Below are 57,671 nucleotides of genomic sequence, written 5' to 3' on the forward strand. Positions count from 1 at the left end.
TCCTTAGTTTGACTATGGAATTCAAACTACTTTTCATCAAATACCTTGATATACTTGACAAATGGTAGAAAAGGACTCAGTCCTGTGCAATACAGAACTAAATCCTTTGGATAAATTAATTGTCTAACTTTTTGGGGTCAGTACAGAAAAACCTTGATAGTATGCGTTTTATTGTGGGAAGATTTACTTGATTTTCTGCTGAAATTTAGTTTTTGCCCAGCCACTTGCTATTTGCTACATTTATAAATCCTGTAAATCAACTACTTTTAAACCATGCTCTGTCAAACTATAAATACTGGTACAGACTTCTTTTAAGAAACGTCGATCATGTGAAACAGTGACCAGACCACCAGGATAATTGGCAAAGAGTTTTCTGATTTCGGGTTGAGAAGTTGGAGAAAAGTTTCGTGTGGGTTCATCCAGAAGGAGAAAGTTTGGTTTGCGCAAGACTAAATCCAAAAGTAGGAGTTTACCCTGTTGCCCGCCAGATAAGGAGCAAATTTGATGCTGCATTTCTGGATAACTGAAATTGAGACTGGCTAAGTGAGATTGGATTTTCTGCAGTTCCTCTTTTTCCCCAGTTTTGCTGAGATAGGCTATTGGGGATAAATCCAATTGCAATGTTTCTTGGTAATTTTGTGGCATAAATCCAAGTGAAATCTCACTTTTGTCACTTAGTAGTTGTTGTAACTTGCCTAACAGAGTCGATTTGCCAACTCCATTGGAACCGATGATGCCGATTTTTTCTTGACCACGGATAGTTAATTGTAGCCCTTGAGCCAAAACACGTTCACCAATGGACAAACTTTCCTTTTCCAGTCGAACTAAGACTTTAGAAGCTGCTAATGGCTCTATATCTGAAAAGAAAAGTTGGATTTGTTCCTCTTCAAATGGCTTTTGGGTCATGGACTGAGCTGCTTTTTCGTAGCGTTTTTCTTGAGAAAGAACATTTTTCATCTTTTTAGCTAATAGGCGACCAGCAACATCATTTTTAGTATTTCTCAAGGCAGTTTCGACATTTTGCTTGACTCTGCGATGTTTTTCCATAGTTTTGCTATAGGCTCTTTGGTCGTTGGCAGCTTGCTGGCTTTGTCTGGCAAAGTTAGCCTTCCTTTGGGCACTATAGCGATCATAGTCTAAGTGCTCGACTAGGGTTTCAGCTTCCTTTCGATGTTTGACTAGTCGCAAGTGGATAATGGTGTCTGCCGTTTGAGAGAGGAAGTCTTCATCATGAGAAATGAAAATAACGGTTTGCCTCATCTTCTGAATCTGACTTTTTAGCCAATCAATCGTCTCAAGATCTAGGTCATTTGAAGGTTCATCTAAAAATAAAATCTCAAAGGGTTTGGCAAATTCATGGATGAGCTGAATTTTCAAAGCTTCACCACCCGAGAGACTACCAATTTCTTGATCACTTGCAAAACGACTGCTGTCAAAGTGTAATTCATCAGACAAGCGATAGAGAAGGCTGTAGTCCAAATCTGTAGACTCTAAAAAGAAGTAGTCCTGCAGAGATTTTTTTTTCAGTTCTTCAGGGAGATGTTGGGGAATGTAGGTCAGGGACTGAAGGTCAGACTGGATGTCGCCCTTGATAGTAAAATCAGGCAAAGCTTCCCCCATTAAAGCTCGTAGTAAGGTTGATTTTCCATTTCCTTCTTCGCCTATAATAGCGACCTTTTCTCCGTCTTGGATGGTAATGTTTAAATCGGAAACAAGGTCTCTTAAATCTTTGTTTTGTGTGATGGTCAGATGATTGATTTTTATCATATTATTGTCCTTTCTAGAATGTTCATATTGCATAACAAAAAGCTCTACTTTACCTAGTAGAGCCAATGTCTATGTCAAAAAAACTCTATTAATACTCTTCGAAAATCAAATTCAAACCACGTCAGCGTCGCCTTACCGTACTCAAGTACAGCTTGCGGCTAGCTTCCTAGTTTGCTCTTTGATTTTCATTGAGTATAAAATGCCAGAAAAAGAGCATAAAAGAGCACACAAAAAGAGACAGAAACAAGATCTACTAAATAAAGGTTCTTTATTTGATAGACTTAGTTGTTCATGTCTCCCTTACCTCCGAAAATTATTATGTTTATTTTATACCTTTTGGAACACTTTGTCAAAAGAAATGAGAAATTCAAATCTTTCTAGAAACCAAAAACAGGTCCATAGAGTGTCAAAACGTGTTTGACTTGATCGTAGTGGAATTTGTCATAGTTTCGCCAAGCTGTGCGAGCTTCTTCATTGAGTTTAAGGGTGCCAAGTCCAATCAAGAGACTGGTATGTTGGTAAAATTTCTCAAGATCAACTAAGATAGAGTTATCTAGTTTCTTTGTCTTTTTAAGTTGTCTGAGTAGCTCGTCAATATTTTGCTGCAAGCACAGATCATCAGGCAATCCTTGTTTGCAAGTCTGGTAAGCTTTGTTTAACTCGGAAATGAGTTGATAAGCTTCTAAGATTAGTTCTTTATCTTCCATATGAGCGTCCTCCTTTGCTCATGTATTGATGTCTATAGTATAGCACCAAAAACAAAAAATGTCATAGTAAATATATCAAAAAATAGTGAAAAATATTTAAAATGTTTAGATACCTTGTTTGAACTTTTTTCATGGTATAATCAAGATAGTAAATCTTTATGGAGGAAGTATGAAATTAAATATTCAAGAAATTCGTAAGCAGCCTGAAGGTTTGCACTTTGAGCAGACTTTAGACTTAGCAGCTGACTTGCGTGCCCGTAATCAAGAAATTATAGATGTAAAAGATATTGTCGCTATTGGAAAAGTTCAGTACGAAGACCGTATGTTTTTCCTAGATTATCAGTTGTCTTATACAATCGTTTTAGCCTCTAGCCGTAGCATGGAACCTGTAGAATTGAAAGAGTCTTATCCAGTGACAGAAGTCTTTATGGAAGGTGCTACCAATCAACTGGACCAAGAAGTTCTAGATGATGACTTGGTCTTGCCTATTGAAAATGGAGAAATCGACCTGGCTGAAAGTGTTTCAGATAATATCTTGCTCAATATTCCAATCAAGGTCTTAACAGCTGAGGAAGAAGCAGGTCAGGGATTTGTATCTGGAAATGACTGGCAAATCATGTCTGAGGAAGAGTATCAAGCCCAACAAGCAGTCAAGAAAGAAGAAAATAGTCCTTTTGCAGGTTTGCAAGGACTGTTTGACGGAGACGAATAGATGGTTTTATCCAAGAAACGTGCCCGTCATGTCATTGAGGAAATCATTGCTCTTTTTCCAGATGCGAAACCAAGTCTAGATTTTCGCAATCATTTTGAACTTCTGGTTGCTGTTATGCTGTCTGCTCAGACGACAGATGCGGCAGTCAACAAGGCTACACCTGGCCTTTTTGCAGCTTTTCCAACCCCACAAACCATGGCAGATGCAAGTGAGAGTGAGATTGCCTCGTATATTTCTCGCCTAGGCCTTTATCGCAATAAGGCTAAATTCCTCAAAAAATGTTCCCAACAACTCCTGGATGATTTTGACGGTCATGTCCCTCAGACTAGGGAAGAATTAGAGAGTTTGGCAGGAGTTGGTCGTAAAACAGCCAACGTAGTTTTGAGCGTAGGCTTCGGTATTCCGGCCTTTGCAGTTGATACTCACGTAGAGCGAATCTGTAAACACCACGATATTGTTAAAAAATCAGCTACACCCCTTGAGGTCGAAAAACGTGTCATGGATGTTTTGCCACCAGAAGAATGGCTTGCAGCCCATCAGGCTATGATTTACTTTGGTCGTGCTATCTGTCATCCGAAAAATCCAGAATGCGATCACTATCCACAGTTGTACGATTTTAGTTCGTTATAAAATTGATTTCTTGTGTTTTTTCTTGCATCGATTCCTGGTTTGTGTTATAGTAGTACCAATCAAATATTCCTTTAATCCTGTCCCGTGAGGCAGGCAAGGAGCTGAATCAAGTAGAAGGGTGGAGTCTCTGCTGTTTTGGTAGGGCTAGCTTAACTATACATTCTGAAGTCTCCTTGTTTAAGGAGACTTTTCTTTTTGGAGGTTTGTCATGAAGACAAAAGAAGTTGTAGACGAATTGACCGTCAAGCGAGCGATTACTCGAATTACCTATGAGATTATCGAGCGAAATAAAGATTTGAACAAGATTGTACTGGCTGGGATAAAAACACGCGGTGTCTTCATTGCCCACCGTATCCAAGAGCGATTGGAACAGTTGGAATCTATCTCAGTGCCAGTCGTTGAGTTAGATACCAAACCATTCCGTGACGATGTCAAAAGCGGTGAAGATACTTCTATAATTTCTGTTGATGTAACAGAACGTGAGGTCATCTTGGTGGACGATGTGCTTTACACAGGTCGGACCATCCGAGCAGCTATTGACAACATCGTAAGCCATGGTCGTCCTTCTCGTGTGAGTTTAGCTGTTCTAGTTGACCGCGGGCATAGAGAATTACCGATTCGTCCAGACTATGTAGGGAAAAATATCCCAACCAGTCGTTCAGAAGAAATCATCGTAGAGATGACTGAACTAGATGGACAAGATCGTGTTCTTATTACCGAAGAAGCTTAGATATCCAAAGGAGTTAGCCATGTCAGAAAATCAACAAGCCATTCAACATGTAGTCTCAATGGAAGACCTTACTGTAGAACAAGTCATGAAATTGATTAAACGCGGGATCGAATTTAAAAATGGAGCAAAGGCTTCTTATGAAGACCAACACATCGTCTCTAATCTCTTCTTTGAGAGTTCGACTCGTACCCACAAATCTTTTGAAGTAGCAGAGATTAAACTGGGCCTTCACCTACTGGACTTCGATGTGAAAACAAGTTCAGTCAACAAGGGTGAAACACTCTACGATACAATTTTGACCTTGTCAGCCTTGGGAGTAGATGCCTGTGTCATCCGACACCCAGAGGTAGATTACTACAGAGAGTTGATCGATAGTCCGACGATTACGACTTCGATTATCAATGGTGGGGATGGTTCGGGTCAACACCCAAGCCAAAGCTTGCTTGATTTAATGACGATTTATGAAGAATTTGGACACTTCGAAGGACTCAAGGTAGCCATTGCTGGTGACCTTGACCATTCGCGTGTGGCTAAATCCAATATGCAAATCTTAAAACGCTTAGGAGCAGAACTCTACTTTGCTGGACCTGAGGAATGGAGAAGTCAAGAGTTTGCAGACTATGGACAGTTTGTAAGCATTGATGAAATCATTGACCAAGTTGATGTGATGATGTTTCTCCGTGTTCAGCATGAGCGTCATGAAAGTGGAACAGTCTTTTCAAAAGAGGGCTATCATGCTCAGCATGGTTTGACTCAAGAACGTTACGATCGCTTGAAAGATAAAGCTATTCTGATGCATCCTGCTCCTGTAAATCGCGATGTTGAAATTGCTGATCACTTGGTTGAAGCTCCAAAATCACGGATTGTTCAACAGATGACTAACGGTGTCTTTGTCAGAATGGCAATCTTGGAATCCGTATTGGCATACAGAAAAGCAAATTAAGACACAAAACGTTAAAAGATGCCTGAGAGCATCCACGAGAGGTGAATTTATGACTAAACGACTTCTAGTTTTAGAAGATGGAACAATTTTTGAAGGTAAAGCCTTTGGGGCTGATATTGATGTAACTGGTGAAATCGTCTTTAATACTGGGATGACCGGTTATCAAGAATCCATTACGGATCAGTCTTATAATGGGCAAATTCTAACTTTTACCTATCCCTTGGTTGGAAATTATGGAATTAACCGTGATGACTACGAGTCTATCAGTCCAACCTGTAAAGGTGTAGTGGTATTTGAAGAAGCTCGTAGAGCCAGCAACTGGCGCAACCAGATGACGCTGGATGAATTTTTGAAATCTAAGAAAATCCCTGGTATTTCAGGTATTGATACACGTGCTTTGACAAAAATCATTCGCAAACATGGAACTATGAGAGCGACTCTGACACATGTGGGAGATAGTATCGATCACATCACAGATCAGCTTCAAGCAACTGTTTTACCAATAGATAATATCAAACAGGTTTCTACAAAAACTGCTTACCCAGCTCCAGGAGTAGGTTTAAGTGTGGTACTTGTAGACTTTGGTCTCAAGCATTCAATCTTAAGAGAGTTGTCTAAGAGAGATTGTAATGTAACGGTCGTTCCTTATACTACAACAGCAGAGGAAATCCTTCACTTAAATCCAGACGGAGTTATGTTGTCAAATGGACCGGGAAATCCAGCAGATGTACCAGAAGCACTCGATATGATTCGTGGTATTCTCGGGAAAATTCCAATCTTTGGTATTTGTATGGGGCACCAGCTCTTTGCAATGGCAAATGGTGCCAAGACCTATAAGATGAAATTTGGTCACCGTGGATTTAACCATGCTGTACGCGAAATTGCAACAGGGCGCGTGGATTTCACTAGTCAAAACCATGGATATGCAGTGAGTCGTGAAGATTTTCCAGACCATTTGATGATTACTCATGAAGAAATCAATGACAAGTCAGTTGAAGGTGTACGTCACAGATACCAACCAGGTTTCTCTGTGCAATTCCACCCAGATGCTGCACCAGGTCCGCACGATGCAAGTTATCTATTTGACGAGTTCATCGAAATGATGGAAGCCTTCAAACAAGCAAACTAAAGACGAGTGTGAAATCGTCGGAGACTTTATGTAACTGAACACGGACGGAAAGCTCGGAATTTAGAGAACCCAACTCGGATTGTCAATCCTTCCTTGGTTTCCTAAAATCCAATCACTTTCTATTCGTCCTTTGTATCTTATTTAATGTCGCTCAGTGAGGCGACGAATAGAAAGGCAGGTCGTTTCTTTTAGTCGCTATTAGGCGAACTAAAAACTCCCTGCACTAGATTTTTTATCGAAAAAAATCGTTTCGCTAAAAAATCGTCGGAGAATTTATTTAATGGCAACCAGAGAGTTGCCGAATAGAAAGGAGAAGGGTGTTCCGTATTTGCTGAATTGAATACGGGCTACGGACGGTGCTAAAAAGATAGTTATTCCTAGAACTGACGGTTCTTCGTCATAACTCCTATTTTAGCTTTGTCCGCTTGACGCCCTTAATATCTTGTAAATGCCTAAACGTACTGATATTCAAAAAATTATGGTGATTGGTTCTGGTCCGATTATTATTGGTCAGGCTGCTGAGTTTGACTATGCTGGAACCCAGGCCTGCTTGTCTTTGAAAGAAGAGGGGTATGAGGTTGTCTTGGTTAACTCAAATCCTGCAACCATTATGACGGATAAAGAGATTGCAGACAAGGTCTACATCGAACCGATTACACTTGAGTTTGTAACGCGTATTCTCCGTAAGGAACGTCCAGATGCCTTGCTTCCAACACTTGGAGGTCAAACAGGGCTTAATATGGCAATGGAGTTGTCTAAAAATGGTATTCTTGATGAATTGGGAGTAGAACTTCTCGGGACTAAATTGTCTGCTATCGACCAAGCAGAGGACCGCGATCTCTTTAAACAATTGATGGAAGAACTCAAGCAACCAATTCCAGAATCAGAAATTGTCAACACAGTGGAAGAAGCCGTTGCCTTTGCAGCAACTATTGGTTACCCAGTTATTGTCCGCCCAGCCTTCACTCTCGGTGGTACTGGTGGTGGTATGTGTGCCAACGAGGAAGAATTGCGTGAAATCGCTGAAAATGGTTTGAAGTTGTCACCTGTTACCCAGTGTTTGATTGAGCGTTCGATTGCTGGTTTTAAGGAAATCGAATACGAAGTCATGCGTGACTCAGCTGACAATGCCCTTGTTGTTTGTAACATGGAAAACTTTGACCCCGTTGGGATTCACACAGGGGACTCTATTGTATTTGCCCCAGCGCAGACTATGTCAGACTATGAAAACCAAATGCTTCGTGATGCTAGTTTGAGCATTATCCGCGCTCTCAAGATTGAAGGCGGATGTAACGTTCAGCTTGCGCTTGATCCACACAGTTTTAAGTACTATGTTATCGAAGTAAATCCTCGTGTATCTCGTTCGTCAGCCCTTGCTTCCAAGGCGACAGGTTATCCAATCGCTAAATTGGCGGCTAAGATTGCTGTAGGGTTGACCTTAGATGAAGTTATTAACCCAGTTACAGGTTCAACTTATGCCATGTTTGAGCCAGCCCTTGACTACGTGGTTGCCAAAATTCCGCGCTTCCCATTTGACAAGTTTGAAAAGGGTGAACGCCGTCTTGGTACTCAGATGAAGGCGACTGGAGAAGTTATGGCCATTGGTCGTAACATTGAAGAATCCCTTCTCAAGGCCTGTCGCTCACTAGAAATCGGTGTTCACCACAATGAAATTCCAGAACTGGCAGAGATTTCAGATGATGCCTTGATTGAAAAAGTTGTTAAGGCTCAAGATGACCGTCTCTTTTACGTATCAGAAGCCATCAGACGTGGTTATACAATAGAGGAAATTGCTGAACTCACAAAAATTGATATCTTCTATCTTGATAAACTTTTGCATATCTTTGAAATTGAGCAAGAATTGGGCTCACATCCACAAGATCTTGAAGTTTTGAAAACTGCAAAACTCAATGGTTTTTCAGACCGTAAGATTGCTGAACTATGGGAAACGACAGCTGACCAAGTTCGCCAGATTCGTTTGGAAAACAAGATTGTCCCAGTTTACAAGATGGTTGACACTTGTGCGGCAGAGTTTGAATCAGAAACTCCGTACTTCTACTCAACATATGGATGGGAAAACGAATCTATCAAGTCTGAAAAGGAATCTGTACTGGTCCTAGGTTCTGGTCCAATCCGTATTGGTCAAGGGGTTGAGTTTGACTACGCGACTGTTCACTCTGTTAAGGCGATTCAAGCTGCTGGCTACGAAGCCATCATCATGAACTCAAACCCAGAGACAGTTTCAACCGACTTCTCTGTATCGGATAAACTTTACTTTGAGCCATTGACATTTGAAGATGTCATGAATGTGATTGACCTTGAGCAACCAAGAGGCGTTATCGTTCAGTTTGGTGGTCAAACAGCTATTAACCTTGCTGAGCCATTAGCAAAAGCTGGTGTAACTATCCTTGGTACGCAGGTTGCTGACCTAGACCGTGCCGAAGACCGTGATCTCTTTGAGCAAGCTCTCAAAGACTTGGATATTCCACAGCCACCTGGGCAAACAGCAACAAACGAAGAAGAAGCAGTGCTTGCAGCTCGCAAGATTGGTTTCCCAGTCCTCGTTCGTCCTTCTTATGTCTTGGGTGGACGTGCTATGGAAATTGTAGAAAACGAAGAAGACCTTCGTTCTTACATGCGTACAGCCGTTAAAGCAAGTCCAGACCATCCAGTTCTTGTCGACTCTTATATCGTTGGACAAGAATGTGAAGTTGATGCTATCTCAGATGGACAAAATGTCCTTATCCCTGGTATCATGGAGCATATCGAACGTGCTGGTGTCCACTCAGGTGACTCCATGGCTGTTTATCCTCCACAAACCTTGTCTCAAAAAGTGCAAGAAACGATTGCAGACTACACAAAACGCCTAGCAATCGGCCTTAACTGTCTTGGTATGATGAACATTCAGTTTGTCATCAAGGATGAGAAAGTCTATGTTATTGAGGTCAATCCACGTGCCAGCCGTACTGTTCCATTCCTATCAAAAGTAACCAATATCCCGATGGCTCAGGTTGCAACTAAGTTGATTCTTGGTCAAAGTCTTGAAGAACTTGGTTACCAAGATGGACTTTACCCAGAAAGCAGTCGTGTTCATATCAAGGCGCCTGTCTTCTCCTTCACTAAGCTCGCGAAAGTAGACAGCTTACTCGGTCCTGAAATGAAGTCAACAGGAGAAGTTATGGGTTCTGATACAACTCTAGAAAAAGCGCTCTACAAGGCTTTTGAAGCTTCTTATCTTCACTTGCCAACCTTTGGGAATGTTGTCTTTACTATCGCTGACGATGCCAAGGAAGAAGCTTTGGATTTGGCTCGTCGTTTCCAAAATATTGGCTACGGAATCCTTGCTACTGAAGGAACAGCAGCTTTCTTTGCAAATCATGGCTTGAAGGCTCAACCTGTAGGTAAGATAGGTGACGATGAACACGATATCCCAAGCTTTGTCCGTAAAGGGAAAATTCAAGCCATTATCAACACGGTTGGTACCAAGAGAACTGCTGATGAAGATGGTGAACAAATCCGCCGTTCAGCCATTGAACACGGGGTGCCCCTCTTCACAGCCCTAGATACAGCTAACGCCATGCTCAAAGTATTGGAAAGCCGTAGTTTTGTCACAGAAGCAATTTAGTTTCTTGTAAATGATCTAAGTAGCTTTTTATCCAGCGTCAGAAGGCGCTGGTTTTTACTTTTTTATAGAGAAATCGAGTTAGAAAAAATAGTTACAGTTCACTATTAAATGTCAAAGTTTATCAATAGATTTATCATTATCGTTAATGAGTAGACTTATTCTGACTTTCCCTAAAATTTTGTTGAATTTTCTTAAGTTTTTATCATATTTTTTATAATTAAGGTGCCTTAAGAAAAATAATGAAAAAACTAAATGTTTTTCATATAGTTTTCATTTTTTGTGTTATAATTAAGGTGCCTTAAGAAAAATATTAAGGTGCCTTAAGAAAAATAATGAAAAAACTAAATGTTTTTCATATAGTTTTCATTGTTTTAATAGTTTAAAGTCAATCTTATTTTTCTCTAATAGAAAATAATGAAAAAGTAGGTTTAGAAAGAGGTAAGTATCTATGTCTTCTCATAAAAAAGTGTCACTCTCTGAGATTAATCAATCTATCGATACTCCAAATAACAATCATTTCTGGCAAAATTTAAAGGCCTTTTTAGGTCCGGGTGCTCTTGTCGCAGTTGGTTATATGGATCCAGGAAACTGGATTACCAGTGTAGTCGGTGGTGCTTCCTATAAGTATAGTCTCTTGTTTGTTATCTTGATTTCATCTCTCATTGCCATGCAACTTCAGCAGATGGCAGGAAAGCTTGGTATTGTAACCCATATGGACCTGGCTCAAGCAACGGCTCATCATTCACCTAAATGGCTTCGTTATAGTCTATGGGTGATTTTAGAATTAGCCTTGATGGCGACAGATCTGGCAGAAGTTCTAGGTTCAGCGATTGCTCTCAATCTTCTCTTTAAGATTCCGATTATGATAGCCATCCTTTTGACGGTTCTAGATGTCTTTCTCTTATTGCTTTTGATGAAATTTGGCTTTAAGAAGATAGAAGCAATCGTGACCACGCTAATTTTAACAATCTTAGCAATCTTTACTTACCTAGTAGCTTTGTCACATCCAAGCTTCCAAGGAATCGTTGAAGGTTATCTGCCAAGTGCAACCTTATTTGAGAGTCCTCTACCTGGGTATGAAAGTCAATTAACCTTGGCGTTAGGTATCGTGGGTGCGACAGTGATGCCCCACAACCTCTATTTACACTCTTCCTTGTCTCAAACTCGGAAAATCAATCACAAGGACAAGAATGATGTTCGAAAAGCCGTACGCTTTATGACCTGGGATTCAAATCTCCAATTATCCTTGGCCTTTGTGGTTAACTCCCTTCTATTAATTCTCGGGGCGGCTCTCTTTTTCGGCCATGCATCTGAGATTTCTGCCTTCTCTCAAATGTATAATGCCTTGCAGGATTCTACTATTGCAGGAGCTATAGCAAGCTCAACTTTATCAACCTTGTTTGCTTTGGCTCTCTTAGCCAGTGGTCAAAATTCTACCATTACGGGTACCTTGACAGGACAAATCGTTATGGAAGGTTTCTTGCATATGCGATTGCCTCAGTGGTTCATTCGTTTGGCGACTCGTCTCTTTGCCTTACTGCCTGTTATGATAGTAGCGGTTCTGTTTGGTCATCAAGAAAAAACCTTGGATCAGTTATTGGTTTATTCACAGGTCTTTCTTTCAATCGCTCTTCCATTTTCAATCTTCCCTTTGATTTATCTCACTTCAAAAAAATCACTGATGGGAGAATTTACCAATGCCAAGTGGAATACTATCCTTGGTTATATTGTTTCCATTATCTTAACTGTCCTCAATGTGAAATTGCTATTTGATATTTTTTAAGACCTTGTAATATGAAGTAGAAAAAATCACCCGAGAGTTAACTCTTGGGTGATTTTTTGCAATTCAAATCTTTGATAGACGAAAATTATTATAAAAAGCTACATCAAGATGCAGCCACACTATAGCAACGGAAGACATGGGATTCGAACCCACGCACGCTTTCACACGCCTACCGCGTTTCCAACACGGCCTCTTAAGCCTCTTGAGTAATCTTCCAATACTTACTAAAATAGTTTATCATAAAGGGATTTATCTTGCAAATAAAATTCAAACAATTGGCAAAATGATAGAAAATGAAAGAAAGTGATAAAAAGTGCTTGACTTTGATTTTTTTTGTGGTAGAATGATTATTGTAATCGTTAACAGGAGGTGAGTAAGTGCTAAAAACCGAGAGAAAAAAATTGATTTTAGAGGAGCTGGGCAAACATAAAGTCGTTTCTCTAGAGAAATTAGTAGGTTTGTTAGACACGTCAGAATCAACGGTTAGACGAGATTTAGATGAATTGGAATCGGAAAATAAACTTCGCCGAGTTCATGGAGGAGCAGAGTTGCCTCACTCCTTGCAAGAAGAAGAAACCATTCAAGAAAAATCTGTCAAAAACCTTCAAGAGAAAAAATTGATTGCGCAAAAGGCAGCTTCCCTCATCAAAGAAAAAGATGTTATCTTTGTGGATGCAGGAAGTACGACAGCCTTTCTTATTAAGGAATTGGAGCGAAAAGACATTACTGTAGTAACCAACTCCATTCACCATGCGGTTCAATTAGTGGATAAGCAAATCCCAACGGTGATTATTGGCGGTGGAGTTAAGATGACAACTGATGCCAGCATCGGAGGAGTAGCTCTTAACCAGATTAACCAGCTTCACTTTGACCGTGCCTTTATCGGAATGAACGGTGTGGATGATGGTTATTATACAACTCCAGATATGGAGGAGGGAGCGGTTAAGCGAGCTATTTTAGAAAATGCCAAACAAACCTATATTTTGGCTGATTCATCTAAGATTGGTCAGTCTTGTTTCGCTAAGGTCGCCCCTATAAAACGAGCTATTGTCATTACAAGCAAGGGTCACGAACTCTTGCCAGCTATCAAAGAAAAAACGGAGGTTATCGAAGTATGATTTATACAGTCACGCTAAATCCATCTATTGACTATATTGTCCGTCTGGATAAAGTGGAAGTTGGTAGTGTTAATCGTATGGATAGTGATGATAAGTTTGCTGGTGGTAAGGGAATCAATGTTAGCCGTGTCTTGAAACGCTTGGATATTCCAAATACAGCGACTGGATTTATCGGAGGTTTTACTGGTAAATTTATCACAGATACTTTAGCTGAAGAACAAATTGAAACGCGATTTGTTCAAGTAGCAGAAGATACGCGTATCAACGTCAAGATTAAAGCGGATCAAGAAACAGAAATCAATGGAACGGGTCCAACTGTTGAACCAGCTCAGCTAGAAGAATTAAAAGCTATTCTTTCAAGTCTAACAGCGGAAGATACAGTTGTCTTTGCTGGTTCAAGTGCTAAAAACTTAGGCAATGTTATCTATAAGGAATTGATTGCCTTGACACGTCAGACGGGTGCTCAAGTGGTCTGTGACTTTGAAGGTCAGACCTTGATTGATAGTTTGGATTATCAACCACTTTTGGTCAAACCAAACAATCATGAACTTGGAGCTATCTTTGGAGTCAAGCTCGAAAGTTTAGATGAGATTGAAAAATACGCTCGAGAGTTGCTGGCTAAAGGTGCTCAAAACGTTATCATCTCTATGGCTGGTGACGGTGCCCTTCTGGTAACATCCGAGGGAGCCTACTTTGCTAAGCCAATCAAGGGAACAGTGAAAAACTCAGTGGGAGCTGGTGACTCAATGGTTGCTGGATTTACTGGTGAGTTTGTCAAATCAAAAGACGCAGTAGAAGCCTTTAAGTGGGGAGTAGCTTGCGGGACAGCAACTACATTCTCAGATGACTTGGCGACTGCAGCATTTATTAAAGAAACTTATGAAAAAGTTGAGGTAGAAAAAAGATGAAAATTCAGGATTTATTGAGAAAAGATGTTATGTTGCTAGATTTGCAAGCAACTGAAAAAACAGCAGCTATCGAAGAAATGATTCATAGCTTGGTAGAGCACGGATACGTGACAGATTTTGAGACTTTTAAAGAAGGAATCTTGGCGCGTGAAGCTTTGACTTCTACAGGCTTGGGTGATGGTATCGCTATGCCACACAGCAAAAATGCTGCTGTTAAGGAAGCAACTGTTCTCTTTGCTAAGTCAAATAAGGGTGTTGACTACGAAAGTTTAGATGGACAACCAACTGATCTCTTCTTTATGATTGCTGCTCCAGAAGGTGCCAATGATACTCACTTGGCTGCCTTGGCAGAATTGTCTCAATACTTGATGAAAGACGGCTTTGCTGACAAACTTCGCCAAGCAACATCAGCTGATCAAGTCATTGAACTCTTTGACCAAGCTTCAGAAAAAGCTCAAGAACCAGTTCAAGCTCCTGCAAATGAATCTGGTGACTTTATCGTAGCAGTTACAGCGTGTACAACAGGGATTGCCCACACATACATGGCCCAAGAAGCTCTTCAAAAAGTGGCTGCGGAAATGGGTGTCGGTATCAAGGTTGAAACCAATGGTGCTAGCGGTGTTGGCAACAAATTGACATCAGAAGATATTCGTAAGGCTAAAGCTGTCATCATCGCTGCAGATAAAGCAGTTGAAATGGATCGTTTTGATGGCAAACCATTGGTCAATCGTCCAGTTGCAGACGGTATCCGTAAAACTGAAGAATTGATTAACCTTGCTCTTTCTGGCAATGCTGAAGTCTACCGAGCTGCTAACGGAGCACAAGCTTCAACAGCGTCTAACGAAAAACAAAGTCTAGGTGGTGCCTTCTACAAACACTTGATGAGTGGTGTATCACAAATGTTGCCATTCGTTATTGGTGGTGGTATCATGATTGCCCTCGCCTTCTTGATTGATGGTGCTTTTGGGGTTCCAAATGAGAGCCTTGGAAATCTTGGATCATACCATGAACTCGCTTCTATGTTCATGAAAATTGGTGGTTCAGCCTTCGGTTTGATGCTTCCAGTATTTGCTGGATATGTTGCTTACTCAATCGCTGAAAAACCAGGTTTGGTAGCCGGTTTCGTAGCTGGAGCTATCGCTAAAGAAGGTTTTGCCTTTGGTAAAATCCCTTACGCTCAAGGAGGTGAAGCAACTTCAGCCCTTGCAGGTGTATCATCAGGTTTCCTTGGAGCCCTTGTTGGTGGATTTATCGCAGGAGCTTTGGTACTCTTGGTTAAGAAATATGTGAAGGTTCCTCGCTCGCTTGAAGGTGCTAAATCAATCCTTCTCTTGCCACTTCTTGGAACAGTCTTGACAGGATTTGTCATGCTTGCTGTTAACATCCCAATGGCAGCAATCAACACTGCTATGAACGACTTCCTTGGCGGTCTTGGAGGCGGATCAGCTGTCCTCCTTGGTATCGTTCTTGGAGGTATGATGGCTGTCGATATGGGTGGACCTGTCAATAAAGCAGCTTATGTTTTTGGTACTGGTACTCTTGCAGCAACAGTGTCAACAGGTGGTTCAGTAGCGATGGCAGCGGTTATGGCTGGCGGAATGGTTCCACCACTTGCAATCTTTGTCGCAACACTTCTCTTCAAAGATAAATTTACTAAAGAAGAACGCAACTCAGGTTTGACTAACATCGTTATGGGCTTGTCATTCATCACTGAAGGTGCGATTCCATTTGGTGCAGCTGACCCAGCTCGTGCTATCCCAAGCTTTATCCTTGGTTCAGCAGTGGCAGGTGGACTTGTTGGTCTTGCAGGTATCAAACTCATGGCACCTCACGGAGGAATCTTCGTTATCGCCCTTACAACAAATGCCCTTCTTTACCTTGTCTTTGTCTTGATTGGAGCACTTGTTAGTGGTGTCGTTTACGGTTATCTTCGTAAACCATTAGAAAAATAATTACAAATACATTCAAATGACTGAACACGAAAGTGGGCAGTCATTTTTTGATTTCTCTAGATGTTTCTGAAATATGGTATAATAGAAGAATGGCAAACAAGAATACAAGTAAAACAAGACGGAGACCGTCAAAAGCTGAATTAGAAAGAAAGCAAGCTATCCAAAGGATGTTAATTTCTTTAGTCATAGCTTTTTGCTTAATGTTCGCTGCTCTGAGATTAGGAGCAGTTGGACTCACGCTCTATAACCTTATTCGATTACTAGTAGGAAGTCTGGCCTATCTGGTCATTTTTGTCGTTCTAGTCTATCTTTTTTTCTTCAAATGGATTCGGAAGCAAGAAGGTCTGATCTCAGGTTTTCTTTGCATTTTTTCAGGCTTATTGCTGATTTTTGAAGCTTATCTAGTATGGAAATATGGCATCGAGCAGTCTGTCTTAAAGGGAACTTTAGCCCAAGTTTTGACAGATTTGACAGGTTTTCGTGTGACTAGCTTTGCTGGAGGAGGGCTTCTAGGTGTTGCTCTTTATATTCCAGTCGCCTTTCTCTTTTCAAATATTGGTACTTACTTTATCGGAGCTATCTTAATCTTGATCGGTGCTCTTCTAGTTAGTCCCTGGTCTGTCTATGATGTCGCTGATTTCCTTGGAGCACGTTTTGCCCTTTGGATGGAGCGACGCGAGCAGAAGAAACAGGAACGTTTTATCAAACGAGAAGAAGAAAAAGCTCGTAAGGAAGCAGAGGAACAGGAAAGACTAGAAAAAGAACAAGCAGAGCAAGCCTTATTGGATATACCTCCTGTTGATATGGAAACTGGCGAGATTTTAGAAGCTCCTCCTGTTCACTTTGATGATTTACCACCCCTTCCAGAGGAAGAATGGATAGAACCTGAAATTATTCTCCCTCAAGCAGACTATGATCTTCCTAGTGAAGTTGATTTTCCAGAGGAAGATGAGTTCTTAGAGGATGAAGATGTTGAGGTAGATTTTTCTGCTAAAAAAGCTTTGGAATACAAACTTCCAAGCTTGCAACTCTTTGCACCCGATAAGCCAAAAGACCAGTCCAAGGAAAAGAAAATCGTTCGCGAGAATATCAAGATTTTGGAAGAAACCTTTGCAAGTTTTGGTATCAAGGTAACGGTTGAACGCGCTGAAATTGGCCCATCAGTAACCAAGTACGAAGTCAAGCCAGCAGTTGGTGTTCGTGTCAATCGTATTTCCAATCTAGCAGACGACTTGGCTCTGGCCTTGGCTGCTAAAGATGTCCGTATCGAAGCTCCAATTCCAGGGAAATCCTTAGTCGGGATTGAAGTGCCTAACTCAGAGATTGCGACAGTCTCCTTCCGAGAGCTCTGGGAACAATCGCAAACTAAACCTGAAAATCTGCTAGAAATTCCCCTTGGGAAAGCAGTTAACGGAACAGCTCGTAGTTTTGACCTAGCCAAAATGCCTCACTTGCTAGTGGCTGGTTCGACAGGTTCTGGTAAATCTGTTGCAGTCAATGGTATCATTGCAAGTATTCTCATGAAGGCGCGTCCAGACCAAGTCAAGTTTATGATGGTGGATCCGAAGATGGTTGAGTTGTCAGTCTATAATGATATTCCACACCTTTTGATTCCAGTTGTGACCAATCCTCGTAAGGCCAGCAAGGCCCTTCAAAAAGTCGTGGATGAGATGGAAAATCGTTATGAACTCTTTGCAAAAATTGGCGTTCGTAATATTGCTGGTTTTAATGCTAAGGTGGAGGAGTTCAACGCTCAATCTGAGTATAAACAAGTACCTCTTCCTTTGATCGTTGTGATTGTCGATGAGTTAGCTGACCTCATGATGGTAGCTAGCAAGGAAGTAGAAGATGCTATTATCCGTCTTGGGCAGAAGGCGCGTGCAGCTGGTATTCATATGATCCTTGCTACGCAGCGTCCTTCAGTGGATGTTATTTCTGGTCTGATTAAGGCCAATGTGCCGTCACGTGTAGCCTTTGCTGTATCTTCTGGAACGGATTCTCGTACGATTTTGGATGAAAATGGTGCTGAGAAATTGCTTGGTCGAGGGGATATGCTCTTCAAGCCAATCGATGAAAATCACCCTGTTCGTCTGCAAGGCTCCTTTATCTCTGATGATGATGTTGAGCGTATTGTTAGTTTTATCAAGGCTCAAGCAGATGCTGATTATGATGAAAGCTTTGATCCCGGAGAGGTTTCTGAGACAGAAGGTGAGTCTGGCACAGGAGATGAAGGTGGAGATCCACTATTTGAAGAAGCTAAGGCTCTGGTCATTGAAACTCAAAAAGCGAGCGCATCCATGATTCAACGTAGATTATCAGTTGGTTTTAACCGAGCAACTCGCTTGATGGAAGAATTAGAGATGGCTGGGGTTATTGGTCCAGCAGAAGGAACCAAACCACGAAAGGTTTTACAACAATAAAAAACGTAAAAATAGTATAAAAATGCATGGAAACTTTATTGAAAAGTTAGTCAAAATTGGTCTAACTTTTTAGATAGAGTTTCTTTTTTAATAGCGATTTCTTTAGAAATAAGGCCATCTGAAAATCGTTTCAGACTTGCCCAATAATTGGATTTTACTTTTACTAGTTTTACCTATTAAACTATTGATTTTTCAAACTGTTTTTGATATATTAAATTGGTATAGAAAAAATTATATGTTTATCCAGAAGTGTTTAAAAATTGAGGAGGATATTTTTTTAAAATAAAATGCAAACGCTTACTTGGTAAACTGAAAGGAACAAAAAAACCGATGGATAAAGGATTATTTGAAAAACGTTGCAAATATAGTATTCGGAAATTTTCATTAGGAGTTGCTTCTGTTATGATTGGTGCAGCTTTCTTTGGAACTAGCACTGTTCTCGCAGATTCTGCACAAACAGGTTCAACAGCGAATATGCCAGCTGATTTGGCGGCAGCTCTTGCCAATGCTAAAGAGGATGATGGGCATGACTTTGAAGCGCCAAAACCTGGTGAAGATCAGGGTTCTCCTGAAGTAACTGAAGGACCAAAGACTGAAGAAGAATTGCTGGCAACAGAAACTGCAACTGCAACAAGCTCAGCAGCTTCAGATACTCTTCCTGAAGAACTACGTGGAAAACTTGATAAGGCTGAAGAAAATGGCCGCACTGCCTCAAAAGAAGAACTAGAAAAAGAAGATAAAAGCTTAGTTCCAGAAGAAGTAGCTAAAACAAAAAATGGAGAATTAAACTACGGTGCGACTGTCGAAATTAAAAGCTCTGCTGGGCTCGGTAGTGGTATCGTTATCGGGGAAAATCTCGTTTTGTCTGTTTCTCATAACTTTATCAAAGATGTTCCAGATGGCAATAATCGTAAAGTAGCTGATAATGTTGAAAGTGATGACGATGTTTATACAGTTTCTTACAAAGGGGCACCGGACGTCAAATTCAGTAAGAATGATGTGAAACACTGGGATCGTGAAGGTTTCCTAAAAGGTTATAAAAATGACTTAGCCATTGTCAAACTTCGCAGTCCACTTGCAAATGCTCCAGTTGAAGTTTTGGATAAACCATCTACAATTAAGGTGGGAGATAAGGTGCATGTTTTTGGTTATCCAAAAGGCGAGCTCGATCCAATCCTTAATACCACTGTTGAAGCTATTAACAATCACGGAGAAGGTGTTCGTGGCATTAGCTATCAAGGAAGTGAACCTGGTGCCAGCGGTGGTGGAATTTTCGATGAAAATGGGAAATTGATTGGTATTCATCAAAATGGTGTATCTGGTAAACGTAGTGGAGGTATTCTCTTCTCACCTGCTCAGCTAGAGTGGATTCAAAACTACATCAAGGGTATTGAAACAACGAAACCAGCTGGTCTAGATGCTTTGGATAAGCAAGTAGAAGATAAAGAAGAAAAACCAAAAGAGGATAAACCTAAGGAAGATAAGCCAAAAGAAGAAACACCAGCAGAAAATAAACCTGCTGAAAACAAGCCAGCTGAAAATAAACCAGCTGAGAATAAACCAGCTGAGAATAAACCGACTGAATCAAAAGAAGTTACTCCAGAATGGAAAACAGTTGAAAATAAAGACCAACAGGGAACAGTAACAATCCGTGAAGAAAATGGAGTTCGTTACAACCAACTAGCTTCAACTGCTCAAAATGACAATGGTAAGAAACCAGCCTTGTTTGAAAAAGCTGGTTTGACAGTCGATGCTAATGGAAATGCTACAGTTGATTTGACCTTTAAAGAAGAATCTGAAACAGGTAAATCACGCTTTGGTGTCTTCATGAAATTCAAAGACACTGATAACAACGTTTTTGTAGGTTACGACCAAGGTGGATGGTTCTGGGAATACAAGTCAAATGGAAGTGGACTTTGGTACCAAGGTGGACGTGTTGCAGCTCCAGTAAATGGTTCTGTCAACCACTTGACCATCAGCCTTAAATCAGATGGACAGCTCAATGCAACTAACAACGATGTCAAACTTTTTGACACACTTACCTTACCATCTGCTGTAAATGACAAGCTCAAAGATGAGAAGAAAATCGTTCTTAAGGCTGGAAGCTATAGCAGTGAGAGAACCATTGTCAATGTCAAAACGGATGACCAAGAAGGCGTGAAAAACGACCAAGAGGCTGCTGAAAAAGAAAAAGGTGATACAGTAGACGATAGCAAAGTCAAATATGACACGATCGAATCTACAGTATTGAAAGCAGTCATCGACCAAGCCTTCCCACGTATTAAAGAGTACGTCCTAAATGGCAACAAGCTTCCAGGTCAAGTGCAACCGATTAATCAAGTTGTGATTAACAAGCACGCTGTGACTCCTGAAGTTACTTATAAGAAGATTAATGCAACGACTGCCGAGTATGAAATGAAACTCCGTGATGAGGAAAACCTCATCAATGCAGATATGACCGTTCGTTTGCAAGTGGTGGACAATCAACTTCACTTTGATGTAACTAAGATTGTCAACCATAACCAAGTAACACCAGGACAGAAGATTGATGATGAACGCAAACTACTTTCTTCAATCAGCTTCCTAGGAAATGCCTTGGTATCTGTATCAAGCGACCAAGCAGGAGCTAAGTTTGATGGGGCAACCATGTCAAACAACACTCACGTAAGTGGTGACGACCATATCGAAGTAACAAATCCAATGAAAGATTTGGCAAAAGGTTACATGTATGGATTTGTTTCAACAGACAAGCTTGCAGCAGGTGTATGGAGCAACTCACAAAATAGCTATGGTGGTGGTTCTTACGACTGGACACGTTTGACAGCTTATAAGAATACGATTGGCAATGCTAACTACGTGGAAATTCATAGTTCTGAATGGCAATGGGAAAAAGCCCACAACGGAGTTGTCTTCCCAGCATACACTCAAGAACTTCCAAGTGCAAAAGTTGTCATCACGGAAGATGCCAATGCTGACCATAAGGTTGACTGGCAAGATGGTGCGATTGCTTACCGCAGTATCATGAACAACCCTCAAGGTTGGGAAAAAGTTAAAGACATTACAGCTTACCGTATCGCTATGAACTTTGGTTCACAAGCGCAAAACCCATTCCTCATGACCTTGGATGGTATCAAGAAGATCAACCTCCACACCGATGGTCTTGGTCAAGGTGTACTTCTTAAGGGATACGGAAGTGAAGGTCATGACTCTGGACACTTGAACTATGCTGATATTGGTAAACGTATTGGTGGTGTCGAAGACTTCAAGGCTTTGATTGAGAAAGCGAAGAAATATGGAGCTCATCTAGGTATTCACGTTAACGCTTCTGAAACTTATCCTGAGTCTAAATACTTTAACGAAAATATTCTTCGTAAGAATCCAGATGGAAGCTACAGCTATGGTTGGAACTGGCTTGACCAAGGTATTAATATCGATGCAGCTTATGACTTGGCTCATGGACGTTTAGCGCGTTGGGAAGAGTTGAAGAAGGAATTGGGTGAAGGTTTAGACTTCATCTATGTCGACGTATGGGGTAACGGTCAATCAGGTGACAACGGTGCCTGGGCAACTCACGTTATTGCGAAAGAAATTAACAAACAGGGTTGGCGTTTTGCTATTGAGTGGGGCCATGGTGGTGAATATGATTCTACCTTCCAACACTGGGCAGCTGACTTGACCTACGGTGGCTATACAAATAAAGGTATTAACAGTGCCATCACTCGCTTTATCCGTAACCACCAAAAAGATTCTTGGGTTGGTGACTACAGAAGTTATGGTGGTGCAGCTGACTACCCACTTCTAGGCGGTTATAGCATGAAGGACTTTGAAGGATGGCAAGGACGTAGTGACTATAACGGTTATGTAACAAACTTGTTTGCTCATGATGTTATGACTAAGTACTTCCAACACTTCACAGTCAGCAAATGGGAAAATGGCAAACCAGTAACCATGTCTGACAATGGTAGTACCTATAAATGGACTCCAGAAATGAAAGTCGAGTTGGTCGATGCTGCAAATAACAAGGTTGTTGTAACTCGTAAATCCAATGATGTCAACAGTCCACAATATCGTGAACGGACAGTTACGCTCAATGGTCGTGTGATCCAAGATGGTTCAGCCTACTTGACACCTTGGAACTGGGATGCAAATGGTAATAAACTTGAAAGTGACAAGGAAAAAATGTACTACTTCAATACTGAAGCAGGTGCAACAACTTGGACACTTCCTAGCGACTGGGCAAATGGTAAAGTTTACCTTTATAAACTAACTGACCAAGGTAAGACTGAGGAAAAAGAAGTTGCCGTGAAAGATGGTAAGATTACCCTTGACCTCACTGCAAATCAACCTTATGTTCTCTATCGTTCTAAACAAACAAATCCAGAAATGTCATGGAGTGAAGGAATGCACATCTATGACCAAGGATTTAACAGTGAATCTTTGGATCATTGGAAGATTTCGGGAGATGCTTCTAAGGCTGAAATCGTGAAGTCTCAAGGTGCAAACCAAATGCTCCGCATCCAAGGCAATAAAGAAAAAGTTAGTCTCACTCAAAAATTGACTGGCTTGAAGCCAAATACTAAATACGCAGTCTATGTCGGTGTAGACAACCGTAGTAATGCTAAAGCAAGTATTACCGTTAATACTGGTGAAAAAGAAGTAACCAACTACACCAACAAGTCACTAGCTCTTAACTATGTAAAAGCCTATGCTCACAATACTCGTCGAAGTAATGCAACAGTTGATAACACAAGTTACTTCCAAAATATGTATGCTTTCTTCACAACAGGTTCAGATGTATCAAATGTAACCTTGACCTTGAGTCGTGAAGCAGGCGATGAAGCAACTTACTTTGATGAAATCCGTACTTTTGAAAATGAATCAAATATGTACGGGGATGGTCACGATACTGCAACAGGCGTCTTCAAACAAGACTTTGAAAATGTTGGTCAAGGTATCTTCCCATTTGTCATCGGTGGTATCGAAGGTGTTGAAGACAACCGTACTCACTTGTCTGAAAAACATGGACCATACACACAACGTGATTGGAATGGCAAGAAAGTTGATGACGTTATCGAAGGAAATTGGTCACTCAAGACAAATGGTCTCGTAAGTCGTCGTAACTTGGTTTACCAAACAATTCCACAAAACTTCCGCTTTGAAGCAGGCAAGACCTACCGTATTACATTTGACTATGAAGCTGGATCTGACAATACTTACGCCTTTGTAGTCGGTAAGGGAGAATTCCAATCTGGACAAGCAGGTAATTTGGAAGTGCATGAATTGCCAAATACTTGGACAGATTCTAAGAAAGCGAAACGTGCAACCTTCCTAGTAACAGGTGCAGAAACTGGCGATACATGGGTAGGTATCTACTCTACAGGTAATGCAAGCAACACTCGCGGAGACTCTGGTGGTAATGCTAACTTCCGTGGCTACAATGACTTCATCATGGACAGACTTCAAATCGAAGAAATTGTCTTGACTGGTAAGATGATGACAGAAAATGCTGTCAAGAACTATCTTCCAACTGTTGCTATGACCAACTACACTAAAGAAACAATGGATGCTTTGAAAGAAGCTGTCTTCAACCTCAGTCAAGCAGATGATGATATCAGTGTAGAAGAAGCTAAGTCTGAAATTGCTAAGGTCAATGCTCTTAAAGACGCTTTAGTGATGAAGAAAACAGCTCTTGTAGCAGATGACTTTGCAAGTCTTACAGCTCCTGCTCAGGCTCAAGAAGGTCTTGAAAATGCCTTTGATGGCAACGTGTCAAGTCTATGGCATACATCATGGAGCGGAGGAGATGTTGGTAAACCTGCAACTATGGTTTTGAAGGAACCAACTGAAATTACTGGCTTCCGTTACGTTCCACGTGGTTCAGGATCAAATGGTAACTTGAGAGATGTCACTCTTGTGGTTACTGATGAAACAGGTAAGGAACATACCTTCAATGCAACCAATTGGGCTGATAACAATAAGCCAAAAGATATCGACTTTGGCAAGACTATCAAAGCTAAGAAGATTGTCCTAACAGGAACAAGAACTTACGGAGATGGTGGCAATAGATATCAATCTGCTGCAGAATTGATCTTCGCTCGTCCACAAGTTGCTGAAACTGGTCTTGATACTACAGCTTATGAAGCAGCCTTGGCTAAAGCTCAAAAATTGACTGATAAGAGCAATCAAGAGGAAGTAGCAAGTGTTGTTGCCAGCATGAAATTTGCAACAGATAATCATCTCTTGACAAATAGAATGCTTGAATACTTTGCAGATTATCTCGACCAATTGAAAGACCAAACACCTACTCCAACTCCAGATCCAGAACCAACTCCAAAACCTAAACCTGAAACTCCAACTTCAAGCAAGGGTGACGAAGTTGCGCCAGTTGTTGACCTTCCAGAATTCACAGGTGGTGTAAATGGTGTTGAAGCCGCAATCCATGAAGTTCCAGAGTACACAGAACCAATCGGTACAGCAGGTGATGAAGCAGCCCCAGTTGTAGAGGTTCCAGAATACACTGGCGTTCTTGGCACAGCAGGCGATGAAGCAGCCCCAGTTGTAGAGGTTCCAGAATACACTGGAGTTCTTGGCACAGCAGGCGATGAAGCAGCCCCAGTTGTAGAGGTTCCAGAATACACTGGCGTTCTTGGCACAGCGGGCGATGAAGCAGCCCCAGTTGTAGAGGTTCCAGAATACACTGGAGTTCTTGGCACAGCAGGCGATGAAGCAGCGCCAGTTGTAGAACTTCCAGAGTATACAGGAGTAGTTGGAACGGCAGGAGAAGAAGTAGCTGTAAATGAAGTTCCAGAATTCAAGGGTGGAGTTAACGCAGCAGAAGCAGCTGTGAGCCAAGCACCAGAATTCACAGGTGGTGTAAATGGTACCGAATCCGCAATTCATGAAGTACCAGAGTTTACCGGAGGTGTGAATGGAAGTGATGGCGCAATCCATGAAATTCCAGAATACAAAGGCCAAATTGGTACAGTAGGTAACCAACCTGCCCCTGTAGTGGAAAAACCAGAGTATCGAGAAGATTTAGTAGAGAATAAAGATACATCTAAAGAGTCACATTCAAATGTTCTTCCAAATACGGGTGAATATAATTCTGAAACAGCTCTCTTCATCGCTAGTGTCAGCATGGCAGTTTCAGCAGCACTCTTAGCTGTCAAAAGAAAAGAAGATTAAAATACAAAAAAGTTTTCAATAAAAGAGAGCTTAGACTCCACAATCATTGTCGTGGAGAAAAAGAAAACCCAGAGAGGACCCTCTAGGTCCTCTCTTTTTCTAAAGAGGAATGAGAACGCTTACCACTTGTGAGCGTATGAAAGGAAATAGGAAAAAATGGGAAAACATTTTTTTGAGAAACGGTGTCATTACAGTATACGTAAATTTACAATCGGTGCAGCTTCTGTTATGATTGGTGCCAGTATCTTTGGAGCTAGTGCGGTTCAGGCTGCTGAAACAGAAGGACCTGCAGAGACAGAAGGTACGGTAACACAAGCTCAGCCTCTTGATAAACTGCCAGCAGATATAGCAGCAGCTATTGAAAAAGCAGAAGCAAGTGCTGGAACTGTAGATGAACAACCTGCAGGGTCAGAAACTGGAGCAACTGCAGCTGAAACAACTACTCCAAAACCAACTGAAACTCCTGCTCCTAAAGAGGAAGCAGCTTCTGAGGCGAAACCAGCTGCAACTCCTGCGACTAAAGATGTAGTAGATACACCAGATGTCAATCATCTAGAAAAGGCTACTGCAACAACTTCAAACCATGAAGCCAACACACCATTTACAGCAGAAAAGGCAATTGATGGCAAACCTGATACTCGTTGGGCTACTGACCAAAACGTTGAGAAACCAACAATCGAATTTACACTTGAGAAGACAACTGTAATTAAGCATGTGGAAATTGATTGGGATCGCCGTCTTCGTGGTCAACAAAACGATCCAAATATCAAATCTTGGAATCTCTACTACGCTGGCCAGGATGATGTAAATGGTTCAGGTAACAAAGAATGGAAGTTGGCTCATCAAAGAACAGGAACACCTGTACTTGATGAAAAGGTTGACTTGAAAGAAGCTATCCAAGCTAAATACCTCAAACTTGAAATTACAGACTATCAAGCTGGTACAATGAATTGGAAAAATGTTGGGATTCAAGAAATTCGTGCCTACTCAAACATTCCAGACGCTAGCAAACCAACAGATATTCGCCAAGTCACAGAATTAGCGGTTGCTGAAGATGGGAAATCACTTGTTTTACCTAAATTACCAGGTCAAGTCAGCTTGATTGGTAGCAACAAACAGGGGGTTGTTGACCTAAATAACAAAATCTATAAACCCTTAACAGACCAAACTGTTAAGGTCATGGTCCAACAAGTCAAGGATACTCATACCTTCACAAAAGAATTTGAAGTCCTTATTAAAGGGTTACATGCAGACGAAGGTGTTGGAACCAAACCAGCAGTTGCTCCAGCAGTTCAACAATGGTATGGAACTGAAGGCAAAACTTCTATTACAGCTGATACCGTGATTTCAGTTGGCGATTCTGGATTTGGTCAAGAAGCAAAATTCTATCAGACTGACCTTGAAAGTCGTGGGCTAGAAATCGCTACAGGTGATCAAACAGCTCAAAAACGGATTGAATTTAAAAAGGTTGAAGATAAGGGGTATGGTAAAGAAGGCTATGGTATCACCATTAAAGATGGAGTTATTACAGTAGAAGCGGCGACCAACGCAGGAGCCTTTTACGCAACTCGTACTCTCCTTCAAATGGGGGAAAACGACCTACAAAACGGAGAAATCCGTGACTTCCCAAGCTTCAGTCACCGTGGCTTTATGCTAGATACAGGTCGTAAGTTTATTCCTTATGATACGCTTGTAGACATCATGCTCAACATGGCCTACTACAAGATGAACGATCTTCAGTTGCACTTGAATGACAACTATATCTTCTTAAAAGACCACTTGGCTGGTAAGAATCTTTCTCAAGATGAAGAACTGGCTTATGTTCTTAAAAATGCCAAGACAGGCTTCCGTGTAGAGACTGATGTTGTCGGTGAAAATGGTGAAAAATTAACATCTGACGAGCATTACACTAAGGAAGAAATGCAAGAAATTATCAAGTTGGCAAAAGCTTTGCATATCAACCTTGTTCCTGAAATTGACACACCAGGTCACGCTCTTTCATTTGTTAAGGTTAGACCTGATCTTATGTATAAAGGCAGTCTTAGTGACTATAGAGGTAAACACAATGTAGAACGTGTGGCTATGTTGGACTTGGACAACAAGTACGAAGAAACGCTTGCTTTTGTCAAATCAGTCTATGATAAATTGCTCGATGGCGAAGACGCACCGCTCCATGGTGTATCTACAGTTCATATCGGTACAGATGAGTACTATGGAAGTCCAGAAAGTTATCGTCGCTATGTCAATGACCTCATCAAGTATATCAAAGGCAAGGGCTTAACACCACGTATTTGGGGTTCACTCTCTGCTAAACAAGGAACTACGCCAGTTGATTGGAAAGATGTAGAAGTGGATATCTGGAGTCTGGGATGGCAACGCCCAGCAGCTGCCATTGCTCAAGGTGCTAAGATTATCAATATCACAGATATTCCAACCTATAGTGTTCCAAGCGGAAGCAATAGTCAAGGTGGTTACGGAGACTATGCAAGTTATGAGCGCCAATACAATAGTTGGACTCCAAATGACTTTACAACAGGTGGAGGACCACGCCTAGAAGCATCTAATCCAAATATCATCGGTGGTGGTCACGCTGTATGGAATGACAATATTGACCTTCACGAAACTGGACTTACTTCTTACGATATCTTTAAACGCTTCTTCAAGAGTATGCAAACAACTGCAGAACGCACTTGGGGATCTGATCGTGCAGGTAAGACTTTTGCAGAGCGTACCTTGCCAACAAGTGTTTATGCACCGCAATCTAACCCTGATAAGACAGTAGAAGAAAGCGACTTGTTCAAGATCAATCCAGAAACTATCAAAGATTATCTTGCTAAGAAAGTACAGAAGACTGAAGCAGGTTTGAACTTCGAAAAAGATAGCACTATCGAAGGTCTTGTTGGTGATGTTGGTCCTAGTCATGTCTTGAAATTGGATGTTACTGTAACTGGTGATGGTCAACAAACCTTCTCAACTAGCGGAGACAACCAACTTTATCTTGCGGATAAGGATGGCTACCTCGCTTATAAATTTGAACAATTCCATATCCAATTTAACAAGAAACTCGAGAAGAACAAACGTTATCAAATCTCTGTTGTAACCAAACCACAAGTGACTGAAGTTTATGTAGATGGTGAAAAGGTTGAACGTATTGCAAATCCTGCTTACCCTCGCTTTGCTCACAATAGTTTAGTTCTACCTCTTGAAACAATCGGTGGCTTCAAAGGAATCTTGCATAGCGCTGAGTTGTCAAATGAAGCATTTGTAAACCCACGTTTGATTCCAACGGATCACTTTACAGCTTCTGCAACGAGTCAGGAAACACCAGGAACCAATGCAGAAGGTCCAGTAGAAAAAGCCTTCGACAATGATCCAAATACCTTCTGGCATTCAAAATGGACTGGAGACCATGCTCCTTATACAGTTGCTATGAACTTGAAAGCAGCAGAAAAAGTAAATGGCTTAACCTATCTTTCACGTCCAGGTGGTGGCAACGGAGTCGTGACTTCTTACGAAATCTATGCTCAAAAAGATGGTCAAATGGTTAAAGTTGCTTCAGGAACTTGGGAAAATAATAGTAAAGAGAAGACTGTTAACTTTGATGCAGTTGAAACGGATAAGGTAGAATTTAAGGTCTTATCAGGTGTCGGTGGATTTGGTAGTGCCGCAGAAATTCAACTACTCAAGCCACTTTCTGATAGCGAATCAGAAGAGCCAGTTGCTCCAGAAAAACCAGTGACTCCAGAGAAGCCTGTAACTCCAGAAAAACCTAAAGTTGAGGAAATGGGAGATGGTACAACTGAACTTGCTGATAACTTTGTAGCTAGCAAACCTGCTAGTGACGACGTAGTTACTGCTGCAGCACAAAGTCAAGACTATCTCAAAAAAGAATACAAGGTCTTCCCAACACCACAAAAAGTAACTTATGATGAAGGTGTTACGAAACTCCATAAACAAGTCAATCTTGTCATGGGAGATCAATTAGACATCTATACTCGCAACCGCTTGAAGAGTGTTCTGCAAGATCATCAAATCTCATACACAAGCAGTCAAACAGCAGTGGCGGGTGCTACTAACATCTACCTTGGTGTTCATGGTCAAAATTCACAGGCTGAAAAAGAAGTGTCTGGAATTTCTCAAGGACTCTTTGATAAGATTGATGCCTATGCCTTGTCAATTAAGAACAATACAATCTCTATCGTCGGTAAAGACACAGATGCTGTCTTTTACGGTTTAACGACTCTCAAACACATGCTTAATGAGAGCGAGGCACCAGTCTTGCGTAATGTAACAGTTGAAGACTACGCTGAAATTAAGAACCGTGGCTTTATCGAAGGATACTATGGTAACCCTTGGAGCAATGCTGATCGTGCAGAATTGATGCGCTATGGTGGTGACTTGAAGTTGACTCAATACTTCTTCGCACCAAAAGACGATCCATACCACAACAAGAAGTGGCGTGAACTTTATCCAGAAGAAAAACTTGCAGAAATCCGTGAATTGGCACGTGTCGGAAATCAAAACAAAACTCGTTATGTATGGACCATTCACCCATTCATGAACAATCGTATCCGATTCGGAAACGATGCTGACTACCAAAAAGACCTTGAAACTATTAAGGCTAAGTTCACTCAATTGATGAACGTCGGTGTCCGTGAGTTCGGTATTTTGGCAGATGATGCTCCAAGTCCAGTTGGTGGCTACAATAGCTACAACCGCTTGATGAAGGACATGACAGACTGGTTGACTGAAAAACAAGCAACTTATGTTGGCCTTCGTAAGGAAATGATTTTTGTCCCTGGTCAGTATTGGGGTAATGGACGTGAAGATGAGTTGAAAGCACTCAACGAAAACCTTCCAACCTCGACTTCTATGACCCTTACTGGTGGTAAGATTTGGGGTGAAGTGTCAGAAAACTTCCTTTCAAATCTTAAGAATAACCTTACTGCAGGTGGTAAGACCTACCGTCCAGTTTCTCTATGGGTCAATTGGCCTGTTACAGATAACTCTAAACAACATTTAATCTTGGGTGGTGGTGAGAAATTCCTTCATCCGAATGTAGATCCTAGTCTCCTTTCAGGAATCATGTTGAACCCAATGCAACAATCTGAGCCTTCTAAAATTGCCCTCTTCTCTGCAGCTCAATATGCATGGAAACAATGGAAGTCTGAAGAAGAAGCTAAGAAAGTAAATGACATCGCCTTTAACTTTGTTGAAAACGGTAAGTTTACAGATAGCGAAGCATCAGTTGCCTTCCGTGAACTTGGTAAACACATGATTAACCAAAACATGGATGGTCGTGTTGTTAAGTTGGAAGAGTCTGTTGAACTTGCACCGAAATTGGCAACCTTCATGTCTAAGTTGAAAGCTGGTCAAGATGTCAGCGCAGAGCGTCAAGAATTGCGTGCAGAATTTGCTAAACTAAAAGCTGCAGCACAACTTTATAAAGCATCTGGTGATGAAAAGATGCGTGCTCAAATCCACTATTGGTTGGACAATACCATTGACCAAATGGATGCCTTGAGTGCTCTTCTTGATGGTACAGAAGCTATCGAAACCAATGATTCTGCAAAACTTTGGGATAGCTACTATAAGGGATTGAAACTATATGAACAGTCTCAAACTTATACCTTTCATTATGTAGACCATGATGAGAGAGCTGAGTTGGGTGTTCAACATATCCGTCCATTCTTGCTTGGCCTTCGTGAAATCCTTGCAACAGAAGTTCAAAAAGCCTTGCATCCTGACCAAGTCATTAGTACCTTTATCACAAACCGTACAGGTGTCGAAGGTGGACTTGCTGAAGTAACTGACGGAGATTTAGGAACACATGCATTAATCAAATCGCCAAACAGTATCAAGACTGGTGATTACATTGGCTTGAGATTTAATAAAGCTGTTTCAATTCAAAACTTGACCTTTGCAATGGGAACTCAAGCAAATCCTCGTGATACCTTTAACAACGCTAAGGTTGAGTATCTCAATGAAAATGATGAGTGGGTAACCCTTTCAGAACCAAGCTACACTGGTAATGAGCCTCTTCTTAAATTTGAAAATCTCAATATCAATGCTAAAGCTGTTCGCATGATTGCGACTTCAGATCGTGAGAACACTTGGTTTGCTGTACGAGAAATCGCTGTGAACCGTCCTGTAGAAGTTACTCGTGCTAAACAGTCAGCTACTTTGACTATCAGTCCAAATCTTATGTACAAGTACAACACAACAGTTGGTCAAATTACAGACGGACGTGATAATACGGAAGCTATGCTTGCAAATGCTGATCGCACTGATACAACTCCTGTTGATGGTTGGGTACAACTAGACTTGGGTGAAGTCAAACCTGTGACTAAGGTTCGTCTTGTTCAAGGATCAGGAGATAAATTGGCAGAAGGTGTTCTTGAGTATTCTACAGATGGAACTTCATGGCAAGAGTTGGATCGCTTGACTGGTGAACAAACTAAAGAAATTGAAACTCCAATTTCAGCTCGCTACGTCCGTGTTCGCAATACTAAGAACATCAACCTATGGTGGCGTATCGCTGACTTCTCAGTTGAAACACGTGCAGGCAATAGCGAATTGACTGATACAAACGTTGAAAGCTTGAAGTCAACTCCAGTTTATGATAGCCTAGGCCGTTATGACCTGCAAATTCCAAGCGGAACTAAGCTTCCAGCTCATAGCTACTTGGGTATGAAACTTGATCGTCTTCACCAAGCTGAAAGCATTCAAGCACTTGGTACAGCAAATCCATCCCTCAACTTGGAATACTCTCCAAACGCCCAAGAATGGTATTCAGCTGATCAAGTGACTGATAAGTCCTTGGTACGTTATGTTCGTCTGTTTAATAAGACTGATCAAGAACAAGCAGTGACAGCAACATCTCTACTTGTTCAGACCAAAGAAGTTCAACCAACCACACTTGATTCTACATCAATGGGAATCCATCCGACATACGGTAGAAATGATGTTCGTAAGATTAAGAACTTGGATCAATTGTTCGATGGTGTTTACAATAATTTTGTAGAATTCTCAGATTATGCTCGTAAAGATGGTCATATCACTCTTAAACTTGGTAGCGAACGTGACATCAAGAAGATTAGAGCTTACATCCAAGACGGCACTCAAAACTATCTTCGGGATGGTAAGATTCAGGTCAGTCAAGATGGTAAGACTTGGACCGATGTTGTCACTGTTGGTGACGGCGTTGCCAATGAAACTCGTGATGATTCCTTGACAGATGGATGGACACATGATTCTAAGATGCCAGGAAATCGTTACATCGAGGGTGAACTTTCAAGCCCAGTTAAAGCCAACTACCTCCGCGTTCTATTTACAGCAGACTACGATGCTCGTTTTGTAGGCTTCACTGAGTTGGTTATCAATGATGGTGAATTTGTGAAACCAATCAATGACCCAACTGTAGAAGGAAACAGCGGTGAAAGCCAAGGCAACCTTTACACTAATATTGTTGATGGTAAAGTCTTGACAAGCTACAAGGCTGAGAAAGAACAAGGTGAGCTTGTCTACCACTTGTCAGAACCGACAGATGCAAATCATATCCGACTTGTTTCAAGTCTTCCTCAAGGAGTGAAAGCTCGTGTGCTTGCTCGTACTCTGAAAGAAGATAAAGTAGATGCTTGGTCAGAACTAGGTGAGATTACCTCAAGCTTCCAAACATTTGCTGTCAGAGATAAGTCTCCATTATTGGATGTCAAACTCGTTTGGGAAGGTGGCAAACCAGAGTTCTACGAAATGACGACCTTCCACCAAGAACTGCCAGAAGAACCAGAGAAACCAGCTCCAACTACAAGTAAGGGTGATGAGCCAGCACCAGTAGTAGAAGTCCCAGAATTTACTGGTGGCGTAAATGGTGTCGAAGCAGCTATCCATGAAGTTCCAGAATACACTGAAGCTATTGGCACAGCAGGTGATGAGCCAGCACCGGTAGTAGAAGTCCCAGAATTTACTGGTGGCGTAAATGGTGTTGAAGCAGCTGTTCATGAAGCTCCAGAATACACTGAAGCTATTGGCACAGCAGGTGATGAGGCAGCACCAGTAGTAGAAGTCCCAGAATTCACAGGCGGCGTTAACGCAGTCGAAGCAGCTGTTCAAGAAGTTCCAGAATACACTGAAGTTATTGGCACAGCAGGTGATGAGGCAGCACCAGTAGTAGAAGTCCCAGAATTCACAGGCGGTGTTAACGCAGTCGAAGCAGCTGTTCAAGAAGTTCCAGAATATACAGGAGCTATTGGCACAGCAGGCGATGAAGTAGCTGTTCAGGAAGTAAGCCCAGAATTCACAGGCAGTGTCAATGGAGCAGAAGCAGCTATCCATGAAGTCCCAAAATTTACTGGTGGTGTGAATGGTGAAGCAGCAGCTGTTCAAGAAGTAGTTCCAGAATTCACAGGTGGTGTCAATGGGGCAGAAGGAGCTGTCCATGAGATTCCAGAATACACAGATGAGCAGTCTCTTGTAGCTCTTGCTATGTCACAAGATAAGACCTACCAAGCACCTGCAAGTCATCTATACAAGCTCCCAGAGACAGGTACTAAAGAAAATGCCGGCCTTGCAGCCGTTGGTGTTGTAGGAGCACTTCTTGGTATGTTTGCTATAGGAAAGAAAAAAGACGACGAATAAGATGATGTAAAAGCATCTAAGTCATAGAGATTGGATCAAGAGACTAATCTCGATTATAAAAAGCGGACAAAACTAGTTTTCTGATAAACAGAATCTGGTATTGTTCGCTTTTTCTTAAAGTGAGGAAGCTGATGGTCATTGAAGTTCTTTGACCAGAATATTTTTAACTCCTGACGAAGTCCTTAGATTGGGTTAAGTCGCAAGTCAATTTTTCTACCATTTAGGATGTTTTGATGACAATTTAAGAAAGAGCAATCTTTTCCTAGAAATAAATGCTAAACTATAATTGTTCCTAAACATGATTTAGTAGATCGGTGGTCTGGTTCAACCCTAAAAGAATAGAGCTGATCTTACAAGTTAATCTGAAGAGTATTATTAGATTGGATTTAGAGATAGCTAGTAGAAAAAAGAAAATCTGAAATTTGATGCTCTTATGTGAGCAAGACTAAGAAGTTATTCTATTCATTTATTTATTTGTAGAAAGCTTTGGGGAGTATCTATGAAATTTAATAAATATGCCTATCCCTTAGCGCAAGCCTGTTTGGGTTTGTATTTATTCGCTAATGGAGGTAGTTTGATCAATTTAGATATTGTGGTCATCCTTGTGTTATTATCCCTGATTAAGGGAGTAGAAATCTATAAAGAAGAAAGAAAACATAGGTGAGCATCGTTAGTAACTAGAGATGCTGGAGTTCAGGAAAGAAGAGGTAGTGGTTTGCAAAAGTTGAAAAATAGTTTAAAATTTGTAGGAATGATCTTACTGATTATAAATGTAAATACATTTCCCATGAGAATGCTGGCTCTCGAAGATTCTAGTTCTCTGTCCTTAAAGTGGACGACTAGTATTGGGTATTTGGTACTGGCTACTTTCTTACTAGTTGCTGTTTGGAGACAGTATAAAAAGAAAGTTCCAGACCAGCAGAAGACTCTTAAATTTACCTGGAAGGATTTTGGAATAGCCCTTTTATTTTATGTGGCTACTCGACTAGTAGCGATTGTAGGTACTCTCCTGATCCAAGTGGTTACTGGAAATCCAACATCCGCTAACGATGCTGCCTTGCTGGCCACAAGTGAGCAGGTCACTCGAGTTTTTCCTCTGTTTTTCATCGCCTTTCATTTTGCAATTGGTATATTTGCTCCAATCATGGAAGAATTAGTATTTAGAGGATTCTTCAGCCACTATTTTTTTAAAGAAGATCAAAAGTGGTTGAAATTGCTAATAAGTTCTGCGATTTTTGGCTATCTGCATATGTTTTATCCGATAGAGTTTGTAACTTATTTTTTACTGGGAGTGATATTTTACTTAGCCTATGCTCGTAGAGGGAATATCCTTGATTCCATAGCTGTTCATTTGCTAAATAACGGAGTGCTGGTACTGGTATCTATTCTAAACTATCTATTTTTAGTTTTTAGCTAATACTCTTCGAAAATCTCTTCAAACCACGTCAGCGTCTCCTTGCCGTATATTTGTTACTGACTTCGTCAGTTCTATCCACAACCTCAAAACAGTGTTTTGAGCAACCTGCGGCTAGCTTCCTAGTTTGCTCTTTGATTTTCATTGAGTATAAAATATATTCAAAAAATGATTGGTTTAAAGGCTGATCATTTTTCTGTTGCAAAGATCAACTTTTGCTGATAAATGCTGAAGATAGCAATAAAAAACCAGCGATTCAATCACTGGCTGTTAGATCGTTCTTTTAGGAAGCTCCATTAGTAGTAGACGTTTTTGTATCTGTTGTTTGAGTGCTAGAAGAAGGAACAGTCGGTTGTTCTTGTTTACTGCTAGTATCTTCTTTCTTACTTTCTGCACTGCTACTAGATTGAGTTGTTGTTTCTTCTTGTGTGTTTTCTTTTGTAGAAGTATTGTCCTTGTTTGGAGTAGTATTGTCCTTGTTTGGAGTAGTATTCTCTTGAGGGGATTCCTTTTGAATCTCTTTTATGACTGTTGTCTGGGTTGTCGTAGTTTCTTTTTTAGAGTTATTGTTGTTATTATTCATAGCATTCATGATGGTGATACTTGCAGTAATCAGCCCTAGAATACTACCGATAGTAGCAATCGTTTTTTGAAAAACAGTAAATCCTTTTTTGATGTGTTCTGTTTTGGGTTTTGATGTTCTACGATAATTAGACATAATATCTCTCCTTTACTAAAATTCATTATACCGAAAATCTTTAAAAAAAACTTAAATGAACCTGAATTGCCTTTCTTGTCGCCTGAACTGTTTCGTGATACAATAGAAGGAGTGATTTTAGAAAGCGTGAGAAACCATGATTTACTTTGATAATTCGGCAACGACTAAGCCGTATCCAGAAGCACTTGAAACCTATATGCAGGTCGCTTCGAAAATTGTAGGTAATCCATCCAGTCTCCATCGTTTGGGAGACCAGTCTACCAGAATTTTAGAAGCTTCTCGTCAACAGATTGCAGATTTGATTGGCAAGAAAAGCGAGGAAATTTTCTTTACATCTGGTGGGACTGAAGGGGATAACTGGGTTATCAAAGGGGTTGCATTTGAAAAAGCGCAATTTGGTAGACACATCATCGTATCAGCTATTGAGCACCCAGCAGTCAAGGAGTCAGCCCTCTGGCTCAAGACTCAAGGTTTTGAAGTGGATTTTGCACCAGTTGATGAAAAAGGATTTGTAGATGTAGAGGCCTTAGCAGGTTTACTTCGTCCTGATACCACACTAGTTTCCATCATGGCAGTCAACAATGAGATTGGCTCCATCCAGCCCATCCAAGCTATTTCAGAACTATTAGCTGAAAAACCAACCATTTCTTTCCATGTTGATGCTGTTCAGGCTTTGGCAAAAATACCAACAGAAAAGTATTTGACAGATCGAGTTGATTTTGCAACCTTCTCTAGTCATAAGTTCCACGGAGTTCGTGGTGTTGGCTTTGTCTATATCAAGTCTGGTAAGAAAATTACACCGCTTTTAACTGGTGGTGGCCAAGAGCGCGACTATCGTTCCACAACTGAAAATGTAGCAGGGATTGCAGCGACAGCCAAGGCACTACGTTTGGCTATGGAGAGATTAGACTTATTTACTAGTAAAACGAGTCAGATGAAGGAAGTCATCCGTCAAGCTCTACTTGAATATCCAGATATTTTTGTCTTTTCAGGTGAGGAAAACTTTGCGCCTCATATTCTGACCTTTGGGATTAAGGGAGTTCGTGGTGAAGTCATTGTTCATGCCTTTGAAGACTATGATATTTTCATTTCTACAACGTCAGCTTGCTCGTCCAAGGCTGGTAAACCTGCTGGGACTCTGATTGCTATGGGCATTGATAAGGATAAAGCCCAGTCAGCAGTTCGTCTCAGTCTAGACCTAGAAAATGATATGAGTCAAGTTGAGCAATTTTTGACTAAACTAAAATTAATCTACAATCAAACTAAAAAAGTAAGATAGGAGCATTCATGCAGTATTCAGAAATTATGATTCGCTACGGAGAGTTGTCAACCAAGGGTAAAAACCGTATGCGTTTCATCAATAAACTACGTAATAATATCTCAGATATCTTGTCCATCTATCCTCAAGTTAAAGTGACAGCAGACCGCGATCGTGCCCATGCTTATCTGAATGGGGCAGATTATGAACCGGTGGCAGAGTCACTCAAGCAAGTTTTCGGGATTCAAAACTTTTCTCCAGTATATAAGGTTGAAAAATCTGTAGAAGTTCTGAAATCTGCTGTCCAAGAGATTATGAAGGATATTTACAAGGAAGGTATGACCTTTAAAATCTCTAGTAGACGCAGCGACCACAACTTTGAACTCGATAGTCGTGAACTCAATCAAACGCTTGGTGGAGCAGTTTTTGAAGCTATTCCAAACGTTCAAGTCCAAATGAAAAATCCTGATATTAACCTTCAGGTGGAGATTCGTGAAGAAGCAGCCTACCTTTCATATGAAACCATTCGAGGAGCAGGTGGTTTACCAGTTGGAACTTCTGGTAAAGGTATGCTCATGTTGTCAGGTGGGATTGACTCACCTGTTGCTGGTTATCTAGCTCTAAAACGTGGTGTAGATATTGAGGCTGTTCACTTTGCTAGCCCTCCTTACACAAGTCCAGGTGCCCTCAAGAAAGCGCAAGATTTGACCCGTAAATTGACTAAATTTGGTGGGAATATCCAGTTTATCGAAGTGCCATTCACTGAGATTCAAGAAGAGATCAAGGCTAAAGCTCCAGAAGCCTATCTGATGACGCTGACTCGTCGCTTTATGATGCGCATTACAGATCGTATCCGTGAGGTCCGAAATGGTTTGGTCATCATCAATGGTGAAAGTCTTGGTCAGGTGGCTAGCCAAACCCTTGAAAGTATGCAAGCTATCAATGCGGTGACCAACACACCAATCATTCGTCCAGTTGTAACTATGGACAAGCTAGAAATCATTGATATTGCGCAAGATATTGATACCTTTGAAATCTCTATCCAGCCATTTGAGGACTGCTGTACCATTTTTGCGCCCGATCGTCCCAAAACAAATCCGAAGATTAAGAATGCGGAGCAATATGAAGCACGTATGGATGTCGAAGGCTTGGTTGAGAGAGCAGTAGCGGGAATTATGATTACTGAAATTACACCTCAGGCTGAGAAGGATGCAGTCGATGAGTTAATCGATGATCTCCTTTAATCAGAAAATCCAGAGGAAAAGATAAAATAAGTAAAAAAAGTTAGTTTATTGTCTTAAATTTGGACGGAAACTGACTTTTTTTCTATTTTTATGATATAATTAGATAAAATTTTGAATATAGAGAGTTTTCTGACAATGAATCAATCTTATTTTTACCTGAAAATGCGAGAGCATAAATTAGTGGTTCCCTACACAAGTAAGGAGCGCCGCGTTCGTGTTCTCCTCCCAAAAAACTATGAAAAAGACACGGATAGAAGTTATCCTGTGGTGTATTTCCATGATGGACAAAATGTCTTTTATAGTAAGGAATCTTACGTTGGACATTCCTGGAAGATTATTCCTGCTATCAAGCGAAATCCAGATATCAGCCGTATGATTGTTGTGGCTATTGACAATGATGGACTTGGACGGATGAATGAGTATGCAGCTTGGAAATTCCAAGAGTCTAACATTCCCGGTCAGCAGTTTGGTGGGAAGGGAGTTGAGTACGCAGAGTTTGTCATGGAAGTGGTTAAACCCTTTATCGATGAAAACTATCGCACAAAATCAGACCGTAAACACACTGCCATGATTGGATCTTCACTTGGCGGCAATATTACCCAGTTTATCGGCTTGGAGTATCAGGATCAGATTGGGTGTTTGGGAGTTTTCTCATCAGCCAACTGGCTCCACCAAGAGGCCTTTGATCGCTATATGGAGCGAAAAAAACTATTGCCTGACCAACGTGTCTTTATCTATGTTGGTACGGAAGAAGCAGACGACACAGACAAGACGCTCATGGCTGGCAATATTAAGCAGGCCTATATCGATTCTTCCCTTCGCTATTATCATGATTTGATAGCGGGAGGAGTGCAGTTGGAAAATCTCTCACTCAAGGTTCAGGCTGGAGCCATTCACCATGAAGTGCCATGGTCAGAAAATCTACCAGCTTGTCTACGATTTTTTGCAGAAAATTGGTAAATAGTATAAAGGAGACAGGATATGAATATTGAACATCTTAGCCACTGGAGTGGTCATCTTAACCGTGAAATGTACGTCAATCGTTACGGACACGCAGGTATCCCAGTTGTTGTCTTTGCGTCCTCAGGTGGTAGCCACAATGAATACTATGATTTTGGCATGATTGATGCATGTGCATCCTTTATTGAGGAGGGCCGTGTTCAGTTATTTACACTTTCAAGTGTCGATAGCGAGAGCTGGCTTGCGACATGGAAAAACGGTCATGACCAAGCTGAAATGCACCGTGCTTATGAGCGATACGTTATTGAAGAAGCTATTCCTTTTATCAAGCATAAGACGGGCTGGTTCGATGGCATGATGACGACAGGTTGCTCTATGGGAGCTTACCATGCTCTCAACTTTTTCCTCCAACATCCGGATGTCTTCACCAAAGTGATTGCCCTTAGTGGTGTCTACGATGCACGTTTCTTTGTTGGTGATTACTACAATGATGATGCCATCTATCAAAATTCACCAGTAGACTATATTTGGAATCAAAATGATGGCTGGTTTATCGACCGTTACCGTCAAGCTGAAATCGTGGTCTGTACGGGGCTAGGTGCTTGGGAACATGATGGCCTACCTTCTTACTACAAGTTAAAAGAAGCCTTTGACCAAAAACAAATTCCTGCCTGGTTTGCAGAATGGGGACATGATGTCGCCCATGACTGGGAATGGTGGCGCAAACAAATGCCTTATTTCCTAGGTCACATGAGTCTATAAAAGGAGTCGCTTATGAATTATCTTGTAATTTCACCCTATTACCCACAAAATTTCCAACAGTTTAGTATTGAACTAGCCAATAAAGGAATCACAGTTCTAGGGATTGGGCAAGAACCCTATGAACAACTAGATGAACCATTGCGCAATAGCTTGACTGAGTATTTCCGAGTTGATAATCTTGAAAATATCGATGAGGTTAAACGTGCAGTTGCCTTTCTTTTTTTTAAACATGGTCCAATTGACCGCATTGAATCACACAATGAATACTGGCTAGAGTTGGACGCTGCCCTTCGTGAACAATTTAATGTCTTTGGTGCCAAACCAGAAGACCTTAAGAAGACTAAGTTCAAGTCCGAAATGAAGAAACTCTTCAAGAAAGCTGGAGTTCCAGTTGTGCCAGGTGCGGTGATTGAAACAGAAGCAGATGTTGATAAAGCTGTGAAAGAAATCGGCCTTCCTATGATTGCCAAACCTGACAATGGAGTGGGAGCTGCCGCAACCTTCAAACTTGAAACAGCAGATGATGTCAATCACTTTAAGGCCGAATGGGACCACTCAACCGTTTATTTCTTTGAAAAATTTGTCACCTCTAGTGAAATCTGTACCTTCGATGGTTTGGTAGATAGAGATGGGAATATCGTCTTTTCTACGACCTTTGACTATGCTCACACACCTCTCGATCTTATGATTTACAAGATGGACAATTCCTACTATGTTCTCAAAGATATGGATCCAAAATTGCGAAAGTATGGTGAGGCTATTGTCAAAGAATTTGGCATGAAGGAACGTTTCTTCCATATTGAGTTCTTCCGTGAGGGTGATGACTATATCGCTATCGAATACAATAACCGTCCAGCGGGTGGCTTCACCATTGATGTCTATAACTATGCCCATTCTTTTGACTTGTATAAGGGATATGCAGCGATCGTTGCGGGTGAAGCATTCCCAGCTTCTCAATTCGAGCCTCTATACTGCTTGGCGACATCACGTCGTGCCAACGCCAACTATATTTATTCAGAAGAAGACTTGCTCACCAAATATGGTCACCAGTTCAAGGTCAAGAAAATCATGCCGGCTGCCTTTGCTGAATTGCAAGGAGACTTTCTCTATATGCTAACGACGTCAAGTCGTGAAGAAATGGATCAGATGATTAAGGACTTTGGTCAGCGTCAAGAATAATTAAAATTTTGACTTAACAAACTCTCTTTGTTAGGTCTTTTTTGTAGACTTGAAATAAAAGCGTTTTCCCGCAGGATTCTTTTAGAAAATCTGTTGCTAAAAGGCTTAAAAATTGATAGAATAGGGATTGTCTAAAAAATATTAAGGAGAATCTATCAATGGATTTCGCATGGGCAGTCAAATATGCCACTGAATTTTTGGGAACAGCCATCTTGATCATCTTGGGAAATGGTGCAGTTGCCAACGTTGAACTTAAAGGTACGAAAGGTCACCAAAGTGGCTGGCTCGTTATCGCTGTTGGTTACGGTATGGGGGTTATGATCCCTGCCTTGATGTTTGGTAATGTTTCTGGTAACCACATCAACCCAGCCTTCACTCTTGGTCTAGCAGTTAGCGGACTTTTCCCTTGGGCACAAGTAGCACCATACATCGTTGCACAAGTCTTGGGAGCAATCTTCGGACAAGCCTTGGTTGTTGCAACTCACCGTCCTTACTACTTGCAAACTGAAAAAGCAAACAATATCTTGGGGACTTTCTCAACAATTTCAAGTTTGGACCACGGTACAAAAGAATCACGCTTTGCAGCAACAGTTAACGGTTTTATCAACGAGTTCGTTGGATCATTCGTTCTCTTCTTTGCAGCACTTGGTTTGACAAAGAACTTTTTTGGAGCTGAAGTCCTCCAATACATGAAACAAATGGCAACTCAAGCTGGTCAAAATGTTGACTTCTCTGATTTGGCAATTAAAGCTCAAGTAGCGCCTCATACAGCATCAGGACTTTCTGTTGCTCACTTGGCACTTGGTTTCCTAGTAATGGCTTTGGTTACTTCACTTGGAGGACCTACAGGACCTGGTTTGAACCCAGCTCGTGACTTTGGACCACGTCTCCTTCATGCCTTCCTTCCAAAATCAATCCTTGGTCAACACAAGGGTGATTCAAAATGGTGGTATGCTTGGGTACCAGTAGTTGCACCGATTGCAGCTGGTATTGCAGCAGTAGCACTTTTCAAATTACTTTATCTATAATCACTCAAAACTGGGAGACCCCAGTTTTTTCTTGTCTACGAAAGTCGAGTTTTTGGATAGAGATTCTTAAATCGTCAGACTTTTTTCATTTTAATGCTAAAGGTGAAAATGTGGCGAAAATATGGTAAAATAGAGTGTTAAGAAATCGTTGAAAAAGGAAAATTATGCGTAAAGAGATTGCACCTGAATTATACAATTACAATAAATTCCCTGGTCCAGAGTTTCGTGTGACTGGATCTAGGGTCGAGGCTGAAGGTTTTGCTTTTACCTTGGTTGAAAATAGCAAGGATGCTTTTGATGTAACGGCTTTTACTCAACGTTTTTCAGAAGTTTTGACTAAGTTCGACTATATCGTAGGAGACTGGAGTAATGAACAGTTGCGCTTGCGAGGCTTTTATAAGAATGAACGCGCTGAAGAGTCTTTAGAAAAAATCAGTCGCTTGCAGGATTATCTACTAGAGTACTGTAGCTATGGTTGTGCCTATTTTGTCTTAGAAAACCAAGTGCCTAAGCGGGCGTCCTTCGACCAAAAAATGCGCAAAAAAGAGGAAGAAAAAGATTCTCGAAAAGGAAAGAAACCTTCTCAAAACAAGAAAAGAAATCATACAGATAAAAGAAATAGACGACGTTCAAAAGAACAAAAATCCCAGAAAGAAGACAAGGGGCAGCGTCATTTCGTCATTCGTCAGAAGTGAGTAGAAAATAAGGAGAAAAGATGAAATCGTCGATTTATAGTTTAACACGTCAAGGAATGCAAGAGTGGGTCTTGGAGCAAGGAGAAAAGAAATTCCGTGCTGATCAGATTTGGGAGTGGCTCTACCGTAAACGTGTCCAATCATTTGAAGAAATGACTAACTTATCTAAGGATTTGATTGCCAAACTCAACGAGCAGTTTGTAGTCAATCCTTTAAAACAACGTATCGTTCAAGAGTCAGCCGATGGTACTGTCAAGTACCTCTTTGAGTTGCCAGATGGTATGCTAATTGAGACAGTGCTTATGCGTCAGCACTATGGTTTGTCAGTCTGTGTAACCACTCAGGTAGGATGCAATATCGGTTGTACCTTCTGTGCATCAGGCTTGATCAAGAAGCAACGTGACCTTAATAATGGGGAAATCGTCGCTCAGATTATGCTGGTTCAAAAATATTTTGACGAGCGTGGCCAGGACGAACGTGTTAGTCATATCGTAGTTATGGGAATTGGGGAACCATTTGATAACTACAATAATGTCTTGAACTTCATCCGTACTATCAATGATGATAAGGGAATGGCAATCGGTGCTCGTCATATCACAGTATCAACTTCTGGCTTGGCTCACAAGATTCGTGAGTTTGCTAATGAAGGCGTACAGGTTAACCTTGCTGTTTCTCTTCATGCTCCAAACAATGAACTGCGTTCAAGCATTATGAAGATTAACCGTGCCTTTCCGATTGAAAAACTCTTTGCAGCTATCGAGTATTACATCGAAACAACCAATCGCCGTGTAACTTTTGAGTATATCATGCTCAATGAAGTCAATGACGGAGTAGAACAAGCACTTGAGTTGGCAGAATTGCTTAAGAACATTAAGAAATTGTCCTATGTCAACTTGATTCCTTATAATCCAGTTAGTGAGCATGACCAGTATAGCCGAAGCCCTAAAGAGCGTGTCATGGCCTTCTATGATACACTCAAGAAAAAAGGTGTCAACTGTGTCGTTCGCCAGGAACATGGTACAGATATCGATGCGGCTTGTGGACAGTTGCGTTCAAATACCATGAAGCGTGACCGCCAAAAAGCAGTAGCTGAAGTAAATCCATAAGATGAATCGAAAAACATTACTAAGCCTGGGAATCGTGTTATACAGTCTTTGTATCGTCTGTTTTTGTTTTACTCCCCAGCCTCAACTTCCTACAGGAGTGGAAACTCCAGGTATTCAAACTTTTGGACGCCTGGTTTTTCTTTTGACGCCTTTTAACTCTTTGTGGAACCTGGGTGAAGTAACCAGCTTTTTACAGCTCTTTTGGATATTTTTGCAAAACGTCTTAAATGTCCTCTTGCTCTTCCCTTTAATTTTCCAGCTTCTCTATCTCAATCCTAAATTAAGAAAAACGAAGAAAGTGATTTTGTTTAGCTTTTTATTGAGTTTGGGAATCGAGTGTACACAGCTAGCTTTAGACTTTTTCTTTGATTTTAATCGGGTCTTTGAGATTGATGATTTGTGGACCAACACTTTGGGTGGCTACCTAGCTTGGATCCTCTATAAACTACTACATAAACACAAGATAAGGAATTAAAATGAGTATCTTAGAAGTTAAAAATTTGAGTCACGGTTTTGGTGACCGTGCGATTTTTGAAGACGTGTCCTTCCGTCTCCTTAAAGGTGAACACATCGGATTAGTTGGTGCTAACGGTGAAGGAAAATCAACCTTTATGAGCATCGTAACTGGTAAGATGTTACCTGATGAAGGTAAGGTGGAATGGTCTAAATATGTGACTGCAGGCTACCTTGACCAGCACGCTGTGTTAAAAGAAGGCCAAACCGTGCGTGATGTCCTTCGTACTGCTTTTGATGAGTTATTTAAGGCAGAAGCACGTATCAATGAACTCTACATGGAAATGGCAGAAGAGGGCGCTGATATTGATGCCCTAATGGAAGAAGTCGGCGAACTTCAGGACCGTTTGGAAAGTCGTGACTTCTATACCTTGGATGCTAAGATTGACGAAGTCGCGCGTGCTCTTGGTGTTATGGATTATGGGATGGATACAGATGTAACAGCCTTGTCAGGTGGACAAAGAACCAAGGTACTTTTAGCCAAACTTCTTCTTGAAAAGCCAGATATCTTGCTTTTGGATGAGCCTACCAACTATTTGGATGCTGAGCATATTGACTGGCTCAAGCGTTATCTGCAGAACTATGAGAATGCCTTTGTCCTTATTTCGCACGATATTCCATTCCTCAATGATGTTATCAATATCGTATATCACGTTGAAAATCAACAGTTGACTCGTTATTCTGGAGATTACTACCAGTTCCAAGAAGTCTATGCTATGAAGAAATCGCAGCTAGAGGCAGCCTATGAACGTCAACAGAAGGAAATTGCTGACCTCAAGGATTTCGTAGCCCGTAATAAGGCGCGTGTCGCAACTCGTAACATGGCCATGTCTCGCCAGAAGAAATTGGATAAGATGGATATCATCGAACTTCAAAGCGAGAAACCAAAGCCGTCCTTTGATTTTAAACCAGCTCGTACACCTGGACGCTTTATCTTCCAAGCCAAGGACTTGCAGATTGGTTACGACCGCCCACTTACAAAACCATTAAATCTTACCTTTGAGCGTAATCAGAAGGTTGCTATCATCGGTGCCAATGGTATCGGTAAAACAACCCTCTTGAAGTCTCTTTTGGGTATTATCCCGCCAATTGCTGGGGAAGTTGAACGTGGGGACTATCTAGAACTCGGTTACTTTGAGCAAGAAGTGGAAGGTGGCAATCGCCAGACACCACTAGAAGCAGTCTGGAATGCTTTTCCTGCACTTAATCAAGCAGAAGTTCGTGCAGCCCTTGCCCGTTGTGGTTTGACAACGAAGCATATCGAAAGCCAGATTCAAGTTCTATCAGGTGGAGAACAAGCTAAGGTTCGTTTCTGTCTCTTGATGAATCGTGAAAACAATGTTTTGGTGCTAGACGAGCCTACCAACCACTTGGATGTGGATGCCAAGGATGAGCTCAAACGTGCTCTGAAAGAATATAAAGGCTCTATCCTTATGGTTTGCCACGAACCAGACTTTTATGAAGGCTGGATGGACCAAATCTGGGATTTTAACAACTTAACTTAAAATGAGAGTAAAAGAAATACAGTACCTAACGAGGATACTGTATTTTTTGGTTTTTAAGATTTAAAATCGTAGTCCTTAACAATTTCAATGCTGTCGATAGTGATAGCAGTAGTTGGTTTATCTTTTTCGTCTTTTTCAGCCTTGGCAATCTTGTCAACAACATCCATACCATCGATGACTTGACCAAAGACAGGGTGCTTACCGTCTAGACTAGGGTTACCACCGTCTTTGTAGGCTTCAATAATTTTCTTTGGATAGCTACTTGTAGGCAGTTTGGCAGAAATGTCTGTTGTATTTTGGTTGATGAAGAACTGGCTACCATTGGAATTTGGTTGGCCAGTATTAGCCATGGAGAGAGAACCACGGATGTTATAGAGATATGGAGAGATTTCGCTCTTGAAACCAGTTCCATGGTCTTTAGTCTTGTCCTTATCGTGCCAGATGGATTCGCCACCTGTACCATCTCCTTTTGGATCACCAGTCTGAACCATAAAGCCATCAATCACTCGGTGGAAGGTAACGCCATTGTAGTAGCCTTCCTTAGCGTGAGTTAGGAAATTTTCAACCGCAAGAGGTGCTAGCTTTGGAAAGAGTTTGATACGGATATCTCCTTGACTTGTATGGAGAATGACTTCAGCCTCGTCTTCAGCAACTTCTTTAGATAGTTGTGGGAAATTGGCATTTTCATTTGTCAAAGCGTCTTTAAGATCCTTGGCAGATTGGGCAGCTGCTTTGGAACTTTCTTCAGCAGCCAAGCTAGAATCTACATAGTCATCCCCTCGGAGACTACGTTGAATACTGCTACATCCAGCAAGGGCAAAAGTTGAGATTAATAGAAGTGTTGCTATTTTTTTCATGGTAATCCTTTCAAAAATCATTTCTACCATTGTACCCTAATTGAAAGTGGATTTCAAATATTAAATTGTGATCATTCCGATAGTACATACAATTTTATGGCCTTACTTACCCCATTTTGATCATTAGAATCTGTTACTTTATTTGCACAGACTTTAACATCCGTAGGAGCATTTCCCATTGCAACACCAAGTCCAGCGGTCTCAATCATTGGAATATCGTTATAATTATCTCCAATACTCATAATTTCAGTAAGTGATAGTTGATAATAGTTGGCTAATTCTAACAGAGCTTGTTTTTTTGAGACTTGATTGTGTGTGACTTCAAGATAGTTATCCTTCGAAAGGTAAAAGTCAGTTTGAGGGAAATCCATGGTTGCTAATGTCTCTTTAAGTTTCTGGATAGTAGCTGCGTTATCTATTAGTAAAAGTTTATGAATAAGATTCTTTTCTTCCTGAAGAAAATCTGCTAGTGAAGTAACTTTTGGGCTCTCTCCAGTAATCTGTGCTTCAATTTCTACCCATTTATCTAAAGTATTTACGTACCAATCTTTTCCAGAATAAACATTAATTGAAACTGTCGGAAATTCTTTTTTTAAAAAATCATGTAGTAAGAGTAATTCCTTTTTATTAATAGTATGCTGACTCAGAATTTTATCTCCTTTACTAATGAGAGCACCATTATAACTTGCAATTGGAAAATCTGTGATTCCAAGTTCTTTCGAAATTGGAGCTATACCAAGAGGAGAGCGAGCAGAAGCTAGAACAAAAGGGATGTCACTTTGTTTCAAAAGTGGCATCAGTTCTATCAAATGAGAATCTAATTGGTGATTTTTATCCAAAATAGTGCCATCAATATCACTTATGATTAACTTTATTACTGACATATGTTTCTCCTTTTTAAAATAGAATAGTTGTTTTACCATCTAAAGATTGTTGAATTTCTATGTCGGGTTCTTTGTCTGTAATCCAATAATCAAAATCAGTAAGTTCGGAAAGAATATAATGAGAGTGTTTGTTTATCTTGCTGGTTTCAGCTAACAAGACGCGAATTTTACTGGTTTTAAATGCTCTTTTTTTCATTAGAACATCTTCTTGATCCTCAAAGCTAACTTGTCCGTCTGAAAGACTAGCTGCACCCAAAAATGCTAAGTCAAATTTAATTCTATTCAAAGATTCGGATTCTTCTAATGAGTAATAGAAACGATTCTTTTTATGAAATCGTCCACCGATAATGTGAAAATCGACATTTTCGTTTTCTCCTAAGACCAGTGCATTATCCAATGAATGGCTGAAAATAGTAACTTTTTTATCTGTTATTTTTGCTAACTCAAGTACAGTTGTTGAAACATCATAGAAAATTAATTGTGAATCAGAAATAAGTTGGGTAGCTAAATGAGCAATTTTCTCTTTTTCTTTGGAAGACTGTTCTGCTCGACCTTTATAACCAAGAATCCTTTGCTTTTGGATTGGCAATAAACCTCCGTGAGTTCGTTGCGCTCGCTTTTCCTTTGCAAGAATGGAAAAATCTCTCCGGATGGTATCCTTGGATACTTGGAAATAGTCAACCATTTCTCTTGCCGATAGACTTCCTCTCTCTTCTAAAAGTTTTATGATTTCTTCTAATCGTTGTTCTTGGTACATAGGAATTCCCCCTTTTAATACTAATATACCTCTTTCGTAAGCGATTGTCAATAATTGTAATGTTTTATAAGTGTTTTAAATGATTTACAAAAAAATCAACCTGTCTTGGTTGATTAAAGATTCTTCTTTGAGTGCCTGTTCTCCTTTTGGAGTTAGTCTATAACCGTGAATCGAAAAGTGACTAGCTAATTCCTCTTCTGAAAAATGCTCATGAAGGGCTTGATCCAAGTCGGCAGCCTTCATTTTAGAAAGTCCAGTAACTCCCTTCTTCTTCAGGATATTTTTTTTCATGGTGCTATTTAGGTGGTCAAGCGAGTCAAAAGCAGTTTCGACAAGAGCATAGCCTTTTTCAACAAGCGTTTCTATATGTTTTGGGGCGTCAATGCCATAAGTGTACTCGAAGTATTTAGGAAACCAAGTTTCTGTGGTAAAGGTACCAAACTGAATTCGCCAGAGGAGGATAATATCTCCTGCCAGGAGATTGTCTTCTAGTAGTTCCATATTTCGTTTTGGGACAGGCTTGGGATTTAGTAGCCAAGCCTCTATATCACGATCAGGAGAGATATAAGGTTTGACTTGATGGTCTTTGTAAATATTCTCTAGACTAGTATTCATAAAGTTTCTCTTTCTAATTTATACCTACTAGTCTAACAAATTTCTAAAAAATTTAAAAATTTTAAAGTCTGTCAAGTTTTTTTCTTGACACCTCTTAGAAATCTGCTATAATAGAACATGTGCTAAATGGCTCAGCTATTTCACCAAACTAAAAAAATAAAAGAAAAGAGATATTAAAAATGGCAGTAAAAATCCGTTTGACTCGTATGGGTTCTAAGAAAAAACCTTTCTACCGTATTAACGTAGCAGATTCACGTTCACCACGTGACGGACGTTTCATCGAAACAGTTGGAACTTACAACCCACTTGTTGCTGAAAACCAAGTAACTTTGAAAGAAGACCGCGTTCTTGCATGGTTGGCTGATGGAGCTCAACCTTCAGATACAGTACGCAACATCCTTTCAAAAGAAGGCGTATTGAAGAAATTCCACGATTCTAAATTCTCTAAATAATTCTAAAGTAGGTTGACAGATGGATACGATTGAAAATCTCATTATTGCAATTGTGAAACCTTTGATTTCACAACCAGATGCCTTAACTATCAAGATTGAAGATACACCAGAATTTTTGGAGTATCATTTGGATCTTGACCAAAGCGATGTGGGTCGTGTGATTGGTCGTAAGGGTCGCACTATCTCTGCGATAAGAACGATTGTCTACTCTGTCCCAACTGAAGACAAAAAAGTAAGAATCGTTATTGACGAAAAATAAGAAAAGCGGGACGGATGTCTCGCTTTTTTTGCAAGGAGCAGGATATGAAGGATTTAACGTTTAGACAATTACAAGACTACTTACTCGAACATTACCAGCAGTCTCGGACTGAGGAAGGTCTTTTTATCAAGCTAGTGGAGGAAGTCGGAGAAGTGGCCGAGGTTTTGAATGGACGCTCTGGTCGAAAAGAAGGGGTTCAGGATTCTAACGAGGAACTTGCCAAAGAACTGGTTGATATCATTCACTACACAGTCGCAATTGCAGCCATCAACGACATTGATCTAACCAAGACCATTTTTGAAAAAGACAAAAAGGCAGCTATCAAATATCAGCATGAACGAGATTTGGAAGGATATTTAGAAGCCGAGGGTCAGAACTAGCTTTTTCCTCCAACTTGTGAAAATCCCTGGAACGTGATAAAATAAAGGGAGAAACATACACAGGAGATCAAATGAACTATTTTAACGTTGGAAAAATCGTCAATACGCAAGGTTTGCAAGGTGAGATGAGAGCCTTATCTGTGACGGATTTTTCGGAAGAACGCTTTAAAAAAGGTGCAGAGCTGGCCTTGTTTGATGAGAAGGATCAATTTGTTAAAACTGTGACTATAGCAAGTCACCGTAAGCATAAAAACTTTGATATCATCAAATTTAAGGATATGTATCACATCAATGATATCGAAAAATACAAGGGCTACAGTTTGAAGGTTGCGGAAGAAAACCTTAATGACCTGGATGAGGGTGAATTTTACTATCACGAGATTATTGGACTAGAGGTCTACGAGGGTGACAACTTGATTGGAACCATTAAGGAAATCTTGCAACCAGGGGCCAATGATGTTTGGGTAGTTAAGCGTAAGGGAAAACGTGATCTGCTTTTACCATATATCCCACCGGTCGTGCTCAATGTTGATATTCCGAATAAACGGGTTGATGTGGAAATCTTAGAAGGGTTAGACGATGAAGATTGATATTTTAACCCTCTTTCCAGAGATGTTTTCTCCACTAGAACATTCTATCGTTGGAAAGGCACGTGAAAAAGGGCTCTTGGATATCCAGTATCATAATTTTCGTGACTATGCTGAAAAGGCTCGTCATGTTGATGACGAACCCTACGGTGGTGGTCAAGGCATGTTGCTACGTGCGCAACCAATATTTGATGCCTTTGATGCTATTCAAAAGAAAAATCCGCGCGTGATCCTTTTGGATCCTGCTGGTAAGCAGTTTGACCAAGCTTATGCTGAAGATTTAGCACAAGAAGAGGAACTCATCTTTATCTGTGGTCACTACGAGGGCTATGATGAACGCATTAAGACCTTGGTAACAGATGAGATTTCCCTAGGTGATTATGTGCTAACTGGAGGAGAATTGGCGGCTATGACCATGATTGATGCGACGGTTCGCTTGATACCAGAAGTAATTGGGAAGGAAACCAGTCACCAAGATGATAGCTTTTCATCTGGGCTCCTTGAATATCCTCAGTACACTCGTCCTTATGATTATCGTGGAATGGTGGTTCCAGAAGTGCTTATGAGTGGGCATCATGAGAAGATTCGCCAATGGCGTCTCTATGAAAGTCTCAAAAAAACTTATGAGCGTAGACCAGATTTGTTGGAAAATTATGAATTAACAGTAGAAGAAGCTAAAATGTTAGCGGACATTAAAGAAAATACAAATTAAAAGGAGAAGCCTATGCAAGTCATTAAACGTGATGGACAAGTTGCCGACTTTGATCCAGATAAAATCTATCAAGCCATTCTCAAAGCTGCTCAAACGGTTTATGTTTTGACAGATGATTTACGTCAAAATCTAGCTCAGGTAACTAAGAAAGTTGTCTTGGATCTAGAAGAGGCAAAAGTGGAGCGTGCGACAATCAGCATGATTCAATCAATGGTTGAGCATCGCTTGCTTGGTGCAGGTTACATCACCATCGCTGAACACTATATCTCTTACCGTTTGCAACGGGATTTAGAGAGAAGTGGTTACGGAGAACATATTGCTGTTCATCTTCATTTTGAACAAATCCGTTAATAGAAAAGAGTGAGATGAAGAAAACTCATCTCACTCTTTCTTAAATCGATTTTTTTGGGCAGTTTGGACAGTTGAGGGAACAAAACTTATTTTTCGAATATCTGGGATTCGAATAATGCGGGTCACATTTTTTGCAAAATTTTTAACGATAATTTGCTGGCGGTCTGTATCAAATTTGATGATATCCCCTGTAAAACTTGTATCTGAAAAAATAATGTGGACAGCAGTTTTTTTCAGGAGTGCCTCTTTAATGGCACTTGTCAGGGAGTCAGCTTTGGAATGATCTGGTTCTTCTCGTCCGTTGAGAAATCCTTGGAATTTTTGTTGAATATGTTTAAATAAATCTTTCATCGGAGCCTCCCTTCTTTTTACCATTATTATATACAATTTTAAAAAAATCTACAAGATTTTACGAATAATCAAGTGAAGACAATTAAAAGGAGAATACAATGGCAGAATTTACATTTGAAATCGAAGAACACTTACTTACGCTCTCAGAGAATGAAAAAGGTTGGACCAAGGAAATCAATCGTGTCAGCTTTAATGGGGCACCAGCAAAGTTTGACATTCGTGCTTGGAGTCCAGACCACACTAAGATGGGGAAAGGAATCACCCTCTCAAACGAGGAGTTTCAAGTGATGGTCGATGCCTTTAAGAATCAATAAGCAATCATGTAAGAATAATCCAAAAGAAGCTGGGAAAAACCCGGCCTCTTTTTATTTGCTTGAAAAATAGGATTGAGTACGGAGACGTTGAAGGAGTGGTCGACCGATAAAACTGATGGTAAGGATTTTTGCAAGATCAGGAATGATAAAGGGAATGACACCGACAGCTAGTGCTTTATCAAAAGGCATGCCAGCAAGGAAGTGGAGGCTGAGAATACCACCAACAAAGACAAGGGAATCTCCCAAGAGATTTGCAAGAAAGATACGAATATAGCCACTTTTCTTATGGATAAGATAGGACGTAAGTCCAGCATAGACAAGGTCAAACCAAAGATAGCCAGCGCTTGGACCTACCAAAACATGAAAACCAGCTCCCCCACTGGCAAAGACAGGAATACCGATAGCACCCAGCAAGAGATAGAGACCAACAGAAAGAACGGCTTCCCTTGGTCTAAAAACAGTAGCAATGAGTCCGATAGCAAAGTTTTGTAGAGTAAACGGAACAGGTCCAATTGGGACACTGATTTGGGCTAATACTGCAATCAGAGCAGCTCCAATAGCAGGAATAGCGTAAATATGTGCTTTTTTCATAATAGTTAACCTCTTTTTTAATTTATAGTAACTATTATACTGGAAGGGGGATGATTGTCAACCTGTTTTAAAAATAAAGGTTACAAATCTGTAATGGCCGATTTAGAGAGAGCCGGAGGACAAGAGATTTTTCAAAACACAGGTAAATCTTATCAGTAATAAAAAGATGAGCCTTATGGAAGTTGGCTATCATATAGTGCAAACACTTAGGAATCCTGATGGGATGCTATTTTTAAGTGTTTTATAATTTGCTCTAATAAAAGAAAAAGATTGAAGAAAATGGTCCTAAATAGGCTTTTTCTTCAATCTGAGTGACCAAGATGGTCTTTTTTGTATTAACGCATGGTCACAAATTCTTCTGAACCTGTAGGATGGATAGCGACCGTCGCATCAAAATCAGCTTTTGTAGCTCCCATCTTGATAGCAACTGCAAAACCTTGAATCATTTCGTCGACGCCGTAGCCGATACCATGAAGGCCAACTACCTTTTCGTTCTCACCAGCTGTAATGAGCTTGAAGCGGGCTTCTTGACGGTGGCTAGTGACTGCTGAATACATAGAAGCAAATTTTGAAGTATAAACTTTAATGTTTTCTTGTCCATACTCTTTGATAGCTTCTTCCTCAGTCAGACCGACAGTTCCGATAGCTGGATGTGAGAAGACAACAGTTGGAATAGTAGTGTAGTCCATTTTAGCATTGGTTTTACCGTTGAAAAGTCTCTCGGATAGGGTACGACCAGCCTTGATAGCGACGGGAGTTAGTTCTTTCTCACCCGTGACATCTCCTAGAGCATAGATACCATCAACGACTGTATTTTGGTATTCGTCAACTTGAATGAAACCACGTTCATTGAGGGTAACACCTGCTTTCTCAAGCTGGAGCCCTTCAACATTTGGACGGCGACCAGTTGCCCATATAACTTGACTGGTAGTATGAGTGCTCCCATCTTCGAAATGAATGGTAATGCCTTGTTCAGTTTCTTCAAGTTTAGCAGGAACCTTATGGGTGTGGAGGTGTAATCCAGTATTTTCCATTTCTTGAACTAGACTCTCAACAATATAACTATCAAATCCACGGAGCGGACGCTCGCGACGGACGAATAAATCTGTCTGCACACCAAGGGTATGGAGCACGCCAGCTAATTCGACAGCAATGTAACCAGCACCCAGAATGGCTACAGAATCTGGCAACTTTTCCCAAGCAAAGACATCATCAGAACTACCACCTAGTTCAGCACCAGGAATGGTAGGAATACGAGGATGTGCCCCAGTTGCAATCACGATGTGCTTAGCACGGATCAACTCTCCATTGACACTAACAGTATGAGCATCAACGAACTCGGCGCGTCCTTCAATCAAATCAACTCCGTTACGCTTAAAGCTTCCACCATAAGAAGAGCGAGCACGATCAATATAGGCTTCACGATTTTTACGAAGCCTTGCATAATCAAATTCATTGCCAGTACTTGTAAAACCATAGTCAGGCCCATATTTGTGGATGCTCTCTGCGATTTGAGCACCGTACCACATAATTTTCTTAGGAACGCACCCAATATTGACACAAGTTCCACCTAATTTCTTTTCCTCAATAACTGCGGCTTTAGCGCCATGTTCACCAGCACGATTCATGGTAGCAATACCCCCGCTACCTCCACCGATAGCGATAATATCATATTCTCTCATAGAAAGCTCCTTTACTTGTTTTCTAGTCATATTCTATCTTTTTTTGGGAGTCAATGCAAAAATCTGCTACGCTTAAAAATTTTAAGAAAATGCTTGCAAAAATAAAAAAGAAAGTGTATTATATAACTAATACAACAATAAAAGGATCTTACAAATAAATTTGGATTGTTAGAAAGAAATTGTCCATTTTTGAGACTTGTGCTATAATCTTAATATATATTTGTAAAGAAGGAGTTCTTATGAAAAGAAAGAAAACAGCCAAGAAATGGCCTTTATATACTGCTATTGGGGTTGCAACAGCCATCGTAATTGGTGCTGGAGCTATTCTCCTATTTAGACAACCAAACCAAAGTGCAGCAATTGACGAACCTGCTAAAATCGCTGTAGCAAAAGAGGGAACGGTTGCTTCATCGGTTCTTCTATCGGGTAGTGTAACTGCTCAAAAAGAACAATATGTTTATTTTGATGGCAGCAAGGGAGATTTGGATGAGGTTCTAGTTTCAGTTGGTGATAAGGTAAGCGAGGGCCAGGCCTTAGTCAAGTATAGTAGCACAGAAGCCCAGGCTGCCTATGATGCTGCCAGTCGTGCAGTTGCTAAAGCTGACCGTCATATCAATGAACTGAATGAGTCTCGAAATACCGCCGCAGCAACACCTAACCTTCCGCAAGCAGGTCTAGAAGGAGCAACTGGACAAGCGCCAGCTCAGTCATCCGGTTCTGCCACAGCTGCTATTGATTCTCAAATCAGCGATGCTCGTGATGTGCGTGCAGATGCAGAAGCGCAACTCGAAAAAGCTCAAGCCCAGTTGAATGCTGCTACAGTATTGAGTACGGTGGAGGGAACAGTTGTTGAAGTGAATCGTAACGTTTCAAAATCTCCAACAGGAAATAGTCAAGTTTTGGTTCATATCGTAAGTAACGATAACTTGCAGATCAAGGGAGAGCTTTCTGAGTACAACCTTGCCAATCTATCTGTAGGCCAAGAAGTCACTTTTACTTCCAAGGTTTACCCAGATAAAACTTGGAATGGTAAGATTAGCTATATTTCAAATTATCCAAAAAATAACAGTGAAGCAAGTAGTAGCTTAGCTGCTTCAAACACAGGTTCTAAATATCCATATACAGTCGATGTAACTAGCGAAATCGGTGATTTGAAACAGGGCTTTACAGTCAGTGTTGAAGTGAAAAGCACTAGCAAAGCATTGATTGTTCCGATCACCAGCGTAGTCATGGAAGAAGATAAAAACTATGTTTGGATCCTTGATGAAAATCAAAAGGCCAAAAAAGTTGAAGTTGGATTGGGCAATGCAGATGCAGAAAATCAAGAAATCACATCTGGTCTGACAGATGGAGCAAAAGTCATCAGTAATCCGACAGCTTCCTTGCAAGAAGGAAAAGAGGTGAAGACTGATGAAGCAACTAATTAGCCTCAAAAATATCTGTCGTAGCTATCGCAATGGTGATCAAGAACTACTAGTCCTCAAGAATATTAACCTAGAAGTTCATGAGGGAGAATTTGTAGCAATCATGGGACCATCTGGTTCTGGGAAATCTACCCTCATGAATACCATTGGGATGTTAGATACCCCTACAAGTGGGCAGTATTTTCTAGCTGGAAAAGAAGTAGCTGGTTTGGGTGAAAAACAATTAGCCAAGGTTCGAAATCAGGAAATCGGCTTCGTCTTTCAACAATTCTTTCTCTTGTCCAAGCTCAATGCTCTTCAAAACGTAGAACTGCCCTTGATTTATGCTGGAGTTGCTGCATCAAAACGTCGCAAATTAGCAGAAGAGTATCTGGAAAAGGTTGAACTGACCGAGCGTAGCCATCACTTACCTTCGGAGTTGTCAGGTGGTCAGAAGCAAAGGGTTGCCATTGCGCGTGCTTTAGTCAACAATCCTTCGATTATCTTGGCAGATGAGCCTACTGGAGCGCTTGATACTAAAACAGGAAACCAGATCATGCAACTCTTAGTTGAACTAAATAAAGAAGGAAAAACCATCATTATGGTTACGCATGAGCCTGAAATCGCTGCTTACGCTAAGCGTCAGATTGTCATCCGTGATGGCGTCATTTCATCTGATAGTGGTCTCGTAGAAAAGGAGGAAAACTAAGATGCAGAATCTGAAATTTGCCTTTTCATCCATTATGGCCCACAAGATGCGTTCTTTCCTCACCATGATTGGGATTATTATCGGCGTATCATCCGTTGTCGTAATCATGGCCTTGGGCGACTCTATGTCTCGTCAGGTC

At 40.8% G+C, this 57,671-nt stretch carries 45 protein-coding genes and 1 tRNA gene (1 of these 46 running past the window's edge); 35 read left to right on the forward strand and 11 right to left on the reverse strand.

What is annotated here, in order from left to right; translation table 11 throughout:
* Positions 1-240 precede the first annotated feature (240 nt).
* Positions 241-1,800, reverse strand: a complete 1,560-nt coding sequence (locus M1R56_RS07275) for an ATP-binding cassette domain-containing protein (RefSeq protein ID WP_248035383.1) — start codon at positions 1,798-1,800, stop codon at positions 241-243.
* Between the two features lie 344 nt (positions 1,801-2,144).
* On the reverse strand, positions 2,145-2,474 hold the full coding sequence (locus M1R56_RS07280) for a helicase BlpT (RefSeq protein ID WP_248035385.1): 330 nt from the start codon (positions 2,472-2,474) through the stop codon (positions 2,145-2,147).
* 169 nt (positions 2,475-2,643) lie between these two features.
* Here M1R56_RS07280 and M1R56_RS07285 point away from each other — a divergent pair, with 169 nt between their 5' ends.
* The 7 genes from M1R56_RS07285 to M1R56_RS07315 all read left to right on the forward strand — a co-directional run bounded on the left by M1R56_RS07285 (position 2,644) and on the right by M1R56_RS07315 (position 12,026).
* Entirely contained in the window at positions 2,644-3,186 is a 543-nt protein-coding gene (locus M1R56_RS07285) for a DUF177 domain-containing protein (protein ID WP_248035388.1), read from the forward strand.
* Positions 3,187-3,816 carry an endonuclease III gene (gene nth / locus M1R56_RS07290; protein WP_248035390.1) on the forward strand — a complete coding sequence of 210 codons (630 nt, stop codon included), beginning with the start codon at positions 3,187-3,189 and terminating at the stop codon, positions 3,814-3,816.
* 208 nt (positions 3,817-4,024) lie between these two features.
* The gene (gene pyrR, locus M1R56_RS07295) at positions 4,025-4,546 is read left to right on the forward strand and encodes a bifunctional pyr operon transcriptional regulator/uracil phosphoribosyltransferase PyrR (protein ID WP_049549150.1); all 522 of its coding nucleotides are present in this window, start codon (positions 4,025-4,027) and stop codon (positions 4,544-4,546) included.
* A 19-nt stretch (positions 4,547-4,565) separates the two neighbouring features.
* Positions 4,566-5,489, forward strand: a complete 924-nt coding sequence (locus M1R56_RS07300; RefSeq protein ID WP_248035392.1) for an aspartate carbamoyltransferase catalytic subunit — start codon at positions 4,566-4,568, stop codon at positions 5,487-5,489.
* 49 nt (positions 5,490-5,538) lie between these two features.
* The gene (locus M1R56_RS07305; protein ID WP_248035394.1) at positions 5,539-6,618 is read left to right on the forward strand and encodes a carbamoyl phosphate synthase small subunit; all 1,080 of its coding nucleotides are present in this window, start codon (positions 5,539-5,541) and stop codon (positions 6,616-6,618) included.
* A 448-nt stretch (positions 6,619-7,066) separates the two neighbouring features.
* Positions 7,067-10,243 (forward strand): carbamoyl-phosphate synthase large subunit, encoded by a 3,177-nt coding sequence (gene carB, locus M1R56_RS07310; RefSeq protein ID WP_248035395.1) that lies wholly within the window; start codon positions 7,067-7,069, stop codon positions 10,241-10,243.
* A 448-nt stretch (positions 10,244-10,691) separates the two neighbouring features.
* Positions 10,692-12,026, forward strand: a complete 1,335-nt coding sequence (locus M1R56_RS07315) for an Nramp family divalent metal transporter (RefSeq protein ID WP_248035396.1) — start codon at positions 10,692-10,694, stop codon at positions 12,024-12,026.
* 128 nt (positions 12,027-12,154) lie between these two features.
* Here M1R56_RS07315 and M1R56_RS07320 read toward each other — a convergent pair.
* A tRNA-Ser gene (locus M1R56_RS07320) sits at positions 12,155-12,242 on the reverse strand.
* Between the two features lie 161 nt (positions 12,243-12,403).
* Between M1R56_RS07320 and M1R56_RS07325 the strand changes: the two genes are divergently transcribed.
* The 8 genes from M1R56_RS07325 to M1R56_RS07360 all read left to right on the forward strand — a co-directional run bounded on the left by M1R56_RS07325 (position 12,404) and on the right by M1R56_RS07360 (position 35,663).
* On the forward strand, positions 12,404-13,144 hold the full coding sequence (locus tag M1R56_RS07325) for a DeoR/GlpR family DNA-binding transcription regulator (RefSeq protein WP_049532557.1): 741 nt from the start codon (positions 12,404-12,406) through the stop codon (positions 13,142-13,144).
* A complete protein-coding gene (gene pfkB, locus M1R56_RS07330) occupies positions 13,141-14,052 on the forward strand; it encodes a 1-phosphofructokinase (RefSeq protein ID WP_248035397.1) in 912 nt (303 codons plus the stop codon). Before M1R56_RS07325 ends, pfkB begins: the two co-directional genes overlap by 4 nt.
* Positions 14,049-16,004 (forward strand): fructose-specific PTS transporter subunit EIIC, encoded by a 1,956-nt coding sequence (locus tag M1R56_RS07335; protein ID WP_248035398.1) that lies wholly within the window; start codon positions 14,049-14,051, stop codon positions 16,002-16,004. The genes pfkB and M1R56_RS07335 overlap by 4 nt, the downstream gene beginning before the upstream one ends.
* Before the next feature lie 89 nt (positions 16,005-16,093).
* On the forward strand, positions 16,094-18,424 hold the full coding sequence (locus M1R56_RS07340; protein WP_348982770.1) for a DNA translocase FtsK: 2,331 nt from the start codon (positions 16,094-16,096) through the stop codon (positions 18,422-18,424).
* Positions 18,425-18,754: 330 nt separating this feature from the next.
* Positions 18,755-25,609: a SpGH101 family endo-alpha-N-acetylgalactosaminidase gene (locus M1R56_RS07345; protein ID WP_248035399.1), complete on the forward strand. Its 6,855-nt coding sequence runs from the start codon at positions 18,755-18,757 to the stop codon at positions 25,607-25,609.
* Positions 25,610-25,765: 156 nt separating this feature from the next.
* Positions 25,766-34,246, forward strand: a complete 8,481-nt coding sequence (locus M1R56_RS07350; protein WP_248035400.1) for an SIALI-17 repeat-containing surface protein — start codon at positions 25,766-25,768, stop codon at positions 34,244-34,246.
* A gap of 499 nt (positions 34,247-34,745) precedes the next feature.
* Positions 34,746-34,910, forward strand: a complete 165-nt coding sequence (locus M1R56_RS07355) for a hypothetical protein (RefSeq protein WP_248035401.1) — start codon at positions 34,746-34,748, stop codon at positions 34,908-34,910.
* A gap of 51 nt (positions 34,911-34,961) precedes the next feature.
* Positions 34,962-35,663, forward strand: a complete 702-nt coding sequence (locus tag M1R56_RS07360; RefSeq protein WP_248035402.1) for a type II CAAX endopeptidase family protein — start codon at positions 34,962-34,964, stop codon at positions 35,661-35,663.
* Positions 35,664-35,943: 280 nt separating this feature from the next.
* Here M1R56_RS07360 and M1R56_RS07365 read toward each other — a convergent pair whose 3' ends face one another.
* The gene (locus M1R56_RS07365; RefSeq protein ID WP_248035403.1) at positions 35,944-36,378 is read right to left on the reverse strand and encodes a DUF6556 family protein; all 435 of its coding nucleotides are present in this window, start codon (positions 36,376-36,378) and stop codon (positions 35,944-35,946) included.
* 136 nt (positions 36,379-36,514) lie between these two features.
* Here M1R56_RS07365 and M1R56_RS07370 point away from each other — a divergent pair, with 136 nt between their 5' ends.
* From M1R56_RS07370 to abc-f, 10 genes are all read left to right on the forward strand, one after another.
* On the forward strand, positions 36,515-37,657 hold the full coding sequence (locus tag M1R56_RS07370; RefSeq protein ID WP_248035404.1) for a cysteine desulfurase family protein: 1,143 nt from the start codon (positions 36,515-36,517) through the stop codon (positions 37,655-37,657).
* Between the two features lie 8 nt (positions 37,658-37,665).
* Positions 37,666-38,880 carry a tRNA uracil 4-sulfurtransferase ThiI gene (thiI, locus tag M1R56_RS07375; RefSeq protein ID WP_248035405.1) on the forward strand — a complete coding sequence of 405 codons (1,215 nt, stop codon included), beginning with the start codon at positions 37,666-37,668 and terminating at the stop codon, positions 38,878-38,880.
* A 135-nt stretch (positions 38,881-39,015) separates the two neighbouring features.
* A complete protein-coding gene (locus M1R56_RS07380) occupies positions 39,016-39,840 on the forward strand; it encodes an alpha/beta hydrolase (RefSeq protein WP_248035406.1) in 825 nt (274 codons plus the stop codon).
* A gap of 21 nt (positions 39,841-39,861) precedes the next feature.
* Complete coding sequence (locus M1R56_RS07385; RefSeq protein WP_248035407.1) at positions 39,862-40,602, forward strand: esterase family protein; 741 nt, start codon at positions 39,862-39,864, stop codon at positions 40,600-40,602.
* A 12-nt stretch (positions 40,603-40,614) separates the two neighbouring features.
* Complete coding sequence (locus tag M1R56_RS07390; RefSeq protein WP_248035408.1) at positions 40,615-41,781, forward strand: ATP-grasp domain-containing protein; 1,167 nt, start codon at positions 40,615-40,617, stop codon at positions 41,779-41,781.
* A gap of 158 nt (positions 41,782-41,939) precedes the next feature.
* Positions 41,940-42,809, forward strand: coding sequence for an aquaglyceroporin Gla (gene gla, locus M1R56_RS07395; RefSeq protein WP_049549116.1), 870 nt, complete (start codon positions 41,940-41,942; stop codon positions 42,807-42,809).
* Between the two features lie 164 nt (positions 42,810-42,973).
* A complete protein-coding gene (locus tag M1R56_RS07400; protein WP_075231930.1) occupies positions 42,974-43,504 on the forward strand; it encodes a YutD family protein in 531 nt (176 codons plus the stop codon).
* A gap of 20 nt (positions 43,505-43,524) precedes the next feature.
* Positions 43,525-44,610, forward strand: coding sequence for a 23S rRNA (adenine(2503)-C(2))-methyltransferase RlmN (gene rlmN / locus M1R56_RS07405; protein ID WP_248035409.1), 1,086 nt, complete (start codon positions 43,525-43,527; stop codon positions 44,608-44,610).
* Between the two features lies 1 nt (position 44,611).
* Complete coding sequence (locus M1R56_RS07410) at positions 44,612-45,085, forward strand: VanZ family protein (protein WP_049549119.1); 474 nt, start codon at positions 44,612-44,614, stop codon at positions 45,083-45,085.
* 1 nt (position 45,086) lies between these two features.
* Positions 45,087-46,628, forward strand: a complete 1,542-nt coding sequence (gene abc-f / locus M1R56_RS07415) for a ribosomal protection-like ABC-F family protein (RefSeq protein WP_049549120.1) — start codon at positions 45,087-45,089, stop codon at positions 46,626-46,628.
* A 53-nt stretch (positions 46,629-46,681) separates the two neighbouring features.
* Here abc-f and M1R56_RS07420 read toward each other — a convergent pair whose 3' ends face one another.
* The 4 genes from M1R56_RS07420 to M1R56_RS07435 form a co-directional block, all read right to left on the reverse strand.
* Positions 46,682-47,485, reverse strand: a complete 804-nt coding sequence (locus tag M1R56_RS07420) for a peptidylprolyl isomerase (RefSeq protein ID WP_248035410.1) — start codon at positions 47,483-47,485, stop codon at positions 46,682-46,684.
* 71 nt (positions 47,486-47,556) lie between these two features.
* Positions 47,557-48,369 carry an HAD family hydrolase gene (locus tag M1R56_RS07425; RefSeq protein ID WP_248035411.1) on the reverse strand — a complete coding sequence of 271 codons (813 nt, stop codon included), beginning with the start codon at positions 48,367-48,369 and terminating at the stop codon, positions 47,557-47,559.
* A 13-nt stretch (positions 48,370-48,382) separates the two neighbouring features.
* The gene (locus M1R56_RS07430; protein WP_248035412.1) at positions 48,383-49,126 is read right to left on the reverse strand and encodes a DeoR/GlpR family DNA-binding transcription regulator; all 744 of its coding nucleotides are present in this window, start codon (positions 49,124-49,126) and stop codon (positions 48,383-48,385) included.
* A gap of 84 nt (positions 49,127-49,210) precedes the next feature.
* Positions 49,211-49,741 (reverse strand): hypothetical protein, encoded by a 531-nt coding sequence (locus M1R56_RS07435; RefSeq protein WP_248035413.1) that lies wholly within the window; start codon positions 49,739-49,741, stop codon positions 49,211-49,213.
* A 179-nt stretch (positions 49,742-49,920) separates the two neighbouring features.
* Between M1R56_RS07435 and rpsP the strand changes: the two genes are divergently transcribed.
* The 6 genes from rpsP (at position 49,921) to M1R56_RS07465 (ending at position 52,482) form a co-directional block, all read left to right on the forward strand.
* Positions 49,921-50,193 carry a 30S ribosomal protein S16 gene (rpsP, locus tag M1R56_RS07440; RefSeq protein ID WP_000268760.1) on the forward strand — a complete coding sequence of 91 codons (273 nt, stop codon included), beginning with the start codon at positions 49,921-49,923 and terminating at the stop codon, positions 50,191-50,193.
* A 19-nt stretch (positions 50,194-50,212) separates the two neighbouring features.
* The gene (gene kphA / locus M1R56_RS07445) at positions 50,213-50,452 is read left to right on the forward strand and encodes an RNA-binding protein KphA (RefSeq protein ID WP_000379617.1); all 240 of its coding nucleotides are present in this window, start codon (positions 50,213-50,215) and stop codon (positions 50,450-50,452) included.
* A 44-nt stretch (positions 50,453-50,496) separates the two neighbouring features.
* Positions 50,497-50,832, forward strand: a complete 336-nt coding sequence (locus M1R56_RS07450) for a MazG nucleotide pyrophosphohydrolase domain-containing protein (RefSeq protein ID WP_248035414.1) — start codon at positions 50,497-50,499, stop codon at positions 50,830-50,832.
* A 71-nt stretch (positions 50,833-50,903) separates the two neighbouring features.
* A complete protein-coding gene (gene rimM / locus M1R56_RS07455; protein ID WP_248035415.1) occupies positions 50,904-51,422 on the forward strand; it encodes a ribosome maturation factor RimM in 519 nt (172 codons plus the stop codon).
* Complete coding sequence (gene trmD / locus M1R56_RS07460) at positions 51,412-52,131, forward strand: tRNA (guanosine(37)-N1)-methyltransferase TrmD (protein ID WP_248035416.1); 720 nt, start codon at positions 51,412-51,414, stop codon at positions 52,129-52,131. The genes rimM and trmD overlap by 11 nt, the downstream gene beginning before the upstream one ends.
* Before the next feature lie 12 nt (positions 52,132-52,143).
* Positions 52,144-52,482: an ATP cone domain-containing protein gene (locus tag M1R56_RS07465; protein ID WP_001196044.1), complete on the forward strand. Its 339-nt coding sequence runs from the start codon at positions 52,144-52,146 to the stop codon at positions 52,480-52,482.
* A gap of 30 nt (positions 52,483-52,512) precedes the next feature.
* Here the strand turns inward: M1R56_RS07465 and M1R56_RS07470 are convergent, their stop codons facing one another.
* A complete protein-coding gene (locus M1R56_RS07470; protein ID WP_248035418.1) occupies positions 52,513-52,833 on the reverse strand; it encodes a hypothetical protein in 321 nt (106 codons plus the stop codon).
* 98 nt (positions 52,834-52,931) lie between these two features.
* Here M1R56_RS07470 and M1R56_RS07475 point away from each other — a divergent pair, with 98 nt between their 5' ends.
* Complete coding sequence (locus M1R56_RS07475) at positions 52,932-53,147, forward strand: YdbC family protein (RefSeq protein ID WP_000807425.1); 216 nt, start codon at positions 52,932-52,934, stop codon at positions 53,145-53,147.
* A gap of 51 nt (positions 53,148-53,198) precedes the next feature.
* On the opposite strand, the gene M1R56_RS07480 is transcribed toward M1R56_RS07475, so the two are convergent.
* Both M1R56_RS07480 and gor read right to left on the reverse strand, forming a co-directional pair.
* On the reverse strand, positions 53,199-53,738 hold the full coding sequence (locus M1R56_RS07480; protein ID WP_248035420.1) for a biotin transporter BioY: 540 nt from the start codon (positions 53,736-53,738) through the stop codon (positions 53,199-53,201).
* A 335-nt stretch (positions 53,739-54,073) separates the two neighbouring features.
* Positions 54,074-55,420, reverse strand: coding sequence for a glutathione-disulfide reductase (gene gor / locus M1R56_RS07485; RefSeq protein ID WP_248035422.1), 1,347 nt, complete (start codon positions 55,418-55,420; stop codon positions 54,074-54,076).
* Between the two features lie 239 nt (positions 55,421-55,659).
* Here gor and M1R56_RS07490 point away from each other — a divergent pair, with 239 nt between their 5' ends.
* The 3 genes in view from M1R56_RS07490 to M1R56_RS07500 are tightly spaced (at most 1 nt apart) and all read left to right on the forward strand, a layout consistent with a single transcriptional unit that may run on beyond the window.
* Positions 55,660-56,847 (forward strand): efflux RND transporter periplasmic adaptor subunit, encoded by a 1,188-nt coding sequence (locus M1R56_RS07490; RefSeq protein ID WP_248035424.1) that lies wholly within the window; start codon positions 55,660-55,662, stop codon positions 56,845-56,847.
* Positions 56,831-57,532, forward strand: coding sequence for an ABC transporter ATP-binding protein (locus M1R56_RS07495; protein WP_248035425.1), 702 nt, complete (start codon positions 56,831-56,833; stop codon positions 57,530-57,532). Before M1R56_RS07490 ends, M1R56_RS07495 begins: the two co-directional genes overlap by 17 nt.
* A gap of 1 nt (position 57,533) precedes the next feature.
* On the forward strand, positions 57,534-57,671 hold the 5' end (the start) of the coding sequence (locus M1R56_RS07500) for an ABC transporter permease (RefSeq protein ID WP_248035427.1). The gene runs 1,122 nt beyond the window's last position; the window shows 138 of its 1,260 coding nt (coding positions 1-138); it begins with the start codon at positions 57,534-57,536; its stop codon lies beyond the right edge, outside the window.

This window comes from Streptococcus sp. oral taxon 431, assembly GCF_023115445.1.
In the GTDB taxonomy this organism is placed as follows: domain Bacteria; phylum Bacillota; class Bacilli; order Lactobacillales; family Streptococcaceae; genus Streptococcus.

Coding starts and splice junctions, on each gene's coding strand:
- M1R56_RS07275 (WP_248035383.1), bottom strand. CDS start 1,800: ATGCAATATGAACATTCTAGAAAGGACAATAATATGATAAAAATCAAT.
- M1R56_RS07280 (WP_248035385.1), bottom strand. CDS start 2,474: ATGGAAGATAAAGAACTAATCTTAGAAGCTTATCAACTCATTTCCGAG.
- M1R56_RS07285 (WP_248035388.1), top strand. CDS start 2,644: ATGAAATTAAATATTCAAGAAATTCGTAAGCAGCCTGAAGGTTTGCAC.
- nth (WP_248035390.1), top strand. CDS start 3,187: ATGGTTTTATCCAAGAAACGTGCCCGTCATGTCATTGAGGAAATCATT.
- pyrR (WP_049549150.1), top strand. CDS start 4,025: ATGAAGACAAAAGAAGTTGTAGACGAATTGACCGTCAAGCGAGCGATT.
- M1R56_RS07300 (WP_248035392.1), top strand. CDS start 4,566: ATGTCAGAAAATCAACAAGCCATTCAACATGTAGTCTCAATGGAAGAC.
- M1R56_RS07305 (WP_248035394.1), top strand. CDS start 5,539: ATGACTAAACGACTTCTAGTTTTAGAAGATGGAACAATTTTTGAAGGT.
- carB (WP_248035395.1), top strand. CDS start 7,067: ATGCCTAAACGTACTGATATTCAAAAAATTATGGTGATTGGTTCTGGT.
- M1R56_RS07315 (WP_248035396.1), top strand. CDS start 10,692: ATGTCTTCTCATAAAAAAGTGTCACTCTCTGAGATTAATCAATCTATC.
- pfkB (WP_248035397.1), top strand. CDS start 13,141: ATGATTTATACAGTCACGCTAAATCCATCTATTGACTATATTGTCCGT.
- M1R56_RS07335 (WP_248035398.1), top strand. CDS start 14,049: ATGAAAATTCAGGATTTATTGAGAAAAGATGTTATGTTGCTAGATTTG.
- M1R56_RS07340 (WP_348982770.1), top strand. CDS start 16,094: ATGGCAAACAAGAATACAAGTAAAACAAGACGGAGACCGTCAAAAGCT.
- M1R56_RS07345 (WP_248035399.1), top strand. CDS start 18,755: ATGGATAAAGGATTATTTGAAAAACGTTGCAAATATAGTATTCGGAAA.
- M1R56_RS07350 (WP_248035400.1), top strand. CDS start 25,766: ATGGGAAAACATTTTTTTGAGAAACGGTGTCATTACAGTATACGTAAA.
- M1R56_RS07355 (WP_248035401.1), top strand. CDS start 34,746: ATGAAATTTAATAAATATGCCTATCCCTTAGCGCAAGCCTGTTTGGGT.
- M1R56_RS07365 (WP_248035403.1), bottom strand. CDS start 36,378: ATGTCTAATTATCGTAGAACATCAAAACCCAAAACAGAACACATCAAA.
- M1R56_RS07370 (WP_248035404.1), top strand. CDS start 36,515: ATGATTTACTTTGATAATTCGGCAACGACTAAGCCGTATCCAGAAGCA.
- thiI (WP_248035405.1), top strand. CDS start 37,666: ATGCAGTATTCAGAAATTATGATTCGCTACGGAGAGTTGTCAACCAAG.
- M1R56_RS07380 (WP_248035406.1), top strand. CDS start 39,016: ATGAATCAATCTTATTTTTACCTGAAAATGCGAGAGCATAAATTAGTG.
- M1R56_RS07385 (WP_248035407.1), top strand. CDS start 39,862: ATGAATATTGAACATCTTAGCCACTGGAGTGGTCATCTTAACCGTGAA.
- M1R56_RS07390 (WP_248035408.1), top strand. CDS start 40,615: ATGAATTATCTTGTAATTTCACCCTATTACCCACAAAATTTCCAACAG.
- gla (WP_049549116.1), top strand. CDS start 41,940: ATGGATTTCGCATGGGCAGTCAAATATGCCACTGAATTTTTGGGAACA.
- M1R56_RS07400 (WP_075231930.1), top strand. CDS start 42,974: ATGCGTAAAGAGATTGCACCTGAATTATACAATTACAATAAATTCCCT.
- rlmN (WP_248035409.1), top strand. CDS start 43,525: ATGAAATCGTCGATTTATAGTTTAACACGTCAAGGAATGCAAGAGTGG.
- M1R56_RS07410 (WP_049549119.1), top strand. CDS start 44,612: ATGAATCGAAAAACATTACTAAGCCTGGGAATCGTGTTATACAGTCTT.
- abc-f (WP_049549120.1), top strand. CDS start 45,087: ATGAGTATCTTAGAAGTTAAAAATTTGAGTCACGGTTTTGGTGACCGT.
- M1R56_RS07420 (WP_248035410.1), bottom strand. CDS start 47,485: ATGAAAAAAATAGCAACACTTCTATTAATCTCAACTTTTGCCCTTGCT.
- M1R56_RS07425 (WP_248035411.1), bottom strand. CDS start 48,369: ATGTCAGTAATAAAGTTAATCATAAGTGATATTGATGGCACTATTTTG.
- M1R56_RS07430 (WP_248035412.1), bottom strand. CDS start 49,126: ATGTACCAAGAACAACGATTAGAAGAAATCATAAAACTTTTAGAAGAG.
- M1R56_RS07435 (WP_248035413.1), bottom strand. CDS start 49,741: ATGAATACTAGTCTAGAGAATATTTACAAAGACCATCAAGTCAAACCT.
- rpsP (WP_000268760.1), top strand. CDS start 49,921: ATGGCAGTAAAAATCCGTTTGACTCGTATGGGTTCTAAGAAAAAACCT.
- kphA (WP_000379617.1), top strand. CDS start 50,213: ATGGATACGATTGAAAATCTCATTATTGCAATTGTGAAACCTTTGATT.
- M1R56_RS07450 (WP_248035414.1), top strand. CDS start 50,497: ATGAAGGATTTAACGTTTAGACAATTACAAGACTACTTACTCGAACAT.
- rimM (WP_248035415.1), top strand. CDS start 50,904: ATGAACTATTTTAACGTTGGAAAAATCGTCAATACGCAAGGTTTGCAA.
- trmD (WP_248035416.1), top strand. CDS start 51,412: ATGAAGATTGATATTTTAACCCTCTTTCCAGAGATGTTTTCTCCACTA.
- M1R56_RS07465 (WP_001196044.1), top strand. CDS start 52,144: ATGCAAGTCATTAAACGTGATGGACAAGTTGCCGACTTTGATCCAGAT.
- M1R56_RS07470 (WP_248035418.1), bottom strand. CDS start 52,833: ATGAAAGATTTATTTAAACATATTCAACAAAAATTCCAAGGATTTCTC.
- M1R56_RS07475 (WP_000807425.1), top strand. CDS start 52,932: ATGGCAGAATTTACATTTGAAATCGAAGAACACTTACTTACGCTCTCA.
- M1R56_RS07480 (WP_248035420.1), bottom strand. CDS start 53,738: ATGAAAAAAGCACATATTTACGCTATTCCTGCTATTGGAGCTGCTCTG.
- gor (WP_248035422.1), bottom strand. CDS start 55,420: ATGAGAGAATATGATATTATCGCTATCGGTGGAGGTAGCGGGGGTATT.
- M1R56_RS07490 (WP_248035424.1), top strand. CDS start 55,660: ATGAAAAGAAAGAAAACAGCCAAGAAATGGCCTTTATATACTGCTATT.
- M1R56_RS07495 (WP_248035425.1), top strand. CDS start 56,831: ATGAAGCAACTAATTAGCCTCAAAAATATCTGTCGTAGCTATCGCAAT.